The sequence below is a fragment of the uncultured Campylobacter sp. genome (assembly GCF_938015785.1).
GTDB lineage: Bacteria > Campylobacterota > Campylobacteria > Campylobacterales > Campylobacteraceae > Campylobacter_B.
In genome coordinates this window covers 1-57671 of record NZ_CALLWC010000036.1, presented here as the reverse complement: position 1 = coordinate 57671, position 57671 = coordinate 1, and the positions used below count along the sequence as shown (strand labels likewise).

At 46.3% G+C, this 57671-nt stretch carries 57 protein-coding genes and 1 tRNA gene (1 of these 58 running past the window's edge); 24 read left to right on the top strand and 34 right to left on the bottom strand.

What is annotated here, in order from left to right; translation table 11 throughout:
• Positions 1-362 carry the start of a DNA polymerase I gene (gene polA / locus Q0393_RS05285; protein ID WP_298978454.1) on the bottom strand. The gene continues 2455 nt to the left of window position 1, outside the view, so only the first 362 of its 2817 coding nucleotides appear in the window; the start codon lies at positions 360-362; the stop codon falls past the left edge of the window.
• A 144-nt stretch (positions 363-506) separates the two neighbouring features.
• Between polA and Q0393_RS05280 the strand changes: the two genes are divergently transcribed.
• From Q0393_RS05280 to Q0393_RS05270, 3 genes are read left to right on the top strand one after another with little or no spacing between them, the layout of a single operon-like run.
• The gene (locus Q0393_RS05280) at positions 507-851 is read left to right on the top strand and encodes a hypothetical protein (RefSeq protein ID WP_298978452.1); all 345 of its coding nucleotides are present in this window, start codon (positions 507-509) and stop codon (positions 849-851) included.
• A gap of 17 nt (positions 852-868) precedes the next feature.
• Positions 869-2044 (top strand): peptidase M50, encoded by a 1176-nt coding sequence (locus Q0393_RS05275; protein ID WP_298978450.1) that lies wholly within the window; start codon positions 869-871, stop codon positions 2042-2044.
• Entirely contained in the window at positions 2041-2346 is a 306-nt protein-coding gene (locus tag Q0393_RS05270; RefSeq protein WP_297942637.1) for a metal-sulfur cluster assembly factor, read from the top strand. The genes Q0393_RS05275 and Q0393_RS05270 overlap by 4 nt, the downstream gene beginning before the upstream one ends.
• Positions 2347-2675: 329 nt before the next feature.
• Here the strand turns inward: Q0393_RS05270 and Q0393_RS05265 are convergent, their stop codons facing one another.
• The 8 genes from Q0393_RS05265 to Q0393_RS05230 all read right to left on the bottom strand — a co-directional run bounded on the left by Q0393_RS05265 (position 2676) and on the right by Q0393_RS05230 (position 10287).
• Positions 2676-2855 carry a hypothetical protein gene (locus Q0393_RS05265; RefSeq protein WP_298978446.1) on the bottom strand — a complete coding sequence of 60 codons (180 nt, stop codon included), beginning with the start codon at positions 2853-2855 and terminating at the stop codon, positions 2676-2678.
• A 298-nt stretch (positions 2856-3153) separates the two neighbouring features.
• Positions 3154-4596 carry a Ppx/GppA phosphatase family protein gene (locus Q0393_RS05260; RefSeq protein ID WP_298978444.1) on the bottom strand — a complete coding sequence of 481 codons (1443 nt, stop codon included), beginning with the start codon at positions 4594-4596 and terminating at the stop codon, positions 3154-3156.
• Positions 4597-4842 (bottom strand): YfhL family 4Fe-4S dicluster ferredoxin, encoded by a 246-nt coding sequence (locus Q0393_RS05255; protein ID WP_005871264.1) that lies wholly within the window; start codon positions 4840-4842, stop codon positions 4597-4599.
• A 49-nt stretch (positions 4843-4891) separates the two neighbouring features.
• Positions 4892-6100, bottom strand: a complete 1209-nt coding sequence (locus Q0393_RS05250; protein ID WP_367179173.1) for a sensor histidine kinase — start codon at positions 6098-6100, stop codon at positions 4892-4894.
• A gap of 77 nt (positions 6101-6177) precedes the next feature.
• Positions 6178-6849 carry a homeostatic response regulator transcription factor HsrA gene (gene hsrA, locus Q0393_RS05245; protein ID WP_005871260.1) on the bottom strand — a complete coding sequence of 224 codons (672 nt, stop codon included), beginning with the start codon at positions 6847-6849 and terminating at the stop codon, positions 6178-6180.
• A 76-nt stretch (positions 6850-6925) separates the two neighbouring features.
• Positions 6926-7243, bottom strand: a complete 318-nt coding sequence (locus tag Q0393_RS05240) for a dihydroneopterin aldolase (protein ID WP_291939954.1) — start codon at positions 7241-7243, stop codon at positions 6926-6928.
• On the bottom strand, positions 7240-7983 hold the full coding sequence (plsY, locus tag Q0393_RS05235) for a glycerol-3-phosphate 1-O-acyltransferase PlsY (protein WP_298978440.1): 744 nt from the start codon (positions 7981-7983) through the stop codon (positions 7240-7242). The genes Q0393_RS05240 and plsY overlap by 4 nt, the downstream gene beginning before the upstream one ends.
• Before the next feature lie 12 nt (positions 7984-7995).
• The gene (locus Q0393_RS05230) at positions 7996-10287 is read right to left on the bottom strand and encodes a DUF87 domain-containing protein (RefSeq protein WP_298978438.1); all 2292 of its coding nucleotides are present in this window, start codon (positions 10285-10287) and stop codon (positions 7996-7998) included.
• Between the two features lie 94 nt (positions 10288-10381).
• Here Q0393_RS05230 and Q0393_RS05225 point away from each other — a divergent pair, with 94 nt between their 5' ends.
• Positions 10382-11305, top strand: a complete 924-nt coding sequence (locus Q0393_RS05225) for a methylenetetrahydrofolate reductase (RefSeq protein WP_298978436.1) — start codon at positions 10382-10384, stop codon at positions 11303-11305.
• Positions 11306-12265: 960 nt separating this feature from the next.
• Here the strand turns inward: Q0393_RS05225 and Q0393_RS05220 are convergent.
• From Q0393_RS05220 to Q0393_RS05195, 6 genes are all read right to left on the bottom strand, one after another.
• On the bottom strand, positions 12266-13264 hold the full coding sequence (locus Q0393_RS05220) for a beta-ketoacyl-ACP synthase III (protein ID WP_298978434.1): 999 nt from the start codon (positions 13262-13264) through the stop codon (positions 12266-12268).
• The gene (gene plsX / locus Q0393_RS05215; protein WP_298978432.1) at positions 13261-14259 is read right to left on the bottom strand and encodes a phosphate acyltransferase PlsX; all 999 of its coding nucleotides are present in this window, start codon (positions 14257-14259) and stop codon (positions 13261-13263) included. The genes Q0393_RS05220 and plsX overlap by 4 nt, the downstream gene beginning before the upstream one ends.
• A 4-nt stretch (positions 14260-14263) precedes the next feature.
• On the bottom strand, positions 14264-14410 hold the full coding sequence (gene rpmF / locus Q0393_RS05210) for a 50S ribosomal protein L32 (RefSeq protein WP_298978430.1): 147 nt from the start codon (positions 14408-14410) through the stop codon (positions 14264-14266).
• 18 nt (positions 14411-14428) lie between these two features.
• Positions 14429-14782 carry a hypothetical protein gene (locus Q0393_RS05205; protein WP_298978429.1) on the bottom strand — a complete coding sequence of 118 codons (354 nt, stop codon included), beginning with the start codon at positions 14780-14782 and terminating at the stop codon, positions 14429-14431.
• Positions 14783-14791: 9 nt separating this feature from the next.
• Positions 14792-15205 carry a nucleoside-diphosphate kinase gene (gene ndk, locus Q0393_RS05200; protein WP_177388469.1) on the bottom strand — a complete coding sequence of 138 codons (414 nt, stop codon included), beginning with the start codon at positions 15203-15205 and terminating at the stop codon, positions 14792-14794.
• A 107-nt stretch (positions 15206-15312) separates the two neighbouring features.
• Positions 15313-15597 carry a DUF362 domain-containing protein gene (locus tag Q0393_RS05195; RefSeq protein WP_005871245.1) on the bottom strand — a complete coding sequence of 95 codons (285 nt, stop codon included), beginning with the start codon at positions 15595-15597 and terminating at the stop codon, positions 15313-15315.
• Positions 15598-15777: 180 nt separating this feature from the next.
• Here Q0393_RS05195 and Q0393_RS05190 point away from each other — a divergent pair, with 180 nt between their 5' ends.
• The 3 genes from Q0393_RS05190 (at position 15778) to Q0393_RS05180 (ending at position 20455) form a co-directional block, all read left to right on the top strand.
• Positions 15778-16374: a peroxiredoxin gene (locus Q0393_RS05190; protein ID WP_298978428.1), complete on the top strand. Its 597-nt coding sequence runs from the start codon at positions 15778-15780 to the stop codon at positions 16372-16374.
• A 334-nt stretch (positions 16375-16708) separates the two neighbouring features.
• Entirely contained in the window at positions 16709-19477 is a 2769-nt protein-coding gene (locus tag Q0393_RS05185; protein WP_298978425.1) for a pitrilysin family protein, read from the top strand.
• A gap of 9 nt (positions 19478-19486) precedes the next feature.
• A complete protein-coding gene (locus Q0393_RS05180; protein WP_298978423.1) occupies positions 19487-20455 on the top strand; it encodes a putative transporter in 969 nt (322 codons plus the stop codon).
• 346 nt (positions 20456-20801) lie between these two features.
• Here the strand turns inward: Q0393_RS05180 and Q0393_RS05175 are convergent, their stop codons facing one another.
• The 11 genes from Q0393_RS05175 to gatC form a co-directional block, all read right to left on the bottom strand.
• Positions 20802-21908, bottom strand: coding sequence for a cytochrome d ubiquinol oxidase subunit II (locus Q0393_RS05175; RefSeq protein ID WP_298978421.1), 1107 nt, complete (start codon positions 21906-21908; stop codon positions 20802-20804).
• 1 nt (position 21909) lies between these two features.
• Positions 21910-23433 (bottom strand): cytochrome ubiquinol oxidase subunit I, encoded by a 1524-nt coding sequence (locus Q0393_RS05170; RefSeq protein WP_298978419.1) that lies wholly within the window; start codon positions 23431-23433, stop codon positions 21910-21912.
• Positions 23434-23435: 2 nt separating this feature from the next.
• Positions 23436-23642: a DUF4492 domain-containing protein gene (locus Q0393_RS05165; protein ID WP_005871229.1), complete on the bottom strand. Its 207-nt coding sequence runs from the start codon at positions 23640-23642 to the stop codon at positions 23436-23438.
• A gap of 472 nt (positions 23643-24114) precedes the next feature.
• Positions 24115-24900, bottom strand: a complete 786-nt coding sequence (locus Q0393_RS05160) for a shikimate dehydrogenase (RefSeq protein ID WP_298978417.1) — start codon at positions 24898-24900, stop codon at positions 24115-24117.
• Entirely contained in the window at positions 24900-25931 is a 1032-nt protein-coding gene (locus Q0393_RS05155) for a hypothetical protein (protein ID WP_298097644.1), read from the bottom strand. Before Q0393_RS05155 ends, Q0393_RS05160 begins: the two co-directional genes overlap by 1 nt.
• Before the next feature lie 94 nt (positions 25932-26025).
• Positions 26026-27273, bottom strand: coding sequence for a serine hydroxymethyltransferase (locus tag Q0393_RS05150; protein WP_298978415.1), 1248 nt, complete (start codon positions 27271-27273; stop codon positions 26026-26028).
• 2 nt (positions 27274-27275) lie between these two features.
• On the bottom strand, positions 27276-28769 hold the full coding sequence (lysS, locus tag Q0393_RS05145; RefSeq protein ID WP_298978413.1) for a lysine--tRNA ligase: 1494 nt from the start codon (positions 28767-28769) through the stop codon (positions 27276-27278).
• Position 28770: 1 nt separating this feature from the next.
• Entirely contained in the window at positions 28771-29238 is a 468-nt protein-coding gene (locus Q0393_RS05140; RefSeq protein WP_005871221.1) for a Fur family transcriptional regulator, read from the bottom strand.
• Positions 29235-29912 carry a CvpA family protein gene (locus Q0393_RS05135; protein WP_100067315.1) on the bottom strand — a complete coding sequence of 226 codons (678 nt, stop codon included), beginning with the start codon at positions 29910-29912 and terminating at the stop codon, positions 29235-29237. Before Q0393_RS05135 ends, Q0393_RS05140 begins: the two co-directional genes overlap by 4 nt.
• Entirely contained in the window at positions 29912-30994 is a 1083-nt protein-coding gene (locus Q0393_RS05130) for a type IV pilus twitching motility protein PilT (protein ID WP_005871218.1), read from the bottom strand. The genes Q0393_RS05135 and Q0393_RS05130 overlap by 1 nt, the downstream gene beginning before the upstream one ends.
• Positions 30995-31004: 10 nt before the next feature.
• Positions 31005-31292 carry an Asp-tRNA(Asn)/Glu-tRNA(Gln) amidotransferase subunit GatC gene (gatC, locus tag Q0393_RS05125; protein WP_005871217.1) on the bottom strand — a complete coding sequence of 96 codons (288 nt, stop codon included), beginning with the start codon at positions 31290-31292 and terminating at the stop codon, positions 31005-31007.
• 116 nt (positions 31293-31408) lie between these two features.
• Between gatC and Q0393_RS05120 the strand changes: the two genes are divergently transcribed.
• The 7 genes from Q0393_RS05120 (at position 31409) to Q0393_RS05090 (ending at position 35579) form a co-directional block, all read left to right on the top strand.
• Positions 31409-31960: a hypothetical protein gene (locus tag Q0393_RS05120; protein WP_298978410.1), complete on the top strand. Its 552-nt coding sequence runs from the start codon at positions 31409-31411 to the stop codon at positions 31958-31960.
• Entirely contained in the window at positions 31960-32973 is a 1014-nt protein-coding gene (locus Q0393_RS05115) for an L-seryl-tRNA selenium transferase (RefSeq protein ID WP_298978408.1), read from the top strand. The genes Q0393_RS05120 and Q0393_RS05115 overlap by 1 nt, the downstream gene beginning before the upstream one ends.
• 31 nt (positions 32974-33004) lie before the next feature.
• Positions 33005-33295 carry a hypothetical protein gene (locus tag Q0393_RS05110; protein ID WP_298978406.1) on the top strand — a complete coding sequence of 97 codons (291 nt, stop codon included), beginning with the start codon at positions 33005-33007 and terminating at the stop codon, positions 33293-33295.
• Entirely contained in the window at positions 33282-33902 is a 621-nt protein-coding gene (locus Q0393_RS05105) for a type III pantothenate kinase (RefSeq protein WP_298978404.1), read from the top strand. The genes Q0393_RS05110 and Q0393_RS05105 overlap by 14 nt, the downstream gene beginning before the upstream one ends.
• Entirely contained in the window at positions 33899-34507 is a 609-nt protein-coding gene (hisG, locus tag Q0393_RS05100) for an ATP phosphoribosyltransferase (protein WP_298978402.1), read from the top strand. Before Q0393_RS05105 ends, hisG begins: the two co-directional genes overlap by 4 nt.
• Entirely contained in the window at positions 34504-34929 is a 426-nt protein-coding gene (locus Q0393_RS05095; protein WP_298978400.1) for a hypothetical protein, read from the top strand. Before hisG ends, Q0393_RS05095 begins: the two co-directional genes overlap by 4 nt.
• A 104-nt stretch (positions 34930-35033) precedes the next feature.
• Complete coding sequence (locus Q0393_RS05090) at positions 35034-35579, top strand: hypothetical protein (protein ID WP_298978399.1); 546 nt, start codon at positions 35034-35036, stop codon at positions 35577-35579.
• Between the two features lie 844 nt (positions 35580-36423).
• Here the strand turns inward: Q0393_RS05090 and dnaE are convergent.
• From dnaE to putP, 7 genes are all read right to left on the bottom strand, one after another.
• Positions 36424-40569, bottom strand: a complete 4146-nt coding sequence (dnaE, locus tag Q0393_RS05085; RefSeq protein ID WP_298978396.1) for a DNA polymerase III subunit alpha — start codon at positions 40567-40569, stop codon at positions 36424-36426.
• A gap of 324 nt (positions 40570-40893) precedes the next feature.
• Positions 40894-41574 carry an amino acid racemase gene (locus Q0393_RS05080; RefSeq protein WP_298978394.1) on the bottom strand — a complete coding sequence of 227 codons (681 nt, stop codon included), beginning with the start codon at positions 41572-41574 and terminating at the stop codon, positions 40894-40896.
• 28 nt (positions 41575-41602) lie between these two features.
• The gene (locus Q0393_RS05075; protein ID WP_297901296.1) at positions 41603-42913 is read right to left on the bottom strand and encodes a dicarboxylate/amino acid:cation symporter; all 1311 of its coding nucleotides are present in this window, start codon (positions 42911-42913) and stop codon (positions 41603-41605) included.
• A 250-nt stretch (positions 42914-43163) separates the two neighbouring features.
• A tRNA-Ile gene (locus Q0393_RS05070) sits at positions 43164-43240 on the bottom strand.
• Between the two features lie 257 nt (positions 43241-43497).
• Complete coding sequence (locus Q0393_RS05065) at positions 43498-44157, bottom strand: YccF domain-containing protein (RefSeq protein WP_298978392.1); 660 nt, start codon at positions 44155-44157, stop codon at positions 43498-43500.
• A gap of 738 nt (positions 44158-44895) precedes the next feature.
• Entirely contained in the window at positions 44896-46239 is a 1344-nt protein-coding gene (locus Q0393_RS05060) for a DUF2130 domain-containing protein (protein ID WP_298978390.1), read from the bottom strand.
• Positions 46232-47740: a sodium/proline symporter PutP gene (gene putP / locus Q0393_RS05055; protein ID WP_298978388.1), complete on the bottom strand. Its 1509-nt coding sequence runs from the start codon at positions 47738-47740 to the stop codon at positions 46232-46234. The genes Q0393_RS05060 and putP overlap by 8 nt, the downstream gene beginning before the upstream one ends.
• A 169-nt stretch (positions 47741-47909) precedes the next feature.
• Between putP and Q0393_RS05050 the strand changes: the two genes are divergently transcribed.
• The 8 genes from Q0393_RS05050 (at position 47910) to Q0393_RS05015 (ending at position 54440) form a co-directional block, all read left to right on the top strand.
• Positions 47910-48572, top strand: a complete 663-nt coding sequence (locus Q0393_RS05050) for an amino acid ABC transporter permease (RefSeq protein ID WP_291940149.1) — start codon at positions 47910-47912, stop codon at positions 48570-48572.
• On the top strand, positions 48565-49293 hold the full coding sequence (locus Q0393_RS05045; RefSeq protein ID WP_298978386.1) for an amino acid ABC transporter ATP-binding protein: 729 nt from the start codon (positions 48565-48567) through the stop codon (positions 49291-49293). Before Q0393_RS05050 ends, Q0393_RS05045 begins: the two co-directional genes overlap by 8 nt.
• 11 nt (positions 49294-49304) lie before the next feature.
• A complete protein-coding gene (locus tag Q0393_RS05040; protein ID WP_297962096.1) occupies positions 49305-50045 on the top strand; it encodes a basic amino acid ABC transporter substrate-binding protein in 741 nt (246 codons plus the stop codon).
• A gap of 59 nt (positions 50046-50104) precedes the next feature.
• Positions 50105-50641 carry a hypothetical protein gene (locus tag Q0393_RS05035; protein ID WP_298978384.1) on the top strand — a complete coding sequence of 179 codons (537 nt, stop codon included), beginning with the start codon at positions 50105-50107 and terminating at the stop codon, positions 50639-50641.
• A complete protein-coding gene (gene thiE, locus Q0393_RS05030; RefSeq protein ID WP_298978382.1) occupies positions 50634-51248 on the top strand; it encodes a thiamine phosphate synthase in 615 nt (204 codons plus the stop codon). The genes Q0393_RS05035 and thiE overlap by 8 nt, the downstream gene beginning before the upstream one ends.
• Complete coding sequence (locus tag Q0393_RS05025; protein WP_298978380.1) at positions 51235-52011, top strand: undecaprenyl-diphosphate phosphatase; 777 nt, start codon at positions 51235-51237, stop codon at positions 52009-52011. Before thiE ends, Q0393_RS05025 begins: the two co-directional genes overlap by 14 nt.
• Positions 52012-52033: 22 nt before the next feature.
• Positions 52034-53857 (top strand): sulfatase-like hydrolase/transferase, encoded by a 1824-nt coding sequence (locus Q0393_RS05020; protein WP_298978379.1) that lies wholly within the window; start codon positions 52034-52036, stop codon positions 53855-53857.
• Between the two features lie 274 nt (positions 53858-54131).
• On the top strand, positions 54132-54440 hold the full coding sequence (locus Q0393_RS05015) for a hypothetical protein (RefSeq protein WP_298978378.1): 309 nt from the start codon (positions 54132-54134) through the stop codon (positions 54438-54440).
• A 37-nt stretch (positions 54441-54477) separates the two neighbouring features.
• Here Q0393_RS05015 and Q0393_RS05010 read toward each other — a convergent pair whose 3' ends face one another.
• Positions 54478-55818, bottom strand: coding sequence for an aminotransferase class V-fold PLP-dependent enzyme (locus Q0393_RS05010; RefSeq protein WP_298978377.1), 1341 nt, complete (start codon positions 55816-55818; stop codon positions 54478-54480).
• A 101-nt stretch (positions 55819-55919) separates the two neighbouring features.
• On the opposite strand from Q0393_RS05010, the gene Q0393_RS05005 reads away from it, so the two are divergent.
• Positions 55920-56729: a DUF234 domain-containing protein gene (locus tag Q0393_RS05005; RefSeq protein WP_298978375.1), complete on the top strand. Its 810-nt coding sequence runs from the start codon at positions 55920-55922 to the stop codon at positions 56727-56729.
• A 37-nt stretch (positions 56730-56766) separates the two neighbouring features.
• Positions 56767-57597 (top strand): hypothetical protein, encoded by an 831-nt coding sequence (locus tag Q0393_RS05000; RefSeq protein ID WP_298978373.1) that lies wholly within the window; start codon positions 56767-56769, stop codon positions 57595-57597.
• Positions 57598-57671 lie beyond the last annotated feature (74 nt).

Genomic DNA, 57671 nt, shown 5'->3' with positions numbered 1-57671 from the left:
CCGTGCTTTTTAACGACGCTTGCGATGAGATCGTCCGCTTCGTAGCCCTCGCGTCCGAGCGAGTAAAGCCCCATCTTTTCGATCATCTCGATGCAAACCGGCAGCTGCTGCAAAAGCGCGGGCGGCGGGGCTTGGCGGTTGGTTTTGTAGTTCGGATCGATATCCGAGCGGAAGGTCTTGCCTTTACTATCCAGAGCGAAAATTATATAATCGCTCTTAAATTCCTTCGAAAGATTTGCGATGAAGCTCGCAAATCCGCTCACCATGCCGCTGGGTTTGCCGTCTTTGGTCTTAAGCCCGCTCATAGCGTAGTAGAGCCTGAAAAAAAAGCCGAACGTATCGATGATCGTGATGGTCTGCATAATGGTCCTCGGATTTAGAATTTTAACGCGTAGTGTATTAAAATTCGGCTAAATTTACAAATTCCAAATAGGACTTGACCTACCTCATTTCAAAATTTTAAAATTTGCTATATAATCGCGCGAAATTTTAAAAAAGGATCAGGTATGGATTTTTTTACAGACTGGCAGGAGTTCGACGCAGCGGGCGCTACGGTGAAATTTTATAAAAAATCGCAAGGCGGCGTAGAATACATCGGCTTTGATTCGCGCAAATGCGTCCCGCCCGAGCCGATGGTAAATGCGCTGGTGGCGCTAAATTTCGTAAAAGACGAAACCAAAAAGGTGGTCATGGTCAATCATAAATTTCCGATGGGGCTAATCCCGAAGATCGAGTCTAAATTTGACATTGCCCGCGAGGATCTGGGCGGCGACGCGGTCAAGCTCACCATCAGTCTAAAGCCCGGCGCGGTCAATGAGGGCTTTGATACCGACGCGAAGTGCCACGGCTAAAGGGCTTTAAAATTTAGATGAATATCACGACCTTTTCGCCGCCGTTTCGCATCGTAGGCGGCTATTTCATCTGCGGCTTTATCTTTTTGCTGCTAAGCGCGGCGAGCTTTTTAAAGGCTGATTTCGGCGCGATCCAGGCGCCGCAGACGGCGAGCTTTTTTCACGTATTTTTGCTAGGATTTGTAATCAGCATAATCATCGGAGCGCTCTATCAGCTCACCTCCGTCATCATCCAAAAGGAATTTTTCACCGTCAAATTTGCGTTTTTAAATCTCCTCGCCTACGGCGCAGGCGTGGCTCTACTAAGCGCGGGATTGCTGCTTTCAAGCATCCCTTTGATGCACGCAGGCGGCGCCGTTTTGCTGCTTAGTCTATTTTATTTTACGATCTGCTACGCACTAAGCTTCATCGGCACGCCCAAATGGAGCTTCCCCGCCGTAGCGCTTGCGATCTCGGCTGCGTTTTTAGCCGTAGGGATCAGCCTTGGCTTTGCCCTCGTGCTAGCGCTTAGCGGCGTGGAGATTTTCGGAGTGTATTTTTCAGAAATTTTATCCTATCACATATACTTCGTGCTAGGCTTCGTGTTTTTCGTCATCGTAGGCGCTGCGTGCGTGCTGCTGCCGATGTTTAGCCTGGCGCACGATCTAAACTTCGCACTAGCAAAAGCTTCGCTGGCGCTGTATCTGCTCGCAGGGCCGTTTTTGCTAAAAGACTTTGGAATTTTCATCGCATTTGCCGCGCTTGCGAGCTTTGCGGCTCAGGCGATCTACATCCTAGCCAGGCGAGTGCGAAAAGCGATCGATTATTGGAATTTAAACGTCTACATATCGCTCGCAGCTTTGGGATTTAGCGCGGTATTTTGGCTCGCAGGTCGCGCGGATTTGGCGGCGTTTTGGCTGCTATACGGCTTTTTGTTCGCCTTCATCGTCGCGCACCTTTATAAAATCGCGCCCTTTCTCATCTGGTATCACTACGTCTCGCCCTTCGTCGGCAAGCGCAAAATCCCTATGCTCGAGGATATGATAATCAAAAAGATCGCCTACGCAGCCTGCGTACCGAACGTATTGGCGCTTGTGTGTGCGGGCTTTGGAGCGCTAACGCCTGCGGTTATCTTGCAAGCGGTAAGCATAATTTTGGTGCTAATCAACATCGTAAATATCTTTAACTACATAAAATTCGGAGAGGAAAAATGAAAGTAACGAAGGAGCAAATTTACGACGCGCTTCGCGCCGTGGTGGATCCCGAGGTCGGCTTTGACGTCGTGTCGCTAGGACTCATCTACGACGTAGCGGTAGATGAGGCGAACAACGTCAAAGTCACGATGACGCTATCGACTCAGTCGTGCCCGCTGCATGAGATGATGGTGGAATGGGTGCGCGCGGGTGCCGAGAGCGTGGAGGGCGTCGGCGAAGTAGAGATTGATCTCGTCTTTGAGCCGATGTGGAATATCGATATGGCGGAGGATCACGTCAAAGAGGCTCTGGGGCGATTTTAGGGCTCGCATAGGACCGCTTCCGCGGATGTCGGGACGCTTCCGCGGATCGGTCTAGACGCTGCACGGATAGCCGCCATGGTACTTTTACGGATCGGCTCTGAGGCGCTGTACGAAATCTAGAGCGCGCTTGCACAGATCGCCCAAAGACACTGCGCGTATCGCTATGACGCTGCGCAAATCACCGGAGCGCTACGCAGATAGCCAAGCATTCTTGCTCCGGCGCGATTTCTCGTCGCCGTTTTAAATTTGAGTGATTTAAAATTTAACTCAATTAAATTTTGCCACGCCGTTTGATTATCGCTTGGTTATAAATTTGCACGATATAAAATTTAGCCGCACAACCGCGATTTGACGAGCGCCATCAAATGATTTGTGGCTTGCAAGATACCGCGCGGCGCAAATGTTTTAAATTTCGCCGCTCCGCCCGTGCATCCAGCCTGCCCGCCAACCAACTCGCTCGCCTGCTCTCGCGCCTGTTTACTTACCCACCTTACAATCCGCTTACCCACCCGCAAAACAGCGCTCCGTACGGAGTGAATCGTAATTTAAATTCAGTCGCAAGAGTCGCGGATAGCACCGCGAGGTCTTGCAAACCGCGCAATAAAATTTTAAAAAAACGGAATTTAATCGCTATGTGTATGAGCGTAGCTCTCAAATCTCGCTACAGGAGTTAAAATTTCAAACTAAAAGATAAACCAAACCTGCACGCACGTTTGATTAAAATTTTCGCAAATAGGCGTAACGCGGCTAAATAAAATTTAAAGCAGCTCTGCAATACGCGACAAGCGGTTAAATTTAAAGCTAAATTTAGACGAAATTTACGGCGAAAATTGCGGGCTTTGAGAGCTTTTTAAGGCTTCCTTTAAGCATTATCAAATTATCGGCACCGGAGATTTTAAGAGTGGAATTTTCAAAACTAAATTCTAAATTTTTCAGCGCGTTTTCGCTTAAGAGGCGCGCAAGCTCCAAAATATAGCTCAGCCAGGCAAGCTTGGCGGCGTCCGGCAAAATCGCGCTCAAAGGCGCGAACGTAGCGCCCAGCTCGCGCTTGCCGTGCATCGAGATGATCGCGGCTATGAGCGCCTTTTCTTTGTGCGTCGTGCGGTAGTTCAGCCCGCCGAGCACTATATCCGCGCTGGTTTCATGCTTGGCGTAAAAGCCGATCGCCCGCCCGATCTCGCAAAGCGATGCCGCGGTCTGAAGAATTTTAATATATTTTTCGCTCAAGCCGTGTAGCGGCGATAGCGCGCAAAATAGCGCCTTTGCGAACTTCGGAGCCTCGCTAGGCTCGGAAGCGAAGCGATCTTTGAGGCTTCTTAGGCTCGGATTAAAGCTTCTAGGTAGGTTTGCGCCGCGCAGAATCGAGCTTAAAAACGCTCCCTCTCGCACTCCCACGCCGCTTGTGATGATCTTTTTCGCCCCCAGGCGCCTTACGATCTTATCAAAGATAATGGCGCCCTCTCTGATCGTGTCGTAGCGGTCCTTTTTGATCGGGAATTTCGCCAGATCAAGCGTCTTTGCGCTCATCAACTTGGCAAAAAACGGCGCGTATTTTTCATAATCATAGCTGAAATTATGCACGATCTTTAGCGGATGGTTTTGCAGGCTCATCACGGCGCCGGAAAGCGCTCGCGCGGAGCCGCCCATTACAATTAAATTTTGCGTGCGAAACTCGGAGCCTACCTGCGAGATCGCGCTATTTATGTATTTCTCCAGCCCCTTTGTGTCGCCGCGGTCGAAAAATAGCTCCTTTAGCCGCACCGTGCCTAAATTTAAAGAAATTTTATTTTCTATTCTGCCGTTTTTTATGTAAGCAAGCTCAGTCGAGCCGCCGCCGATGTCAAGCGTAACGCCCTCGGAAAAGTCGCTAAGCAAATTTTGCGCTGCATAGGCGCCCAGATACGCCTCCATCTGCCCGTCTATCTTGCGGATCGCAATGCCCGTTTGCTTGCGAACGAGATTTATAAACTCGGCTCCGTTCGGCGCATCGCGAAGCGCGGATGTACCGATGCAAAGCACGCGTTTAGCCTTGTAATTGCATACCAGGGTTTTAAATTTTTTAAACGCGAGTAGGCATTTTTGCATCGCTTCGGAAGTTAAAATTCCGCCGTTTTCGTAGGCGCCCTCGCCTAGGCGGATCTTGATCTTGTGCTCGGCCAAGATGAAAAATCCGAGCCTGCTCGTGCGCTCAAAAATCACGGCTCTGGCGGAATTTGAGCCCAGATCTATGACTGCGACGCGCTTGGGCATTTAAATTTCCATATGGACGTGTTTGTATTTCAGCTCGTCCGCCGTCTCGATATTATCGGGATCGGTGATGATACACTCGACCGGGCAGACCACGATGCAAGCGGGCTCGGAGTAATCATCTACGCACTCGCAACATCGATCGGCGTCTATGATGTATATCGGCTCATCCTCGAAAATCGCTTCATTAGGGCATTCCTCGCGGCACGCGTCGCAACTGATGCATTCTTTTGTAATCAACAATGACATATAATTTTACCTTACGAAAAAAATTATGGCGTTTATACCATAAAAAGCTTCATTTTGTTTTAAAATAGCGGAATTTCGGGCTATTTCTTAAATTTTTTAGCGGAAGCTTGAAAATTGCGACGATTAGCAAGCGCGCTTCATCGTTTTTAAGATCTACTTGCGCGCCCATCGCTTGAGCAGCATTTTTGGCTAAGAATAGCCCGAGCCCCGCCCCCGGCTTGTCGCCATAGCGCTTAAAAGGGGCAAAATAATCAATCTCTTCGTTAAGCGGCTCGCCTTTGTTTGCGACCCGCACTATGAAATTTCCGTCCGAAATTTCGCTCTCGATCAGTACTTTTTCGCCATCAGGAGAAAATTTTATGGCGTTTTGGATAAAATTTTGAATCACGTGCATAAAGAGACTTTTCTGCACCGAAATTTCAAGCTGTTCGGGCTTAAGATCCATCGTCAAGTCCTTGCCCGCCGTACGCGCTAAAATTTTAAAGCCCACGCATAGCTCCCGTAGATACGCGATCATATCGGTCTGCTCGGGCGCCTCAAACTGCGCCCCCTCCTGCCGTCCAATCTCCAGAATGGAGCTGATCATCTTATTCATACTATCGATCGAATCATTATTGTTTTTAAGCGCCTCGATATATTTCTCGCTCTCGCGCGGTTTAATCAGCGTCACTTCGTTTTTGGTTTTCATCACCGCTAGCGGAGTTTTAAGCTCGTGCGCGATACCGATAAAAAGCTCTTTTTGATACAAAATGAAAGTCTCGATGCGCTCAAGTAGGCGGTTGATGCTGTTTGAAAGCGGGCTAAATTCACTTGGAATTTCCGCTGCGTCGATCGGCTTTAGAAATTTTTCATCCACCGAAGCGAGCCTTTGGCTGATCAGCTTAATCGGCATTAGTAGCATGCGCGAAAGAAACATCGCGTAAAACACCACCAAAAATATCATCGTCAAATTTACCAAAATGATGTCGATGAGTATTTGATTTACGATGTTTGCATAAACGCTCACATCTGCTTTGATGCTTAAAATTTTATCCTTGTCGTAGGGATAGTGCAGCTGCAAATAGCTCCTGCCGCCCTCGGAGCTTTCGATAAATTTAGGTTTATTGATACTTTCGTTTTCGATGATTTTGCTTTCGTATTCACCGGAAGCGTCTTGTAAAAAAGATGAAATTTTCTCAGGCGGCACGGAGGCGTCTACGATTTTTTGCGCTCTTTGGATTAAATTTTGAACGGGAGTTTCGAAGATGGTAATTCTCATATAATTATAGAGCATTACCGAAAAAATGACAATTAGCATCAACGAAGCGGATGCTAATTGTATTACAAAGCGGACTCTTAGGCTTTTTGTGGAAAGCAAAATCTATATCCGCGTCTGCGAACGGTCTCGATCGTAGAGATATTTAGAGGCTTATCCATTTTCTGGCGGATTTGATTGATCGCGACTTCGATGACGTTTGGCGTAACGAGCTCAGGCTCCTCCCAGATAGCATCTAATAGCTGCTCTTTACTGACGATCTGATCGCTGTGGCGCGCCAAGTGAGTTAGCACCTCAAACGGCTTGCCCTTAAGCTCGATCTCTTGACCTAGATATGTGATCTTTTCCTCATCCGGATCGATGATGAGATCGTCGATTTTGATGATATTTGAGCCGCCGAAGCGAAGTCTAGCTTCGAGACGCGCTACTAAAACATCAAAATCGAAAGGTTTTTTGATAAAATCGTCCGCGCCCGCGCGAAGCGCTTTGATCTCGCTTTCTTTATCGTCTTTTGCAGATAGCACGACGACGGAGGTGCGCGCGGATTTTTGCTTAACCAATGCGATGAGATCGATGCCGTTGCCGTCAGCTAGCATCCAATCGGTTAGCACCAAATCATAATTTCTAATGCCGATATAATACTCTGCGTCCTTAAAACTCTCGGAAGTATCCGTCTGATAGCCGAACTCCATCAAGCCCTCCGCTATCGTCTTGTTTAAAGTCACCTCGTCCTCGACTATTAAAATTCTCATTTAATTTCCTTGCCTTAAAATTTTGCGGTGATTTTAACATATTTTAAGCAAAATTTCAAGATTTTTTAAAGAAATTTTAAAATTTTATCTCTATTTCCGCGCCGACGCTCGCGTCTTGTAAAATTTCGGGCTTTAAAATTTTCATATAAAAATAATCCATCGATCGAAATTTTGAGTGAAACTCCTGCGCGAAGTATTTTAGCGCGTCCTCTACGAGGCGAAATTTTTTCTCGCGGAACTCCGCTTTGATATATTCGCAAACCCGCGCATAGTCGATAAATTCCTCCGCTCCGAACTTCGCCCACACCCAGACGCGCTGCTCGCGCTTGCGCTCAAAATCCAGCGTCCCGATTATCGTGCCAAATTCCAGCTTTTCAATTAAAATTTTAATCATACTACGCGCTTTTCCTCGCCCTTAAGCAGCCTGGCGATATTCGGCGCGTGTTTGTAAAATACGATGAAAACTATCAGAAAGATCGGCGCATGAGTGTTGATCGCTGGCATCTGCGGATGGATCACGTAGCTAGCGATAACTAGCGCAAGCGCCGCTGCGAGCGATGCTACGGATGAAATTTTAACCGTCTTGCCGACTACAAACCAAACGGCAAGCGCGATAATGAGCTCGATAGGAATAAAGCAAGCAAGCACGCCGGCTCCCGTCGCAATGCCCTTGCCGCCGTTAAATTTCAGATACGGACTAAAGCAATGCCCAAGTACTGCAAAGACAGCCATGCTCCATAGCACGTTTTCATCAAAGCCTAAAGCACGCGCAATCAGTATCGGCAGGATGCCCTTTAGCGCGTCGCAGGCGACGGTGAGGATCGCGAGCTTTTTTGCTTTTTGCGGATCGCGAGTTTTTAAGACGCGAAGGACGTTGGTAGCGCCTATGGAGCCACTGCCCTCGCTTTTGATATCCACGCCGCCTAGGTATTTGCCGATCAAAAGCCCAAAGGGGATCGCAGCGATCAGATACGCAGCAAAGTAGCACCAAAAATTCGGCGCCGTAAATGTCCTATATAAAATTCCAAGAATTCCGCTTCCTAGAATTCCATGCTCATCTCCTAGAAAATATTTTGAGCTAGGATCGCAGAGAGCGGCGTATATGATATTTAAAATTTCACTAAGTTTATCCATAAAATTCTCCCTTTAGCTCTTCCAAAGTAGCGAAATTTTCTCGTCGTAGATGTCGGTTTTCTTCGGCGAAATTTCTTTCGTTTCGAGTTTAATATTTTTTAGATCCAGGCTCTGTTTTAGCGCGTCCACTTCAGCTTCAAATTTCTGCGTAAGCACCTCCAGCTCCTCTTGTAGCGCGCTTAGGCTATTTTCGGCATTTTTGGCTTCGCTTCGTTCGTTTAAAATTTTATGCGCGCTTTTAGCTCCGCTGATCGCTTTAGAGATATTGCTAGCGCTGCGCGAGCGGCCTAAAAACGCGCCTAAGATCGCTCCACCTATGTTTAGCGCCGCATCCACCCCGCGACTTAGCACGTCGCCCTTTTCCTTCTCGTATTTTTCGCTAGCGCGCGAAATTTTATCCTCAAGGCGCGCCTTTTCCTTTTCAAATTTAGCCGCGATTTCATCGGTTTTCGCCTCTAAAATTTCATTCGCCTTATCGCTTAGGCGCACAAAAAACTCCTCCCTGCTCTCGCCCGGTTTTGAGAGCAGATCAAGCGCGCTAAAAAGCTCGAGTTTTTCATTGCGATATAGCCACTCCTTAAAGCTTTTAAGCTGAGCGTTTAAATTTTTTGCTCCCGCGATGAAGCTAGGAAGCGCGCCGTAGAGCGAGCCCGCCTGCTCCTGTCCGCTTAAATTTGCAACTTCTCGCGTACTCGCCTCGCCCCAATCTATTTCACTTGCGTCCGAAAGCGATAGCAAAAAGGAGCGCTGCTGCGTAAAATCGACCCCCTTGTCGCAAAATCGCATCTTTGCGCTTGCGTACAGATACGGGCTTAGCTCAAGGCTCGCGCCGTAGCTGTAAAGCTGCGAAATTTCAGCAGAAACTACGGGTTTGGCGGCACCAGCGGATTTGACGCCTTGCGCGGCGCCCGACACGGACGAAATTTCAGCCTTTTTGTCTTTCATTAAATTTGAAATTTGCTCGTTGCTTAAAGGGCCCTTTAAATAGCTTAGCGCAAAGCGCGTCTCGATCACTCGCAGCACGTCCTCGTTGATGTTTTTTACCAAAAAATTTCGCTTTTTGAGGTTTGAAATTTTCTCCATCAGCACGCTTTTATCGATCGGATTTGAGCCGATGCCGCTTAGGCCGCTGATAACGCGCTCCTTATCCTGCGCGGTCTGCAAGCGCCCGATAAACCACGTACCGATATTGCTAAGCCCCTTATAATCGAGATCGACCGGGTTTTGCGTCGATAATACGCAGCCAAGTCCGAATGCACGAGCCTGCTTCAGCAGCGTAAGCATCGGGGTTTTGCTCGGTGGATTGCCGTTTGGCGGGAAGAAGCCGTAAATTTCATCCATATAAAGCACTGCGCGCAGCGAGCTAGTGCCGCTGGTAGTACGCATCCATTTGATCATCTCGCCCAAAAGCAGCGTGACGAAAAACATCCTCTCATCGTCGTTTAGATGCGCGATGGAAAATATATTCGCTCTCGCCCTGCCGTTTTCATCAAAGAGCATCTTGGCGATATTTAGCCGCTCGCCCTCGCACCAAAGCTTAAAACTCGGGCTTGCGATGAGCGCGTTAATCTTCATCGCAAGCGCCATTCGCTTATCGCTCGGAAAGAAGGTATTAACGTCGAAAACGCCGATTTTATCGAAAGGCGGGTTGCCGATCTGCGCGATGAGATCCACCACGCTCACCCCCTCGCCTTTGTTAAAATGATAGGTTAAAATTTGGCTGATTAGTAAAAATTCCGGCGAGCTAAGATTATCGCTGCCGATCCCTGCCAGACTTAGCACGCTAGTTGCGATACCGCCTACATAGTTGTTCAGATCCTCTTCGTTTAAGCCCTTCGGCGCTTCAAAATCGCTTAGCAGGCTGATTCCAAGACCTGCGCTTGATTTGGGCGTATAAATTCTAAAATCGGCGCTATTTTTCAGAAGCTGTACTCGCGCCAGGTCTTGATATGAGCCCTCGATACCTTCGCGCCAGGTATTTGCGGTTTGCTCGGCGTACTCGCGCACCCTAAGACCTTTGTTTTGTGCCTCAGCCTCATCGATATAAGGCTCAAAATCCTCAGCCCTCATCTGCGGAAAAGTAAGAGCTAAATTCGTTAGATCGCCCTTTGGATCGATGATGATGGATGGGATATTATCGATCGTAGCTTCCTCTAGCAGCGTGATACCAAGACCAGTCTTGCCGCTGCCGGTCATTCCTATGATAAGCGCGTGGGTCGTTAGATCCTTGTTTTTATACAAAAACGGCTCGCCGTTTTCAAGCCCCAGATAAAAAAGCTTTAAATTTTCTTGAAGCGTTTTCATTGCGTTCCTTAAATTTGCAATTTGCTCGGCATTATATCATTTAAATTTTTAAATTTAAATTTGCTAAAATGTGCGAAAAATCAAGGAATGGCAAGTGTTAAAAGAAAAAATTAGAAACGGAAAAAGCGGAATTCTACTCTACGGCATCGTCCCGCCTAAAATCACGTCCTCTCAAGACGAGCTCGAGCGCCTGGGTACGGCGTGGTCGCAACGCCTAGGCGAATGCGAATGCGACGGCATCGTCATCTACGATCTACAAGACGAAAGTGCGCGCACGAAAGATGAGCGGACCTTTCCTTTTGTGCATACGATCGATCCTGCGCGATATTACACGCAGTATCTACACACCGATAAAGAAGCGATCATCTATCGCGCGGTAGGCAAATACGACGAGGCGGAATTTTGCGAAATTCTAAGACATGCCGCAAGCGGGCTGGGTGTTTTCGTGGGGGCGAGCTCTAAAAACGAAGAATGCAAACTGCATCTAAGCCGCGCCTACGAGATCAAGCGACTTGTAGCGCAGCATCTTTGTCTAGGCGGCATCTGCATACCCGAGCGCCATGAAAAGAGCCACGACGAGCACCTAAAAATCGCGGAGAAGACTGCGGACGGGTGCGAATTTTTTATCACTCAGGCGGTTTATAATGTGCAAAATGCCAAAGATTTCATCGACGATTACGCCGCTTTGGAGTGCAAAAGGGTGCCTATAATCTTTACTTTCACGCCGTGCGGCAGCCTAAAGACGCTTGAGTTTATGAAATGGCTTGGCATCTCGGTGCCAGATTTTTTGCAGCAGCGACTGCAAAGCAGCGTCGATATTTTGCAAAGTTCAACAGCGCTGTGCGCAGAGATGTTTGATTTCATCTACCAATACGCCCTCGCAAAAGGCGTAAGCGTAGGCGCGAACATCGAGAGCGTAAGCACCCGCCGCGTCGAAATCGAAGCCTCGCTTAGCTTACTAAAAGAGATCAGAAAAATTATCCTTAAGCACGAGAATTTAGGATTTTACGTTATTTAAAATTTTAAACCTGGCGCACGAACAAAACGCTAGATAGTCCAAGTTAACGGGGGAATTTTAAATAATTTTAGATCACTTTCTAAAAAATAAATCGGAATTCTATCCAAATGGAATTTGAACTTAAAATTTATAAAAAATAGCCCTAATTATATGCTTTAATACCCGTCGTCCATAACTGCAAGATGATATTTCGTGCAAAATTTTTAAATGCTTGCAATGGCATTGAGCTAGACTTACCATCAAAACCTATAAACCGCTGTAGCTTTCGCACTAAAGCTAAGTGCATTGACCGCTTTAGTATGCAGCTGACGTGAACGCGCCCTCCGGCTCGCCGCTGGATAATTTTAATATCCTATCCTTTTTTAGAGCATATTGTATAGCGGAGAGATGGGATAACTGGAGGTTTTAACGAACCCAATATAGATACGACGCTTCTGTACTCATGACATAGCGTCCCTTATTGTTCCATTCGTAGTATTTGATTTAAATTTACCGGCGTTTATGCTAAATTTCAAATCTAAGGCAATTTGATGCTTGCTGTTGTGAGCGTTTTGGTATTTGAATTTTATTCTATAGCCTATGTGTAGGTCGCTCAAAAGATCCACCATACGCCGCCGTAAAAATACTTGCCGAGCTTTGCAGCTAATTAAAAGCCGTTAATGCAGAATCGGCTGAAATTAACACCCATTTAAGCTATCGCATATTTGATTTCTTTTATATTCTACAAGTCCGCCACCAAAAAGCAGCAGACCTAAGACTAACGTCGTTTTACTATCTCACGCAAAAGCCGATATGCTAACTGCGCAAGATTATAATATGCTTTCAATCGCAAATGCTTCATTTTAAAATTTTGAAACCTAACTCGGAATAAATATAAATTTGAAATTAGTTTTGTAAATAAGCTTGGAATTTAACTCTTAAATATGGCGAAATTCAAAGATCAATGAAATTTAAAAAGCGCTAGTTTATACTATTGCCGCCGAATTTCAAAAGCGCGCTGCCCCACGTAAAGCCGCCGCCGAACGCATCCAAAAGCATAAGCGAGCCGTTTTTGAGTCTGCCGCTCTCGTAAGCGTCGTTGATCGCCATCGGGATCGACGCCGAGCTCGTGTTGCCGTATTTACCGATCGTAAGCACGCACTGTTCGTCGCTAAATTCCAGTCTAGCCTTGACTGCCTCGATAATGCGTAAATTTGCCTGATGCGGGATGAAAAGATCGACCTGCTCGGGCGAAATTTTATTTTTCTCCAAAATCTCGACGACATCGTTACTAAGCGTCGGTACCGCGATCTTAAAGACCTCGCGCCCGGCCATCTGCATGAAACCTAGCTTTTCGTCAATGATTTTTTGGCTGAGTGGATTGACGCTACCCGGGGCTGCGGTGATGAGAAGATCGCCCTTGCTGCCGTCGCTAGCGGTATGAATGTCGATGATTTCGTTATCGTCGCGTGCCGCGATAACCGCAGCGCCCGCGCCGTCGCCGAAAAGTATGCATGTAGCGCGATCGTTCCAATCGACTATCGAGCTTAACTTTTCCGTGCCGATTATCAACACGTGTTTTTTAGCACCGCTTTCGATGAGGGATTTTGCAAGCTCCAAAAGATAGATGAAGCCCGTACAGGCGGCATTTATATCAAACGCCGTGATGCCGAAATTTAAGCCCAGTTTATCTGCGATGACGCACGCGGTCGAGGGCATACAGAAATAATCAGGCGAGATCGTGGCGCAGATTATCGCATCGATCTCGTTTTTTTGCAACCCGCTACGCTCGATCGCAAGTACCGCGGCCTTCATGCCCAAATCGCTAGTGGTCTCGCCCTTTGCTATGCGGCGCTCATGAATGCCTGTGCGCTTGACAATCCATTCATCGCTCGTTTCAACCATTTTTTCAAGATCGAAATTGGTTAAAATTTCGCTCGGCGCGTATGCTGCGATCGAGATCATTGAGGCTTTTTTCATTTTTGCTCGTTTGAAGAAATTTCGCTTTCTATCGCGGAGTTGATTTTAGAATCTGCAAATTTAAGCGCCTGAAAGATCGCGTTTTTAACGGCTTTCGGGGTACTTTTGCCGTGGCTTATGATGACGCATTCTTTGACGCCTAAAAGTGGCGCGCCGCCATATTCGTCATAATCCGTACTTTTTTTGATAATTTTAAAGACGCGCTTCATCAAGATGGAGCCTGCGATGGCGATCGGGGATTTTTTAGTTTCGTTTTTAATAAGTTTGCCGATAGCGCTTGCGACACCTTCGCTGGATTTTAGCATAATGTTGCCGATAAATCCATCGCAAACTACGACATCCACGGAGCCGTCAAAAATTTGATTGCCTTCGACATTACCGATAAAATTTTGCATCTTTTTAAGCATATGAAAGGTTTCTTTTGTTACCTCGTTGCCTTTACTATCCTCCTCGCCGTTGGATAATAAGCCGATGCGTGGTGCGTTTAAACCCATAATCTCCTTGGCATATGCTTCGCCCATAATCGCAAATTGAAACAAATTCTCAGGCTTACAATCGACATAAGCGCCCACATCTAGCACAAGCGTGCGACCACCTATGGAATTTGGCATCAGCGTAGCAATCGCCGGGCGTAAAATGCCTTTCAGCCTTCCTATGCGAAGCGTAGCAAGACTCATCGTAGCGCCGCTGTGTCCTGCGGATACCACGGCTTTGCATGTGCCGTCTTTTACTAGATCGACCGCTTTAAAGATGCTACTTTCTTTGCGTTTGAGAGCGTCCGTAGCACCTTCTTTCATCTCAAAGACTTCGCTTGCAGCTATGTAAGTGATATACTTCTCAAACCCATAACCTTGCGGGATAAAAGGCTTGATTTGCGCTTCGTCACCTACCAAAAACGCATTAAATTTACGCTCTCGCAGCGCATCTACGACTCCGTTTATTATCGGCTCGCAGCCGAAATCACCGCCCATCGCGTCTATAGCAACGGAAATCATCGGATTAATATTCGCCCGTAGTTTTGTTTATTCTATGCGGAATTTTCCAGCTTCCGTCTTTATATTTGACGGGGATCGGAAGGGTCACTTTGTAGTGAGTGCGTCTTTTCGCCGCACGAGTTTTACTAACTCTTCGCTTTGGAACTGCCATTTTTTCTCCTTTATAAATTTAGTTCTTGCATTCTTCGCAATAAAAATAGTCGCTTTTGAAAGCTTCCGTTTCGCTTCTTAAAATTTCATCCGGATCAACTTCGGTGCCGAAAAACTCCATAACGTCCAAGCTCTCGTGCCTTTCGTCGTTAAAAACGCCTTCGCTTAAAAGCAAATTCACGCTCTCATTTACGTCAAGATCAAATTCTTTGCCGCAGCGGTCGCAAATGTATGGAATTTTACCCCTAATTTCGCCTTTGCACTCGATAAACTTAGAGTCTTTTCGTTTTAAATTTCCGCTAAGTTTAAGTCCATCCCTCGAAATTTCAAACGGCACGGGCGCGGCGGAAATTTTAGCAAAAGCGATCTTCACGTGGCACTCTTAGCAAATTTCTCTTTTTGCAAAGAAAAATGCGATCTCGGTTTTTGCGTTTTCTAGGCTGTCGCTGCCGTGAACGGCATTAGCGTCAATGCTGTCCGCAAAGTCTGCTCTGATCGTGCCTTTATCGGCTTTTTTCGGATCGGTAGCGCCCATTAGCGCACGATTTTTAGCTACGGCATCATCGCCTTCTAGCACCATTACGACCACCGGGCCGCTAGTCATAAACTCAATCAGATCCTTATAAAAAGGGCGATCCTTGTGAATTTCATAAAATTTACCCGCATCTTCGGCGCTTAGGCATAATTTTTTAGCCGCTGCGATTCTTAGTCCGTGGCTTTCGAAACGATCGATAATTTTGCCGATAACGCCCTTTTTAACGGCATCAGGCTTAATAATAGAAAGCGTTTGCTGCATATAATCTCCTTAAAGTGAAAGGCGGATTGTATCGAAAAATAGGTTAAAATTTATTTAAGGATTGAATGAATTAAAATTCCGCGCATTTGATCGCGGAATTTTATCTGCTAAGCAAATACCGGGGTATCTCCGCTGCGTAGATCCGCACCTATACTATCCCTGCTAGGTTGACCCGCTACGATGTCGCTCCAGACGATACAGCCGTCGGTCGGACAGGCGCTAGCGCAAGCCGGCTCATCGTTGTAGCCCACGCACTCGACGCATTTATCGGCATATACATAGTAGCTATCCTCGCCACTTGGGTTATCGCTATCGTCAACGATCGCATTTACCGGGCACTCGTCGATGCATGAGCCGCAGCTTATGCAAATATCGGTGATTTTTACAGCCATTGTTTCTCCTTTATCAAAAAATATGGAGTAATGATAACATACTAAATTTAAAAAATGATAAAATTTAATATTATTGAACAAATAAATTTTATTATATAAAAATTTTCATCAAATTTCAGCAAATATAAAGTTTTAAAATGTATAATCGCCATCATAAATTTTATTAACAAGGAGAAACAAATGATAGTAACCAACAAAGCCGTTGATTTTACGGCAACTGCGGTTTTAGGCAACAACGAAATAGTTGAGGATTTCAACCTCTATAAAAATATTGGCGAAAAAGGCGCGGTCGTATTCTTTTATCCAAAAGATTTTACCTTCGTCTGCCCAAGTGAGATCATCGCATTCGATCACAGATATCAAGATTTCAAATCCAAGGGCATCGAAGTTATCGGCGTTAGCTGCGATAGCGAGTTTACGCACCTTGCATGGAAAAATACTCCGGTAAACGCAGGCGGTATCGGCAAAGTGCAGTTCACGCTAGTTTCGGATATTACAAAAGATATCGCGCGCAGCTTCGACGTGCTGTTTGGCAACGCCGTAGCGCTTCGCGGCAGCTTCCTACTCGATAAAGACGGCACCGTCCGCCACGCCGTCATCAACGACCTACCGCTTGGTCGCAATATCGACGAGATGCTAAGAATGGTCGATACGATGCTATTTACGAACGAGCACGGCGAGGTTTGCCCGGCAGGCTGGCACAAAGGTGACGCAGGAATGAAAGCAGATCCTAAGGGCGTCGCGGATTATCTAGGCAAAAATGCGAGCAAACTATAAGTTGTAAAATTCTTCGCGCTGGCGTACAAATTCTAACTGCGTAAGGTTTAAATTTAGCCTTGCGCAGGCTATTAAAGCTAGCAAAGCTTTCTAAATTCCGCTGCCAAAATTTTAAGTCGCGGCGACGGAATTCCAAAAATTCCAAAAATTCCAAAAATTCCAAAAATTCCAAAAATTCCAAAAATTCCATTCCTCTCAATTCTGCAAGTAAAATTTCAAAACCGCGAGTAAAATCCCAAATCCTTGGCAAAATTTTACCCATAACAAAGCTCGCAAAATCATACTTTAAACTAGCTTTTGTTACAATCGCAAGTTTTTAAATCCAAGGACAATTATGAAAAAGCTTATATTTTTTATCTCCGCCCTACTTTGCTCTTTGAGCCTTTACTCCGCAGATACCAACCCGGACGCGCCACTTAAGCTCGATCCTAGCGTCGTGCACGGCGAGCTGGCAAACGGCGTGAAATTTTATATCCTCAAAAATGACGTGCCGAAAAATAGCGCGCTTTTTTACCTAAACGTAGCCGCGGGCAGTGTCGATGAAAATGACGACGAACAGGGTCTTGCGCATTTCGTCGAGCATATGGCGTTCAATGGCAGCGAACATTTTGATAAAAACGAACTAGTCCATACCCTGCAGCGTCTGGGGGTAAAATTCGGCGCCGATCTCAATGCACAGACTGGCTTTGAAAACACCACATACAACATCCAAGCCCAAGTAAGCGACGAGACGCTAAAGGACGTATTTTTGGTACTGCGCGATTATGCAGGCGGCGTAAAATTTGACGAGAACGAAACGCAAAAGGAAAAGGGCGTCATATTAGAAGAAGCAAAAAAAGGCTTTGAGAGGCGCTTTTACGAAAAGCGCGCTACATATTTATACCCTAATTCCATATTTTCAAGACGCTTTCCGATCGGACAAAATGAAATCATCAAAGGCGCCACTGGCGAGCAACTAAAAAAATTCTACGCGCGCAACTACCTTCCTAGCGCCATTAGCATCATAGTCGTAGGCGACGTAAACATTGAGCAGATTAAAAACCTAATCAAGCAAAATTTTAGCTCTCTTTCTGCGCACGGCGAAAAAATCCCGCGCGATCTTAGCCTGCGCCCATTTGAAGGCGGGCTAGCAAGCACCGTAGAGCCCGAGCTCGGCGCTAATGTCGCTAGCGTGCTTTACGCAGGCAAATATGAACCACTAAGAAGCTACAGTGCGCTTAAAAATGAGTGGCTGCAAGCCTACGTATCGAGGCTGATGGAGCTTGGATACGACGCGATGAATGTGAATGCTAAAATTCCGCTTAAAGCCTATTTCGGCTCGGACGATCTGTTTAAAAACCGCAGACTATACAGCATAAGCGCGAATATTTTTAATTTCGACGCCAACGCCACGCTAAGTAGTCTTTTTAGCGCGATCAAAGGGGTACGCGAACACGGATTTAACAATGACGATTTTGATAGCGTTAAGGCGGAATTTAAACATCAAGTGCAAGCCGATCTGCTTAAGAACGATACACAAAGTGCGCAAATAGGGGCACTACTTGATTTCGTACAAAACGGCAATGTAAAGCTTAGTAAGCAAGACGAGCACGATCTAAGCCTCAAGGCGTTAGAAGAAATAACGCTAGCGGATGTTAATAAATTTTTCTCTCAGATAACGGATGGAGCGAGATTTACGGAGATTATCTCGGCAAAGGATTTGGGCGTTAGCCAAAAAGATGCGGAGCTGCTCTACGAAAAAGCGGTGCCGTTTAATTTCGCTGCTTCGAAGCTTGCTTCCAAGCAACTTGCGGGAGCAGATTTAAAAGAGGCGGAATTTAAAGCGCAAAAAGGCGCTAGCGGCACTGAAATTTTGGAGTTTAAAAACGGCGCGAAGGTAATTTTAAAGCCTCTTAAAAGCGAGAAAAATAAAATCGCCCTCGCAGCCGTTAAAAAAGGTGGCTACGCGCATTTTGGCAAAGCTCGTGGCGAAATTTTAACTGCGCTGCTAAACTCAGGCACCATAGGCGAGCTAAACGAATACGAGGCGGGACGCTTGACCTCAAAATTTGATTATAAGCTAAGATTTAGGATGGATGACGCAGACTGCGGTTTTAGAGGCGCAGGAGCGGATCTGGAGGCGATGACACGCGAGCTTTACGCAAGATTTAGCGAGCCGCTAATTCATGCAAGCTCGCTTACGAAATACAAAACCGACGCGCTTTCGGCGATTGCGCTACGAGACGAGACGGCGGAATTTAAATTCGGCGAGCAAATTTTAAAATCTCTATATTCGGGAGATACGGCTCGCAAGCAGCCGCTTAGCGTAGATTACGTAAAGAGCGCAAATCTTGCCGATTTACAGCGCGATGCGGATGAAATTTTTTCAGGTGCTGGAAATTTTATCTTTGTGCTTAGCGGCGATTTCGAGCCTGCACGCGCGAAACAAATTCTAGCCAAATATATTGGCAATCTAAAGTCCGGCGCAAGCAGCGCTACACCTAAAACTTTGATGCTAAATACTTCTAGCGGCGAGATTGTGCAAGACTACGGCGATAGTGATAAAAGCGAAGTTCGGATGATTTTTTCAAACTATGAGCTGCAAAATTTCGACTTTGCAGACACTTATAAATTTCAAGCGTTAAAAAGCGTGCTAAGCAATCGCATCGTCGAGCAGATCCGCGAGGCGCGCGGACAAATTTACTCGGCGATGGTGCATAGCGCCTATGTGCGTGAGCCACAAATCGCAGCGAGCTTGAACGTATCGTTTTCTACCGAGCCGAAAGATGCCCGTGCGGTTGCAGCAAGCGTGAGTGAAATTTTAAAACAGATCGAAAGCTCCGGCGCAAAAGATAGCGAGCTGGCAAATTTTAAAAAAGCTCAAATTCTATCGACCAAAAGAGCTGCGCAGACGAATGATTTTTGGCTTGGAAATATCACTGCGCACGAGCTTTACGGCTATCCACTCTATGACGAAAAAAGCTACGCGGCGCGCGTGAACGCAGTAAAAAGTGCGGACGTACAGGAAGCGGCGCAGATGCTTCGCGAGCATCTATTTACGGCGATTTTAAATCCAAAACCAAGCAGCGATGCAAAGCCGCAAGAGGCGCAACCGAAAGAATAAAGGAGCTTAATGTTTTCATCGTTTTTTAAGAGCAAAAAATACGCATTCTTTGCTTATTCGGGTCTAATTTTTATTATTTTGGTGCAAATTTTTGAAGTGGATCTGATGGTGCAATACAATAAATGGAACCGCTCCTTTTACGATCTGGCTCAAGACGCTAAAAACCACACCATAGACGATTTTTGGAACCAGATGTTTATATTTTTGTGGATCGCCATCCCTTTAGTTTTAGTGGGCGTTCTTGAGAGGTACGTCGTTAGACTCTGGGTGTTTCAATGGCGCGAGGCGATTACGTTTTCATATTTTAAATATTGGAAAAATGTCGAACACGACGTAGAGGGAAGCTCGCAGCGTATCCAAGAAGACGCTCTTCGCTTTGCGCGCATCTTAGAAGATATCGGTTCGCGAGTGCTATCTGCGATTTTAACGCTAATCGCGTTCATCCCCGTGCTTTGGGAGCTTAGCGCAAAGGTCAAGATACCTTTTTTAAACGAAACACCGGGCTCTCTCGTATGGATCGCACTGGGAGTCAGCATCGGCGGACTTATCATTTCGTGGTTAGTGGGCTGGTACCTGCCGCGCCTGGAATACGACAACCAAAAGGTAGAAGCGGCGTTTAGAAAAGAGTTAGTTTTAGCCGAGGACGACAAGATCAACTATGGAGGGCAGGAGCAAGTCGAGGGACTGTTTGCTAAGCTGAAGCATAACTATTACAAGTTATATTTGCATCTTTGTTATTTCGATCTATGGCTTCGCTCTTTTTCTCAAATTTTAATTTTAGTGCCTTACTTTTTGGTCGGTCCTGGTATTTTTACTCAGGCGATCACTTTAGGCGTACTGGTGCAGGTGAGCAACGCCTTTAATCAAGTCCGCGGAAGTTTTAGTATTTTTATGAATAACTGGACGACGATCACGGAGCTGCGCTCAATCCATATGCGACTTAAAGAGTTTGAAAAAAATATCGACTACAAGGGCTAGATAAAATTTCGCCCGCACCTTGCGGCCCTAGATTTCGCTTTCTAAATTTAAAGCGAAATTCCGGGACGCAAACTTTTAAAATTTCTACGCTTTTACTGCTCTCTTTTTTCTTGATAAGTAATGTTTAGCTTTATAAATTTATAGCTCGCGATTAGCAAGATTATCCAAATCGCGATGAAAACTAAAGATTTGACCATTTTTAATCCTTAAAATTTTTTATAAATGCGGCGCGCAAAAAGCGCCGCCGGTATGAAATTTAACCAAGCGCAAAAGCACGCAGTGCCGCGCACGCGAGCAGCTTCTCGCCGCCACACGGCGCGCGGAAGCCGCGCTAGGGCGGGCGCGCCTAATAATGCTCGTTTGAAAGCCCCTCTTTATCGAGCTTTTTAGCATCCATCGCGCACCAAACATAGCTGATGTATCCGAGTACGAAAGGCACTAGAAACGACACGTAAAACATCGTCTTAAGCGTATAGAGGCTCGAACTTGCATTTGCCAAAGTAAGTGAGCTTTGCAAATCAAAATTTGACGGATAAAACGCCGTGTTGTTTAGACCCAGAATCAAAAATACGCTCGTTACCGCGCATACGACGCCCATGCCGTAGAAAAATATCCCGCGCACGCTGCTTGTAAATGCGCCTTTGAATATCCCCACCAGCACCAGCACGACACCTAGCAGCAGCAAGATTAGCGCCGCAGGCAGACTTAGGTAGTTATGCAGATACTTAAAGCTCTCAAGGCTTACTACGCCGCCAGCGCCTACTGCGTAACCCTGTTTTAGCAATACCCACGCTAAAAACGCGATGAAAAATACCAAAAACGCGCTAGCGTTAAATTTAAGCGAAGCTTTGAGCTTAGCGATCATTTCAGGCTCGGCGATATTGTTCATCAAATATAAGCTCGCTCCAGTTCTGGCGCAGAAAAATAGCGCAAACCCTAAGATGTAATTAAACGGATTTGCTAACGCCTCAAGCCCGCGAGCGGAGTTTTTCCACTGCACGAAATTATTATCGCCCAGCGCAAACTCGCTGCCGCTAAAAAGCGTCGAGACGATGATGCCAAGCAGGATCGTGCCCAGCGAGCCGTTTATGAAAAGAAAGGCTTCATAAGTTTTAGCGCCCAAGAAATTATCGGGCTTTTTTCTGTATTCGTAGGCGACGGCTTGGATTATAAAGCAAAAAAGCAGAGCCATCCACGCCCAATATGCCCCGCCGAAGCTGGTCGCATAAAATAGCGGAAACGCTGCAAAGCACGCTCCGCCGAACATCACGAGCGTAGTAAACGTGAGCTCCCATTTCTTGCCGATGGAATTTATTATAAAATCCTTCTCGGTCTCACTCTTTGCCAGCGTAAAAAGCAGCGTCTGACCGCCCTGCACGAAGAGCATAAAAACCAAAATTCCGCCCAGAAGCGAAACCACGCACCACCAATAAATTTGAAAAATTTCGTGCATCTTAAAATCCTATCTTTATCTGTTTTAGCATGATCTTTATCTCGGCTATGAATAAAACCGTAAATAAAACCGCAAAGAGCGCAAACGAGATCATTATGTTCGTCCCCGCCAGGCTCGTAGCCGCGACGCCCACCGGCATGAGATCCTGTATAGCCCACGGCTGGCGCCCTACTTCGGCTACGATCCAGCCCGCCTCGCACGCGACGTATCCCAAAGGAATGCTAAAGACGCAAAGCCATAGAATTTTCTTGTATTCGGCGAGGTTCTTTCGCATCGCCAAAAATAGCGTCACGAAAAATAGCAAGATAAAATAGCTTCCCAAAGCCACCATCACGTGGAAGCTGTAAAAGGTAAGCGCCACGGGAGGGACGATCTGCTTCGCGTCGTCAAGGTAGCCGTAGCCTAAATTTTGCATATTTTGGTTGCCAAATAAAATTTCGCGCGCTTGCTGCATCGCTGCGGTATCATTGGCATCTTTGGCGATTTTGTAATCCTTCAGCGCTTGCAGGGCGATTTTGCCTTTTTCGATCTTTTTATCAGCACCTTCGATGCCGAATTTTTCGTTTCCAAATACCAAATCATCGATGCCCGGAGTGAAATTATCAAGTCCTCTCGTAGCCATCAGTCCCAGCGCGTAAGGCGCCTTGATCTCAAATAAAAACGGCTCCTTATCGTCTCCCGCGGTTTTACTCGGGTTTAAAACTCCCGCCGCGACGATGCCTGCATTTACTTCGCCCTTATACAGACCCTCCATCGCCGCAAGCTTCATCGGCTGCTTTTGCGCGACCTGATAGGCGCTCTCGTCGCCGCTAAATAGCACGAAAAGCGAGCTTAGCATACCGAAGCTTGCCGCTACGATGAAGCTTTTTTTAGCAAGCGCGAAGTCTTTGTGTTTTAGCATATAAAACGCCGAAATTCCAAGCACGAAAAGCGCCGCGGTAATGTAGCCGCCGCCGACGGTATGTAAAAATTTAGCCACTCCGAAGTGAGATAGCGCGATATCTAAAAAATTACTCATCTCGTTGCGCATCGTATCGGGATTAAAGCTCGTACCAACAGGGTTTTGCATCCAAGCATTCGCGATTAAGATCCAATACGCGCTTAAATTTGATCCGATCGCCACGAGCCAGGTTGAAAGAAGATGAAATTTTTTGCTTACGCAATCCCAGCCGAAGAACATTACCGCAAAGAAGGTAGCCTCTAAGAAAAACGCCAGCAAGCCCTCAATCGCAAGCGGCGCGCCGAAGATGTCGCCCACGAACCAGCTATAATTCGCCCAGTTGGTGCCGAACTCAAACTCCATTATGATGCCGGTCGCGACGCCGATGGCAAAATTTATACCGAAAAGGCGCAGCCAAAATTTAGTGATCTTGAGCCACTCCTGCTTACCGGTCGCGACATATAGGCTCTCCATAAACGCCACGATAAAGCTAAGCCCCAGCGTTAGGGGCACGAAAAGAAAGTGGTAAAGCGCCGTAAGCGCAAACTGCGCCCTCGACCAATCCACGCTAGCAAGCTCTTGCATTCCTACTCCTTAGTCAAATTTTTATAAATGAAATCGATTTTTTCTTGATCGGTTTTAAATTTAGAATCCAAGTTTTCGTCAAAAATGAAAAATTTCAGTAGCACAAAAATTATAAATAGCTTGATCAAAATCACCGCCCATAGCGTTTTGCCAAGCTTCATCGAAGCAAATCCGTGCGCGTAAAATTTTAAAATTTTGCCGAAAAACATCAAATTTTAACCTTTAGCAATTATTAGTTTATATTTTTTATTGTATAACAATTAATTAAAATTTAGCTTTAAATTTTGAAATTTTGGTAGCAATTTTATCTTTTTAATAAACACCTCGGTCTTGCGTCATCTCGCTCAAGTAAAGTTTTATTGTATAATTCACAAACAATCACATTTTACTTAAACTGCACAAAATTTTAGTTTAGATTCGTCATATAAAATTTTAGAATAGAATACGAGCAGAAAAATATGTGGGGCTTTACTAAGCATCTTTATGCCTAATTCGTAGCGATTTTAAATAGAATTTTTACAGGCAAATTAACACGGCTTAGCCGAAAGCAGACGTAAGAATTTTAAAATTAAACGCCCAAAGCTACACGATATAAAATTCAAGAACGTATAATTAACTCGACACAAAATTTAAAGCACTCTATTTGACTGGCACGAATAATTGAAAAGCCTAAGAGGCGATTTAGCGTAAATTCGCAGCATGGCTCATCAGCGATACAATCTCTGCTAAGTCGAATTTACCGCCGAAAAAAAGATTGAAAGCAAGCGCGCCCTGATTTATCAGCATCTCCTTGCCATCTTTTACGGGCAGATTTTTTGCGCGCGCGGCTTGCAAAAACGGAGTCTGCTTACCGTAGATAGCGTCAAAGGCAAATTTCGCGCGGGATAAAATTTCATCTATTACCCCCTCGGGCGCAGGCAGCGCGTCATCTTTGAGCCCCGCGCCGGTGGCATTGACGATCAGATCGTAGTCTTTGGACTTGAAATTTTCGTAGCTAAAAAATTCCTCGCAGCCGAAGTCAAAATCTTTTACACTACGGTTTAGGATGTCAAATTTCACGCCGTTTTTGCCTAGTGCGTAGCCGATTGCTCGCGTCGTGCCGCCCGCGCCTAAAATAAGCGCGTTGCGAATCTTGCCAAAGCCCAAGATCGCGCAGAAAAACCCCTGCGCGTCGGTGTTAAAGCCGTGCAGTGCACTGCCTTTTAGCACCAGCGTATTTACCGAGCCGATCCTTTGCGCCGCCTCGCTTAGGACATCGCAGGCTTTGAGCGCGTCGAGCTTAAAAGGCACGGTTACGTTCGCGCCCGTAAGCCCTAAAGTTTCAAATTTAGCTCGCAGCTCCTCGCCGCACTGCAGCAAAACTCGCCCGTAGTAGGCGTCCAGCTCCAAAAATTTTATCGCGTAATTATGAAGTAGCGGCGAGAGAGAGTGGGCGATCGGGTTGCCGAAAACCGCGAATCTGTCCACTATTTCACTCGGTAGATATACGCTCCGCTATTGATGCTGCGCATATCGCTAAGCGCCTTTTGTAGCGCCTCACCCTCGAAAGGTCCGACTAAAATTTTAGTCACGCTCTTGCTTCCGACGTGAGTTTGCAGCGCAATTGGGCTGTAGCCTTTTTTGGTGATTTTTTTGGTATCAGATCCGTTTGGATCGTAGGCATTGGATGCGAAAACCTGCACATAACTGCCGTTTGCCACGCTGGTGCTGGTGCTCTTTGCTGCAACGCCAGCCTTTACGTTCTCGCTTTTAGACTCCGGCTTGCTAGCTTCTTTTTTAGGCTCGGACTTAGCAGGCTCTTTCTTGGTCTCAGCTTTAGCATGTTCCTTTTTAGCTTCCGTTTTTGAAGGCTCTTTTTTAACTTCTGCTTTTGCTTGTTTTTCGGGTTCTTTTTTAGGCTCTACTTTTTGCTCGACTTTTCTAATTTCGGTTTTAGAAGGCTCTTTTTTGATCTCGTCTTTTGCAGACTCTTTTTTAGGCTCGGACTTTTTTACGTCCGTTTTTTCAGACTTTTTGGCTTCGTCTTTAGGCTCAATCTTTTTACTTTCTATTTTAACTTCGGATTTTTTTGGCTCTTCTTTGATTTCGGGCTTTTGGATTTCTACTTTCTGCGCTTCAGGCTGAGCGCTTGCGACGACCTTACTTTCGGAATTAGGTTCCTGGGTTTTTATCTCTACTTTGGTTGGAGCTGCAGATGCTGCATTGGGTTCTGATTTCACCTCTACAGGCTCAGGCTGCGAAGGCTCAGGTTTTTGAACTTGTACGGCAGGCTTTTGCTCCGCTTTGGCAAGCTCTTCTTCACTAGGCATAGTAAGACCTGCGTTAGTATCAATATCGTCTTTATTAATAGCCTTCATTATGATTAAAATGATTAAGAATAAAACTACGACGCCGGCTGCAACGGTAAGACCCTTTTTCAAATTCGCGTTCTTATCGACATTGCCGCTATTTATCACTATATCGTCTATGCTGCTCATATCGAAATTTTTGTCGTTCATACTCTCTCCTAAGATTATTATTTACTTTGTAAATTCTACCACGCAAAATTTACGAAATAAATAATTCGGGTAAGCTTACCCGAATTTATTAAATTTAATACATCGCGCGGTCGTAGATGATAAAGCGGTGCGCCAAATCCCGCACTTCCTCTTTGACCTGCGCCTGAAGCTTAGAATTTGAGATATCGCTTAGCACATCGGCGATTTTATTTCCGATAAACTCAAATTCTTTCTCCTTCATGCCGCGCGCCGTAAGTGCGGGGCTTCCGACGCGGATACCGCTGGTGACGAATGGACTGCGCGTCTCGCCCGGCACGGTATTTTTATTCGTCGTAATGCCTGCATTTTCAAGCGCGGCACTAGCGTCCTTGCCGCTAAAATCTCTATTTAAAAAGCTCATTAAAATCAGATGATTATCGGTGCCGCCGCTAACGAGATCAAAGCCGCGCCCAACCAGCGTCTCGCCCAAAACTCTAGCGTTTGCCTTGACCTGCTTGGCATAGAGCTTCCACTCAGGGCTTAGATTATGTTTAAACCCGACCGCCTTAGCGGCGATGACGTGCATTAGCGGGCCGCCTTGAATACCCGGAAAGATCGCCGAGTTGATCTTTTTGGCAAATTCCTCGTCGTTAGTCATTATGATGCCGCCGCGCGGACCGCGAAGCGTCTTATGCGTGGTCGAGCTTACGACGTGGCAGTGCGGAAACGGATCCGTGTGCTCGCCTGCGACGACGAGCCCCGCGACGTGCGCTACGTCGGCGAAAAGAAACGCGCCCACGCTATCAGCGATCTGTCTAAATTTAGCAAAATCTATCTCGCGCGTATAAGCGCTCGCACCGCAAACGATCATCTTCGGCTTTACAATCTGAGCGATCTCAAGCACCTTATCGTAGTTTATGCGGCCGTCGAGCTCCACGCCGTATTCGAAGCTCTCATACATCTTTCCGCTGCTTGAGACCTTTGCGCCGTGCGTCAAATGCCCGCCGTGGCTAAGCGCCATGCCTAAAATTTTATCGCCAGGTTTTAAAAATGCGGCATAAACGCCTTGGTTGGCTTGGCTGCCGCTGTTTGGTTGGACGTTTGCAAACTCACAGCCGAAGAGCTTTTTGCAGCGATTGATCGCGATCTGCTCGATCTCGTCCACGAACTCGCAGCCGCCGTAGTAGCGCTTGCCGGGGTAACCCTCGGCGTATTTGTTCGTTAGCACCGAGCCCATCGCCTCCATCACCTCGGGATAGGTAAAATTTTCGCTCGCGATCATCTCCAAATAATCGCACTGGCGAGCAAGCTCTTTGTTGGTTAAACTAAAAATTTCATTATCGAATTTTTCTAAATTTGACACATTCACTCCTTCTCTAAATTTATCGGCCTCATCGCAGGGAACAAAATCACGTCGCGGATCGATTTTTTATTCAGCAAAATCATCGCCAAGCGGTCGATACCGAGCCCCCAGCCGGTAGTCGGTGGCATCGCGTAGCTAAGCGCGCGGACGTAATCCTCGTCCATCTCGTGCGCTTCGTCGTCGCCCGCGTTTTTAGCGTCGATTTGCGCCTTAAATCTGGCGTATTGATCGAGCGGATCGTTCAGCTCATTAAAGGCGTTTGCAAGCTCCTTGCCCGCGATGTAGAGCTCAAATCTCTCGGCTATCTGAGGATTTTCGTCGCTTCTGCGCGAAAGCGGGCTGATCGAGATCGGAAAATCTACGATGAAGGTCGGATTTATGAGCTTAGCCTCTACATAATTATCAAAAAGTTCGCTCTGCAAGTGGCCTAGATCGAGCTTTTCATTGACTTCAAATTTATCGGCTTTGAGTTTGGCGATGATCTTTTCGCGATCATTTACGATCTGCGGCTCGATGCCGCCTATCTGCGTAAGCGCGTCGAGATACTTTATGCGCGCAAAAGGTTTTGAAAAATCGATCTCGCGCTCATCGTAGATTAAAATTTCGCCCAGTCCGAGCCTCTTAAACAGCGCTTTAAATAGCTCCTCGGTTAGGTTCATCGCGTCGTTATAATCATGCCACGCCCAGTAGAATTCTATGCTGGTAAATTCCGGATTGTGCGTCAGATCCATACCCTCGTTGCGGAAGTTTCGGTTGATCTCAAAGACCGCCTCCATGCCGCCTACGACGAGGCGCTTTAGATACAGCTCCGGCGCGATACGCAGGTAGCGATCGACGTCTAGAGCGTTGTGGTGCGTGATGAAAGGCTTGGCATTCGCGCCGCCTGCGATAGGGTGCATCATCGGCGTTTCGACTTCCAAAAATCCGTGCTTTTCAAAAAAGCTGCGGATCTCGCTCACGATGATCGAGCGCTTGATGAAATCCTCGCGGACCTCGGGGTTCATTATCATGTCGAGGTATCTTTGGCGGTAGCGCATCTCGATGTCGGTTAGGCCGTGAAATTTCTCCGGAAGCGGCGAGATCGCCTTAGACGCGAGCGTTATTTTGCTAGCATGGATCGAAAACTCGCCCGTCTGCGTGACGAAGGCATATCCGCGCACCAAAATTATATCGCCCACTTCGAGATTTTTCTTAAATTTAGCGTAATCCTCTTCGCCGATGCTGTCGCGCGAGTAATAAATTTGAATATTGCCGCTTTGATCTTCTATGTTTGCGAAGGTGGATTTGCCCGCGACGCGCTTTAGCTTTAATCGTCCGGCGAGGCTTATCTCCTTGCTCGCTTTTTTATCCTCGGTATCTTTTATGTAGCCGAATTTCTCTTTAAACTCGGCTATACTCATATCTTTTTTTAGAAAGTGCGGATAGGGATTAGCCCCTAAATTCCGAAGTTCCGACGCCTTGTCTATCCTTTGGATCTCTAACTGGCTATCAAACAATCTACTTCCTTTTTGCCGCGCATTCAGGGCAAATTCCATACAGCTGCATCATGTGCCCCGTAAGCGTAAATCCGTGCTCTTTGGCGACGGCAAGCTGTTTTCGCTCAATAGTGGCGTCTTGAAATTCTATGATCTTATTGCAGCTTTTGCAGATTAGATGGTCGTGGTGAGGCTTGTTGGCAAGCTCAAATTTCTTGCCCTGCGCGCCAAATGAGATCGACGTCGCCATACCTGAATCCTCAAGCAAATTTAAGGTACGATACACCGTCGCTATGCCTACGTTTAGCTCGGGAAATTTCGCCTTGATCTCGTTATGAAGCGCCTCGGGCGTGAAGTGCTTGTTGTTGTTATAAAGCGTACGGAGCAAAACCTCGCGCTGCTTGGTATATTTTAGACCGCTAGCGGCAAGCGCCTTTTTAAACTCAACAATTAGAGCGTCAAACTCTAAATTTTCGATTTTTGCATTCATAATTTTGTCCTTTCTGTAGAATTTACTTCTGAACTGGCGTTGAAATCGCTAGGTTCAGTGCTTTGATTTTGATCCGAGTTCATACGAGCAGTAGAATTTTGATCTTTTAAGAGCTTGTCATCCATCTTAGAACCGATAGAATCCAAGCTTTGTTTGATCTTCGGATCGTCTTTGAGATTTAAAATCCAATTTCCTATTTTTAAAAAAATCGGCGCAGTTTTGCTGCTTTCAAAATACTTTTTAGTCTGTTCGTTCATCGACATAGGACCGCTTGCAAGCGTAACGATAACGGCAAAAATCAAGAAAATTTTACTTACGCTAAAAACGAACCCGCCGATCTTATCGACAAATCCGAGTCCGCTCCATTTAAAGAATTTTGAAATGATTTCGCCTATAATCAGACACGAGATCCATACGCCAAAAAGCACAGCGATAAAGCCGATGAGAACCTGCGTCGTATCGCCTGAAAGCACGCCGTTTGCATTCTGTAAAGCTGGAATTTTTGCTGCAATCCACTCGCCTGCCATAGTTTTATAACGCATCGCGGCAAAAAGACCACCGATGAGACCCAAAATTCCAAAAATTTCTTTTACAATGCCATTAGTGATGCCGCGCAATCCGAAGAGCACTACGAGTACTAAACAGCCGACGTCGAACCAATTAATACCTTCCATCAAGCACCCACCACGCCTATTAGCTCTTGTAGGTTAGTCGAATACCTAAATGCCGTGTCTTTTGAAATTTGATTTGCACGGATCGCTTTAACCATCGCTTGAGTTTGAGTTATCATACCGGTAGATTGCTGATTTAGCTGCATTTGAGAGTAAATTTGATGCACCTTGTTTTCGCGGATTAGATTCGCTACGGCATTGTTATTTAGCAAAATTTCATGGATCGCGATACGTCCACCGCCAAGCTTCGGCAAAAGCGATTGCGAAATGACCGCGGTAAGTGAGACAGAGAGCATATTTCGTACTTGGAGCTGCTCGCCACCATCAAAGCTATCGATAATACGGTTGATCGTTTGCATCGCAGAGTTGGTGTGTAGCGTACCAAATACCAAGTGACCGGTCTCAGCCGCGGTAATGGCGATCGAGATAGTCTCTCTATCGCGCATCTCGCCCACGAGGATAATGTCCGGGTCCTCACGCAAGGCAAATTTTAAGGCATTAGCGTAGGAATGGGTATCGGTGCCAATATTTCTGTGGGAGAAAAGCGCTTTTTTATTAGTATGGACGAACTCAACCGGATCTTCAACAGTGATGATGTGTTTGCGCTCTTTTTCGTTGATCTCGTTTAGCATCGCGGCAAGAGTAGTTGATTTACCGCTACCCGTAGGTCCGGTAACCAAAATCATGCCTTTTTCGTGCTTAACTACCTCTTTAAAAATCGTAGGGGCTTTTAAATCGTCCAGACTAGGAATATCGATAGGAATAATACGAAATGCGGCAGCCAAATCGCCGTTCATAGTGTAGTAGTAGTTACCACGGAAGCGTCCGATATTAGGAAGCTCGATCGCAAAGTCGAGCTCTTTATTTTCCTCGAGCGCACTTTTTTGAGCATCGGTAATGAGCGCGTAGCAGATATACTCGATATCCGTACCCTTAAGCGGATCCATGGCAAGTGGGCGCAATGTTCCGTCGATACGTATTTGAGGCGCCGAGCGCGAAACTAAGTGAAGGTCGCTCGCTTTGTTAAAAACGACGGTTTTTAGTAGGGTTTCGATATCTACTAAATTTCTTTGAACTTCTTCCATAAAATTCCTTTCAATCGATGATTTTCGGTACTACGAAGTAGCCGCCTTCGGACTGCGGAGCATGCTTTAAGACGCTTTCTGCGACGTCGCTTTTGCGTGGGATATCTTTGCGAAACGGAGTACCGCCTTTTAGCGTAGTGATAGCCGCCTCGCCGCTTTGTAAATCCAGCTCATTTAGAATTTCTACAAAATCTACGATATTATTTAATTGCCCCTTAAATTCCTCCCGTTTTTCATCCGGAATTTTAAGAGCAGATAGCCTTTCCAGCTTACTTAGCAAGGCGTCGTCTATTATCATAACTTTCCTTTTTCTGATAAATGCGACATTATATCATAAAAATTCTTTATCTTAGGCGGTATTTAAAATTTTTTATGCTACAATTATGCCGATTTTCTCAAATAAAGGACTAAATTTTGGCTTTAAAAGACGACATCGAAGGCGTGAAAAAAGAGATTGGCACAGAAGAGCAGTTTCTAGAAAGCGTCATAAAAAGTGAAATTTTCGTAAAAAAATACAAAAAGCCGCTGATATTTTTGGCTGCGGTTTTGATCGTAGCTTTTATCGGATATTACGCAAATGAATTTCTAAGTGATCGCCGCATAGCAAGTGCTAATGCGATCTATGACGAGCTGCTTAACAAGCGTGACGACACTAAGCTAGCCGAGCTTAAGCAAAAAGATATAAATCTATACGCTCTTTATATTTTGCAAAACGGCTCTGCAGACGAGCGAGCGGCGCTAGAAAATACCCAAGGCATCGATGTTATGCTAAAAGAGATAATAAATCTACAAAACGGCAAACAAGGCGGAGTGCTACTCGCCGATTACAATTCTTTGCTTAAGGGCTACGACCTGCTAAAAGAAGGCAAAATCGAGCAAGCTCACGCAGAACTAGATAAAATTCCGCTCAACTCGCCAGTTCGTCAAATCGCACTTGCTTTGAAACACTATGGAGGCAATAAATAATGAAAAAAACGCTGATATTTACGCTTTTACTATCGTTTTTATTTTTAGGCTGCTCGACGAAGCGCCAGTATTTTGAACCCAGCGACGAAAACATCACAGGTGATATGAAATTTAACGGCTCACTGCCATCAGAAATCGTAGCGGTTAGTAAAGACGGCGCGACACTAAAAGACGGCGAAGTCATCTCTAAAAACGGCTTGGTGAAAAATTTTAAAGTCTTAAAAAGCGAGAAATTTTTAGGCGAATATGACGGAAATTTCGTCGTAACCGACATCAATGGCACGCTTAAAGTAGTTAGTGGCACAGGCGCTGTAAAATTTGAAAAAGCCCTCGGCAGACAAGCGCTCAGTGCAAATATACACGGCGATGATTTGGCTTTAGTGATGAGCGATGATTCGATTATGCTTATCAAGCTAAGCTCGGGCGCAGTGGTACTCGATCATAAAGTAGGCGATGCATTCGCAATCGATTCGCGCGTAGCGTCACCGCTATTTATCAACCAACTTATCGCTTATCCTGCGCTAGACGGACTAGTCAGCATCGCAGAAAACGTAGGCGGGCGCTCGGCACGCGATTTCGTCGTGAGCAACCAGCCGTTTTTTAACAACATTATCGCCTTAGAAAATAAGGGCGATAACCTTTATGCCGTAACTGCCACTAGGCTAATGCTGGTAAGTCCTGCGGGCAATAAAAACCATAACGTAGACATCAAAGACGTGATTTTTAGCGGTGATAGAATTTATCTTTTCTTAAAAGACGGCAGAGTCGAGCTACTCGATCGCGGGCTAAATTTAATCAAATCGCGCAAATTCACCTTTGCACAGTTTAGCGGCGCACTGCTTAGCGGCGGCTATCTGTATATCATCGAGCGCAACGGCTACGTCATCCGTGTAAATGAAAATTTAGAGGGACAAGCGATCTACGAGCTAAATGGCGAGTTCGAGGATAAGTCCTTTATCGCAGGTAGCTCGTTTTACTACGACGATAAAATTTTAAATTTTGATGCTAGATAAAATTTCAAAACTTTGCGTTCGCGAAGACCTTTTGCTTCAAAAATTTAAAACGCTAGATATCGCTAGCTTCACGCGCTCGCGCTCATACGGCGCGTATTTCGGCGTGGATCTGAAAAGCTACAACGTCCTTTTATTTATGCGCGACGCAAAATCTCGCTTTGTGATGCGCGACGCGGAATTTCTACTCTCGCTCGCAAACGACATTAGCGCAAGCCTAGGCAAGGTCATCAAAAAGCGCGTGCTGTTTTACAACTCGCAAATGTGCTCTAAAAGCGCGAAATTTTTAAAAGAAAACGGATTTAGCCTCTATGCTTTTGTGTGACGTAGGAAATTCTAGAGTTAAATTTTATAAAGGCGGCGTAACGCAAAGCATGCCCGTAGCGGAGTTTATGCGGTACGAGCCGAAAGAGCGAATTTTTTTCATTAGCGTAAACGATAGTGTGAAAAAAAAGCTGAAAAACCCTCTGTTTGTCGATCTGGCGCCGCACTTTGAACTAAAAACAGCCTACCGCGGGCTCGGGATCGACCGCATAGCGGCGTGCTCGGCCGTAAACACCGGCGTCGTCGTCGATGCGGGCAGCGCGATCACCGTGGATTTGATGTTTAAAAGCTCGCACCTAGGCGGATTTATAATGCCTGGTATCGGCACGCTTTTAAAGTCGTTCGCAAGCATCGCGCCGGTGCTGGACGTCACGCTTTCAACCAATATCGATCTGGATCCGCTGCCGCAAAAGACCGTAAACGCCGTAAACTACGGGATTTTAAAGCCGATCGTGCTTACGATCGAAAACATCGCGGGCAATAATAAAATTTACTTCACGGGCGGTGACGGAGCCTATCTGATGCGGTATTTTCGCAACTCGATCTATGAAAAGGATCTGATCTTTAAATCGATGGTAAGCTTGATCGAAAAAAAGGGGCTAGCATGATAACCATAGCGCTTCCCAAAGGCCGTATAGCCGACGATACGCTTAAAATTTTCAAAACCATCTTCGGGCTCGATTTTGCTTTCGAGGATCGCAAACTCATAATGCAAGAGGGCGATTTTAAATTCCTCTACGTCCGCAACCAAGATATCCCTACTTACGTTATGGGCGGTGCGGCGGATATCGGCGTAGTGGGGCTTGACGTGCTTGAGGAGCATCGCCCTGACGTACTTACGCTGCTCGATCTTAAAATCGGAAAATGCCGCGTCTGCGTGGGCGTGCATGCGGGCACCCAGCTAAACTACGGCGCTCCGAGCCTAAAAATCGCTACGAAAATGCCTAACATCACTCGCGAATACTTCGCCTCCAAGGCCGTCGCCGTAAATATCATCAAACTCTACGGCTCGATCGAGCTAGCCCCGCTCATAGGGCTTGCCGACGCTATCGTCGATGTCGTGGAGACCGGCGCTACGATGAAGCAAAACGGGCTGCAACCCGCAGAAACCATAATGCAAAGCTCGGCGCACCTCATCGCCAACAAAAACAGCTTCGTGCTAAAGCGCGATGAAATTTTAAACCTACGAGATAAGCTGGCTCGCATTCTTTGAGTTTAACTGATGAGTTGGTAAATTATTTGTCTGATTTGCTAAAAAGTAGTGAGATAACTAAGAATTTAGAAAAAATCATAGACGATGACCTCGACAGTCCAAACGATACCTTCCCGGATACGACTCCGGCTTCAACCAAAACTTCACCGATTGTGATTGATTTAAACGGTGATGGCATAAAAATAATATCAAGAAAAAACAGTAAAACATACTTCGACCTAGATAATAATAAATTCGCAGAAAATACCTCTTGGATAGATAAAAATGACGGAATTCTCATCAATAAAACCTCAATCACAAATAGCATAACAAACGGAAGCGAACTATTTGGAAATCATACTTTACTAAGAGATGGAAGCTTGGCTAATAACGACTTTGAAGCTCTAAAAGAATTCGCAAATTTAAATTTACTTGTTGTTTGAATTTAAAAGCAATAGCAAGTTTAAATTTGTAAATTCATAAAATTCAGTATCAGTGGTAATGACCGAGATTGAATTTACAATGAAATTTTATAAAAAGGATAAATTTGGAAAAATTAGAAGAAAATTCAGAAAATAATCAAAATTTAGATAAAAATACGAATTTGGAAAATCAAAACGAACCAAAACTACTTTATAGACTTGATAAAAGAAATCCGTTTTATATGGCTTTTGATTTAATTGTTTATTTGTTGATAGCTTGGATACCGATAATATTTGCTATACCAAATTTTGTTTTTGATATTGGCATATTTAGTCTGATTTTAAATACGTTTTGTGTCTATATTTCGTTTATAGTTTTACAAATTTTATATTCGATAATCTTTTTTGATTATTTTGAAATTTATGAAGATAAAATGGTTTATAAGGATATTTTTGGTTTTAAAATTATATTACATGCGAAACAAATTGATAGATTTTTTTCGTATGGATATTGTGGAGTTACAGAATTAATGGCCATTTTTAGAAAAAGAAGATTTAAAATTTCCCCAACAATATTAATTCTTAGTTTAACTTCTGAACAAGAAAACGAAATAAGAAAAAACTTAGCATATTTAAATATAAAAAATTTTAATAAAAAGGATAAAAAATGAGTAATTCAAGTAGAATTAGCAAGGCAACAAACGAGTTGGATAAAGCATAAGAAAGACTGGCGCGATCGCGTAATGCCTGCTTGCCCGCCGCACGGTATTTGCAATCGGCGCGGCGCACTTCCGCAAATCATCATTGCTTGCCTTGCCGCTGTCGTTTAAAAATCGCCGCTACGGATAGAATTTTTTGGCAGCAACCGCACCGCTTAATTTAAAAATCCTGCGAATTTGATTTATCAATAGGCGGATGCGCTTTGCCGAGCCGCGCAGCGTAAAATTTTAAAATTTATCGTTACGAAATTCTAAATTTAGCCCTAAATTTACAGCTCGCGAAATTTCAAAGCACAAACCTCCGCGGCGCAGAATTTTAAAATCCCATTTCCAAATTTGCGCGGTAAAATTTTGCGCTACGCACAAAGCTCTGCCAAAGTAAAACTTCGCAAAATTTTAGCTTTAAATTTGAAAGCGCGCATACCATCTGCTGTACCGTAAGCAAACCGCGACGCAGAGTCGAGGTACGGCGAGCGATTATTGCGGCAGCATAAACGGCGCGCTGCGAGCCTTATCGCCACAATAAAACAAAAAATCTGCATTTTTAAATTTACCACATATAAAATTTCGCCGCGATAAACGCAATAAATTTAGATATCGCAGACGATCCGTGCGGTTTTGGTTTCTGCGCGTAGCACAGTAAATTTTGTGCGCGGCAAATTTTGAGCCGAATAACTTATCTTTTATCTCGACCGCGCCAAAATATAAGCTCTCTACGCGCTAAGACGGCGCTTGCATGCAGCGCGGACAAGAAATTTTAACTTGCCTAGCGCGCGATGAAAGAGCCGCACCGCGCCTACGCCGCGATGATTTCGCGCACCTTTTCGGTGAAATTATCGCTCACGATGTATTCGGTCGGATAAACGAGCACTTCGCTGCCGTTGCGAATCCGTAGAATTAGGCGCTTGGTGTTTTTCAGCGCCGTGTCGCAAAATGCGAGATGGTAAATTTTATAAATTTTCTCGCGACTTAGCTCGCCTAAGCTTAGCTCAAACTCGAAATCCTGCGCGTTTTTGCGCTGTACCTCGCGCTCTTTGCGCGCCTTAAGGGCGGGATCCTCCGCAGTAAACCCGCCCCTTCGCTCAGCAAAATTTCCTCCGCCGAAGCCGCCAGCTCGTTCGCCGCCAAAGTTTCTGCTGGAGCCGGAATTGCCGCCGTTAAAGCCTCCGCGCTCCCTACTGCCAAAGCCTCGCACCTTGCTAGGTACGTAGCCGTCGATATTCTGCGCGGCATCTAGAGTTAAAATTTCATCCAGATAAATTTGAAATTTCCCGCCGTAAGGGGATGTGTTTTTGCTAAGCCGCGCCCAAAACGCCATCGGGCGCTCCAGCTCCGCGTCCGTTAGCGCAGTGACCGCATCACAAATATCGCCGAACGCACTCATCTCGAAGCTGCCCGCAAGATCAAGCACCGTAAGATTTGCCATCTGCTTGCCCGATTTGGTCGTGCGGGTATGGACATTTTCAATCTTGCCGACGCACAAAATTTTAACGCTCACATCCTCGTCGCCCACCAGTTCGTCAAATTCGTTCGATTTAGTATGTGCGATTGCTCCAAGCTGTGCGGCGTAAGCTTTGAGTGGATTCTCGCTCAAAAATACTCCCGCGCGCGGACGAAAGCTCGCATCTCGAGCGTTTTGCAGGCTCATCATCGAAAGAAACGACAGCTGATACGCCGCGCCGCCGACCGCGCTTTTTGAAATTTTAATCATAAAAGCATACGGTCGCTCCCGCTCCTGTGAGCTTAAGTTTTCGATCGCCTTTAGCGCGTTATCGAACACCGCAAGCTCAAAACTGCCGTGCAGATCAAGCACGTTTAAAATCCCCATTTTTTTGCCCGTTTTCGTCATGCGTGTGGACAGATCCTCGATCCGCCCCACACTAAGCACCTCGGCGCTATCGCCCTCGATCTCGCTAAACGCCGAAGATAGCGTATAGTCGATGCCTTCCATCTCCTCTTTGTAATCATCCAGCGGATGTCCCGAAAGATACACACCCACGGTCTGCTGCTCAAATTTTAAAATTTCGCCCTGCGGAAATTCCTTGTCGGTATCGACGAAGCTTACGCTCATGCCGCTCGTCATATCCTCATCCTCTCCAAAAAGCGAGCTCTCGGCGTCTTTTTTAATCTCGGTGATCTTTTTCATCACGTCTAGGATATTTTCCATATTTTGAATCATCGCTAATCGGCTCTTGCCCAGGCAATCCATCGCGCCTGCGTAGATCAGCGACTCGATGACCTTTTTATTGACGCGGAAATTATCCACTCGCGAAGCGAAATCGTCGATGCTTTGAAATTTAGCCTCGCTCTGAAGCTCTAAGATATTCTCGATCGCGGCGCCGCCCACCCCCTTGATCGCGCCGAGGCCGTAGATGATGGAGGTGCCCGATTTGGAATTTTCGTCGTCCACGACGCTAAAGCCTCTTAAGCTTTGATTGATCGACGGCGGCAAAAGCCCGATACCTAGGCGGCTAGCCTCGTCGATATACTTTGAAATTTTATCGGTATTGCCCTCCTCCGAAGTAAGCAGCGCCGCCATAAACTCCGCCGGATAGTAGGTCTTAAGATAGGCCGTTTGAAAGGTGATCATCGAATACGCCGCGGCATGGGATTTGTTAAAGCCGTAGGAGGCAAATTTCATAATCAGATCAAATAGCTCATCTGCCTTAGCTGCGTCAAAGCCCAGCTCTTTGGCGCCGCTTAGATACTGCTCGCGCATGTGAGCGAGCTTCTTTTCATCCTTTTTACCCATCGCGCGGCGCACCAGATCGGCATCGCCCAAGCTAAAGCCGCCCACCTTCTGCACGATCTGCATGACCTGCTCTTGATAGACGATGATGCCGTATGTTGGCTCTAAAATTTCTCTTATCTCGGGGAAAATATAGCTTGCTTTTAGCTCGCCGTGTTTGATCCTGATAAAATCGGGGATTAGATCCATCGGCCCCGGGCGATAGAGCGAGATCATCGCGATGATATCCTCGAAGCGGTCGGGGCGCAGGTTCATCGCCAGATCCTGCATGCCCGCGCCCTCGATCTGGAAAATCCCCAGCGTGTTGCCGCTTTGAATGGTTTTGTAAGTTTGCGGATCGTTAAAGTCTATCTCCTCCCAAACTATGTCGCGATTATAGCGGCGCTTGACGAGCTTGATGGCATTATCGATCACATCGAGGTTTTTAAGGCCAAGGAAGTCAAATTTTATCAGATCGACGTCCTCGAGATAGTTTTTGGTGTATTGCGTTACTAGGCGCGCATCCTCGCCCTTATCCTGCTTAAATAGCGGTGCTTTGTTCCACAGCGGCTCGTTTGAGATCACCACTCCCGCGGCATGCATTCCTGCGTTGCGATTTAGCCCTTCAAGGCCCAGCGCAAACTCCCAAACCTGCTGCGCGATCGGATCTGCGTCGATAAATTCTTTCAGCTTCGGCTCGGCGTCGTAAGCCTGCTTAAGCGTGATGCCGAGCTTATCGGGGATCAGCTTCGCCATCTTATCGGCCTGCGAAAGCGGCATATCGCAGACGCGAGCCACGTCGCGAATAACGCCGCGCGCGAGCAGCTTACCGAAGGTCGCAACCTGCGCGACGTTAAATTTGCCGTACTGATCGATGACGTAGTCGATCACCTCGCCTCTGCGCGCCTGGCAAAAATCCACGTCGATATCGGGCATCGAGATACGCGACGGATTTAAAAATCGCTCAAAAAGCAGATTATACGGGATCGGATCGAGGTCGGTAATGCGAAGCGCATACGCGCAGATGCTGCCCGCCGCAGAGCCGCGACCGGGGCCTACGGGGATGTCGTGATCCTTCGCCCAGTTGATGAAATCCTGCACGATGACCATATAACCCGAAAAATGCATGTTTTTGATGATGGCAAGCTCCTTTTCCAGGCGCTCGCGATAAATTTCGTGCTTGACGGGATCGATAAATTTAAGGCGCTCTTTAAGCCCTTCGCGGCAGAGATGATCAAATAAAAAATCGTCGTTTGCAAAGCTATATCGCTCATTAGGCTGGGGCAGCGAAAGCCCGAGCCTAGCGGCGTATTCGATCGTAAATTTAAAATTCGGCGGCGTCGGCGCGTAGTCCTTCTCGTCGAAGGCAAATTTGAGATTGCACTTTTGCACGATCTCGGCGGTATTTTCGATCACTTCGGGGATGTCCGCAAAAAGCCGCCTCATCTCCTCGTCGCTTTTTACGTAAAATTCCGAAACGACGTGTTTTAGGCGGTCGCCGTCGTTGATCGTCTTGCCCATCGAGATGCACTGATAGACGTCGTGAGCCTTGGCGCGGTCCTTGCGCGCATAGTGAGCGTCGTTCGTGGCGATGATCTTGACGCCGATTTCGCGCGAGAGGCGGATGAGGTCTTTATCGACATTTAACTGCTCGCCGATGCCGTGACGCATAATCTCGAGATAAAAATCCTCGCCGAAAATTTCCTTATACTCAAGCGCCGCCTTTTTCGCCGCTTCGTAGCCGCCCGCACCGCGCTTTAAATTTCGCTCGCTTCTATTTAGATGAAATTCCACCTCGCCCGCCAGGCATGCCGAGGAGCAGATGAGCCCCTCGCTGTGCTCTTTTAAAATTTTTTTATTGATCCTCGGGTAGTAGTAGAAGCCGTCCAAAAACGCGCGCGAGCTAAGATACATCAGATTTTTATAGCCCGTCTCGTTTTTGGCAAGCAGTATCAAGTGGTAGCGCTGGCGGTCGCTTTTATCGCCGATGTCGTCGTGGTTGTGCAGGTAGGTCTCGATGCCGATGATAGGTTTAATGCCGTGCTTTTTCATCGTCTGATAAAAGTCTATCGCGCCGAACATATTGCCGTGGTCGGTGATCGCGCACGCCTTGGTGCCGCGGCTCTGCAAAAGCTCGGCGAGCTCGCTTACTTTATTCGCGCCGTCTAGCAGCGAATACTCGGTGTGAAGGTGCAGGTGGGTGTAGTCGCTCATTTTGTTCCTTTTTTCTGTTGGAGTGATTATATTAAATTCGGGCTTTAGAAACGGTCAAATTTAATGGAATTTTAGCTTAAATTTCAGCGCGAAATTTTACGAGCAAATTTTGTTACGGAATTTTACTTCAGAGGTTTTACATTCTGGATCTTGCGGATTAAATTTTGACAAAATTTTAAGCTTAAAATCCTGTGATGAAATTTTGCTATCATATAAATTCCGCTCACACGGAATTTTGAGCTAAAGCAATTCCGCAAAATTCTACGACTTAGATCATCGTAAAATTTTGCAGTTTAAAATTCGCGCTTGCAAAGCCTTGCGGCTCTACGATCTTGAGAATTCCACGATCGCTTTAGCAAGCTCTCTAGTAGGATCGACGAAAATTTTATCGCTTTTGATTAACGGCAAAAATAGCGGCAGCTCAGTGCAGGCAACGACGTAAATATCAGCATCGATTTTGCCTAGCAAATTCTCAAAAATCCCCACGTATTCGGCAGTCTTGCCCGCCTTAACGCCTTTGTAGATACAATCCATCAAGACCGCTTGATTTTCTTCGCCAAGCTCTACGCTGATTAGCCTCGCTTCTTTGAGCGGATCGTCGTAAATTTTAGCTTTTTTTGTACCGATAGTGGCTAGCACGGCGATTTTATGAGCGTTTGGATAATTTTTACGGATCGCTTTTACGGTGATCTCGGCGATATGAATTAGCGGGATTTCCGCCGCAGCTTCTACATCGTCTGCGAAAAAATGCGCCGTGTTGCACGCCATCGCAAACGCCTTGCAGCCTGCATTTTTGAGCCTAACGGCACTCTCGCTTAGGCGCGGAAGCGGATTTTCACCTTTGCCTAAGATAAACGCCGTACGATCTTCAATCTGCGGATAGCTATCGATTACAAGCGGAATATTTTCTTGATCGCTGCCCGCAGCAGTCTCTTCTATGATCTTCATATACAGATCCGCACTCGCCAAAGGTCCCATTCCGCCGATAATTCCAACTCTTTTCATAGCTCGTCCTTTCTAAATTTTACTTGGGTTAATTCTCCCACTTACTCATATCCATTTCGTTTTCGCTCTTTGCGACGTAGATCGACGCGACAACATCGCCCGTTACGTTCATCGAGGTTCGCCCCATATCCAAAATCGCATCAATGCCCAAAATCATTCCGTAAGCGATCGCTACGTTACCACTTACCTTGACGCCGATAGATTCGAGCACTAAAAGCAGCATCAGCGCACCAGCTCCCGGAACTCCGGCAGTTCCGATTGCCGCAAGCATCGAAGTGATGATGATCGTGAGGTAGTGGCTGCTGTTTAGATCGATACCGCAAGCATTAGCGATAAAGAGCGTGCACACGCCCAAATACACGGTCGTGCCGTTCATATTCACCGTAGCACCCACGGGCAAAACAAAGCCGTAGATCGCCTTTGGAATTCCCATATCTTCGGCGGTTTGCATCGTAATCGGAAGCGTGCCGTTGGAGCTGCGGGTAACAAAAGCCGTAAGCATCGGCGGACGCACTTTTTTAAGGAATTTAATCGGGCTAACTCCGATAAGCATACAAATAACGCAATAAACCGCAAATACTTGAATCGCAAGTCCCACGTATAGGGTAATCGTGACATTTAATAGCGAGCTGAAAGCCTCGATACCGCTTTTATTAAACACTACAAACATTAGCGCAAAAACGCCGATTGGTGCGTATTGCATCACCCAATGCACGACCTTAAACATAATTTCGCTCATTCCATCGAAAAAATTATAAACTGTATCAGCGGAATTTTTAATACGAGCATCACTACTGTCGCGGCAAAACGCAAGCCCTACGCCAAGAAATAAGCAAAACGCGATGATCGGCAAAATTTCGCCCTTGGCTATGGAATCAAAAGGATTCGTAGGAATTATATTAAGCAAAATTTTACTCATACTAGGCGCGTTCGCTGCCTTTTCGACAGCCTTGGACGCATCGCTTAGATCAAGCCCGCTACCTGGAGAAAATACAAACGCACACGCTAGGCCGATGACGATCGCAAAAAGCGTAGTTATAGCGTAAAATATGATCGCCTTAACGCCTACTTTGCCCAGGTGCGCGGGCGAGATACTGCTAGTGCCCACGATGAGCGAACAGATGATGATTGGCACCATAATCATCTTTAAAAGCCGCACGAAAAGATCTCCCAAAGGTGTTAAAATCGCCACCCACGTTGTATCGCCCACCGGCATATTTTTAGGTAGTAACATACCAATCGCAGAGCCCAACACTAAAGCGATAATGATGCGCCAAAGCAAGCTTGAGTTAAAATAAAAGGCTAAAATTCCGCCTTTTTTCGTTTGATTTTCTGACATGGACATCTCCCTGCACTAAGAATTTTAACGGAATTCTACTGCAACTTGCCATAAAATAAAATTTAATCGGTCGCCAAATGAAAGTTAAATTTGAAAATTCAATCGCGAGCTTAACCAAATTTTAAAGCTGAAATTATGCGGCAGGCTTTGTTTTTTGAAGTTATGAAGCGGAATTTCAAAGGAAAAACGACGTATGAAATTTATAGAATTTTGCGGATTTTGATGTAGTGAAAAGCAAAAAATTTTGTGGTGGTGGGCTCACTAGGACTTGAACCTAGGACCATCCGGTTATGAGCCGGATGCTCTAACCAACTGAGCTATGAGCCCGCCAGCGGTAAAAAAGAAATGTGATTTTACAAAAATAATCTTAAAACGGCGTTAAAATTCTAACTGCAGAATTTTATGAAACTTAGGCCCGCCCAAATAGTGGCTAAATTTCACGCCAGAGCGCGCGACTTTATCTGATCGGAAATCAGATAAAGTCGCGCGCACAAGGCGACGTAAATTTAAGACGAAATTTTATATAAAATTTCAGGGCTCTTAAATCCGCCGCCATAATCTAATTCGCCCTTAAATCGTGTGAATTAATAGCTTTTTTTCACGCTAATAGGCTCCGATAGCATTTTAGGGACGCCGGGTAGCTCATACGTTCCCCGGCAGATGTTATTTTCGGCATCGGGACCTTTTGCGATAGAGATAGTTTTCTTTTCGCCGTCTACGCTGATTAGAAAGCATTTATCCCCTTTTAAGCTTTTAAGATATGCGGAATTCGCTCCGTTAGGCTCTAGCGGAACATTCGTCATAACCGAAAAATCGGATGCGAATTTGCCTTGAGAGATATAGTAAGCGTCTAGATCGTATTTAACGGTACTTAAATTTGTCGCTAATCTAGAAATCTCCGCATCATCTCTAGTAGTCAGCCCCGGTTCCGCAATCGCTACTGCAGGCAAGGCAATCGCTGCGATACAAACCGTAGCCACCATCGTCGATACGGATACTTTTGGGGGCGTTACGTCGTATTCACAGTTTTGTAGCGACTCTGCGGTGACGGTAAGCGAGCTTTTATTTTTGCGCGCCATGTCGTTGATGAAGGGCAAGAATAGAAATTTGCCGTATTCCATAAAACCTAATCCCACGGGAGCAGTCCGACTAAAACGGTTAAGGACTAAACCCGACAAATAAGTTAAGATAGCCAAGATCCGACCGCCTAGAAAAAACCAAATAATGCTGCCTAAAATACGCATATTTTACCTCTTTATAAATTTATGCAAATCAAGCAAGCCGCCCGTTACAGACGTTGCACAGCCCATCATTGCTTTTGCGGCGTATTTGATGCAACCTGCACGCTATGCCGCACAAAACGAGTCTTGTGCGCGCAAAATTTCCCATGCGCAAAACAAACTACGGAATGATAAGAGATGGGGTTTAACGATTGGCAACAAATGCTTTTCATCGATAAAATTTTAATATGCAAATAACTGTGGCAAGAGTGTTTAAAAAATTTAAATTTGTTTTAAAAAATATTAGAAATTCTAAAATTTCGATGCCGAAATTTAAAAAATTTCATAAATTTAATTAAATTTGCGGATCAAAATTTTAAAATTTTTACGGTACAACAAAGTGAATTCTTAAAATTTTGCTATAGCTTTTAGTGTAAAATCTTCCTAATTGGGATACAAGATAGAAATTCCAAATCAAATTTTTGCGACGTGAAGCGCTTCCTTAATTATGAATTTAAAATTTTACACGTGAAATTCCTGCGCTACACAGTGCGGCGTATTTCTGTCAAGATAAAATTCGCAAGCAAAATTCCAACCTCGCAAACCCAAAAGCATACGGCAATTACTTCTTGAAATTCTAGCACCGCTTGTCCGCGGACAAATATCGCGTTACTTTACAAAATTTCAGCCTCACGACGCAAGCTCCTCGCGCCACGAAATCACCTCGCACTCTCGCTCTAACAGCGATCCGTCCGCATGCCGCTATGGCGTCTCGTCGTCGTCTTGGTTTTGAAGCGTGTCCGCTTCGCCCTCCGTCGCAATCGCTTCGAGGCTTAAAATTTCATCGACGTCCTCCAGCTGCGCTACGCCGCTTCCTGAGATGCTTCTGATGCTTGCGTGCATCGCGATCGCGCCGTCTCGCGCACGCGCGATCTGTTTTTCGCGCTGTTTCCAGATGCGCTCCATCGCGTTGCGCTCCTTATTTAGGCTTTCTTGCATGCCGACGAATGCCGAAACGATCGTCTTTATCTGGTTGGCAAACTCGGGCGAGGTTAGATAGTCGTAGAGCATCGCCGTTTTGCTATCTTGATTTTGCCCCGATCTTTTAGCAAACGCAAGCGCCACGACGTGTTCGCGCAAAACGGCGCAAAGCCCCTTAAATTCCTCAAACGAACAGATCCAGATGCTAGCATCGCTCGGCGCTTGATGCAGCCTAGGGCTGTGAGGCGGCATCTGCTCGGTTACGATAACGCCGATCTGCGCGCCCTCGCCTATCATATCGTCTTTGAGTTTGTCGATCCATTTGGGTTCGAAGCTTTTCGTGCGCTTGCTCTCGTATAAAATTTTACCGCAGCCAGCAAACTCCCTCGTATGCACCATCTGCACGCAGTCTGCGCCGCGCGCGCCCTTTTTGACCTCATCTATATCGTCCAAAGGAAAGCTTAGCCGCAGATACTCCTGCAGCGCGAGTTCCTGCACCTCGCCCTGAAGCTGCTGCGAGCCCACCTCCGAGCGGCGCTTGAGCTCGTTTATTTGACCGATCAGGCTTTGGATCTGCTCATCTTTTTGGCGGAATTTCAGCTCGTTTTCCTGCGAAATTTGTTTCGTTAGTCGTTCGCGCTCCATATTCATGCGGTTGGTTAGCTCGATCTCGGATTTGGCTTTATTCTCGGCCTCAAGCTCGCTAAATTTACGCTTCTGCGCCTCCATTTCGGCCTTTACTAAATTTAGCTCCGAAATTCTTTGCGATTTTTCTAGCAGCTCCTTTTGTAAAATTTCAAATTTCGCCGCGTTTTCGCTCTCGATCTGAGATTTTGCGAGCGCTAAAATTTTCTCCCGCTCGCTGTTTAGCGCGGAATCGGTCGCCGCTTTTACGCGCTGCTCGAATGCGTTTTCCTTCGCTTGCAGCTGCGCCAGATGCTTCGCATACTCCTCGCGCTTAGCGGCGATCTCGGCTTCAAATTTAAGCGTGGCTTCGTTTTGCTGCTGCTGCCACTTTCGCTTCTGCTGCAAAATTTCATCTTCAAATTTAGCTTTGATATCGCGCTGCAGCGCCTCGTCTATATCGATCAAAGAGCCGCAGTGCGGGCACTTTACGTTAGCCATTTTTGCTTCCTAAACTCTGCTCTTTCATCTTTTCAAATTCCTGCGAAATTTGCGCGGCATTGGGCTCATCCGCCATCTTATCGAGCACGGAGTTGTAGCGATTTACGAGCAGTATCGCAAGCGCCGAAAAGCAAAAGCCTGGCAGCAGCTCATAAACGACCGCCGAAAGCCCCGATAAGATCCAGCAAATGACCGTGATACCGCCTACGAGCATGCCTACTAGAGCCGAGAGCGCGCTCATTTTTTTAGAATACAGGCTGAAAAGCAGCACCGCTCCAAAGCTCGCGCCAAATCCCGCCCAAGCGTTACCCACGACGTTTAGCACCGTATCGTTTGAGCCGAACGCCAAGATCGCGGCGACTGCGGCGATGATCACGACGGCGATACGGCTGCTTAGCGTCTGCGTGCGCTCGCTTACCTCTTTTTTATAAAACGCAAAGATAAAATCCTTCGTAACCGCGCTCGCGCTTACCAAAAGCTGACTTGAGATGGTGCTCATAATCGCCGCCAGCACCGCAGAGATTATGACTCCTAGGATGAATGGATGAAAGAAAATTTTACCGAGCTCCAGGAAAATTTTTTCGGGATCGTCTATGCTAAGGCCCTTTTGCGAAAAATACACAAAGCCGATCAGGCCGCTAAGCATCGCGCCCGCAAGACCTAGCACCATCCACGAAATTCCGATGCGGCGCGCGCTATCAAGCTCGCGCGAGCTCCTAATCGCCATAAAGCGCACGATGATATGCGGCTGACCGAAGTATCCGAGCCCCCAAGCAAGCAGACCCAAAATGCCCAAGAAGCTTTGATTGTAAAATAGATCGAGATGGCTTGCGTCGTAGAGCCGCACCTGCGCGAAAAAGGAGCTGTCCGCAGGGATCTGCAGCGCGCGATAAGAAAACAGAGGGATCAAAATAAGCACCGCAAACATCAGCGCGCCCTGAAACGCGTCGGTGATCGCAACGGCCTTAAATCCGCCGAAAAAGGTATAAAACACGACGATTAGGATCGTAGCGACCGCGCCGTAGGTGAAGCTTAGCCCGAAAAAGCTCTCGAAGGTCTTGCCGCCCGCGATTATGCCGCTGCTAACATAGAGCGTAAAAAATATGATGATCAAAAGCCCGGAGATGATGCGAAGCGTCTTGGTACGGTCTTTGAAGCGGTTTTCTAAAAAATCTGGGATCGTGACGCTGTCGCTTGCTACCTCGGTGTAAATTCTAAGCCTTTTAGCAAGAAATTTATAATTGCACCACGCGCCCACGCAAAGTCCTAGGGCTATCCATATATTGCAAATCCCCGTCGCAAACATCGCGCCCGGCACTCCCAAAAGCATCCAGCCGCTCATATCGCTAGCGCCCGCACTAAGCGCCGTTACGAATGGGCCTAGGCGGCGATTATCGAGCAGATACTCGCTTAAGCTCGCATTCTTGTCATAATAATACCTACCTATAAAAATAAGCGCGCCGAAATATATCGCGATTGCGCAATAGGTCCAAAAGCTCATCGTTGCCTCCTTTTAAAAAAGCTAATTTTACTCTATTTCAAATAAAATTTTACTTTCGGAATTTAGCCAGATTTTAACGAAATTTTAGTATTCTTGCCGTTTAAATTTTAAGAAAAAGGCGCCTTGGTTGAACGAGAAAATTTTAAAGGTCGTATTTGTTTTGACTGTAATCGCCGTGGGACTTTATTTCACCTATCCCGAACTGAGCGAAGCGCAAAAAATTTCATACGCCAAAAGCTACGGCATCACTCTTATTTTGACCTCCGGTGGCATTGTGATCGGTATCGCATTAGGATTTATGCTGGCATTTTTAAAATTTCTAAACAATAAATTTTTAAGCTTCATTATCGACGAATACGTAGATATCATCCGCGGAACTCCAATCGTTATCCAGCTGATGGTGTTTGTGTTTATTATCTTTGCTACGTGGAGCAATAATATCGCAGCTGCGATCTTTGCGCTGGGGCTTAATAGCTCAGCCTACGTCGCAGAGATCGTGCGCAGCGGCATAAACAGCGTCGATCGCGGCCAGATGGAAGCCGCGCGTGCGATGGGGCTAGGCTACGGCACGGCAATGAAAGAGATCGTCTTTCCGCAGGCGATAAAAAACATCCTGCCTGCGCTTGCGAATGAGTTTATTAGCCTATTTAAAGAGACCTCGGTCGTGGGCCTCGTAGCAATTACTGATCTTACGTTTTTTTCAAAAAGCATGCAGGCTGCGCTTTATACCGTCCAGCCGATACTTTTTGCCGCAGTACTTTACTATGCAAGCGTGAAATTTTTTTCGTTTTTAGTAAAAATGCTAGAAAGTAGGTTAAACCGCAATGATTGAAATATCAAATTTAACCAAATCCTACGGCAATTTATCGGTGCTAAAAGGAATTTCAAAGACCATAAATAAAGGCGATATCGTAGCAATCATCGGTCCAAGCGGCGGTGGTAAATCGACCTTTTTGCGTTGCTTAAATCTGCTCGAAATTCCGAGCGGTGGCACTATTAAAATAGACGGCGAGGATATTACCGATAAGCACACTGATATTAATAAAATTCGCCGCAAAGTTAGTATGGTGTTTCAGCATTTCAACCTCTTTGCAAATAAAAACGTGCTGGAAAATTTAACTCTAGCGCCCATAAAAGCGGGCATTTATACTAAAGAGCAAGCCTACGCAAAAGCAGAGGAGCTGCTGCAAAAGGTCGGTCTTAGTGATAAGACCTATACTTATCCGCACAAGCTTAGCGGCGGGCAAAAGCAACGCATCGCAATCGCTAGAAGTTTGGCGGTAAATCCGGACGTGATTTTATTTGACGAGCCCACTTCGGCATTAGATCCCGAGATGATCGGCGAGGTGTTAGGTATAATGAAAGAGGTCGCCAAAGAGGGCATTACGATGCTTGTGGTAACGCATGAGATGGGCTTTGCACGCAATGTCGCAAATAGGATTTTTTTTATGGAGGACGGCAAGATCGCTGTGGACGATACGCCTAAAAACGTATTTGAAAATCCGCAAAATCCGAGATTGAAAGAATTTTTAAATAAAATTTTAAACCACTAAAGGAGAGGGAAATGAAAAAATTTATGAGATTTTTAGTTGCGGGCGCTTTGCTTTGCAGTTCGCTAGTTGCTAAAGACATCGCCAAAGATACGCTCATCGTAGGCACGAACGCCGAGTATCCGCCGTTTGAGTTCGTGGATGAAAACTCGAAGGTTACCGGCTTTGATATGGATCTGGTAGCCGAGCTTGCAAAGCGAGCGGGCGTGAAATATGAAATTTTAAATATGAGCTTTGACGGGCTAATCCCTGCGATTAAAAGCGGCAAGATCGATATGATCGCCTCGGGTATGAGCGCGACGCCGGCTCGTAAAAAGGCGATCGATTTCACAAATCCTTACTACAAGGTCGAAAATTTATATGTCAAACGTAAGGACGATAGCTCGTTAAATTCCAAGGCGGATCTACAAGGTAAGCGCCTTGCCGCGCAGCTAGGCACTATTCAGGAACTTGCGATCAGAGATATAAAAGGCGCCGAGGTTAGCGCCACGGAGAACGTCTTTGTAGCCGTTATGTCGCTTAAAAACAAAAAGATCGACGCGCTTTGCGTGGATTCATCCGTGGGCTATGAGTATCTTAAGAAAAATGACGATCTCGTAGCGTTTTTTAAAGAATCCGACGGCAGCGAGGGCTTTTCGATCGCATTCGATAAGGGCAAGTATCCCGAGCTGCTCGCTAAATTTAACGCGGCGCTTGAGGAGATGAAAAAGGACGGAAGCTACGAAAAGCTTTTGGAGAAGTATAATTTAAAATAATCCGCAAAATTTAGGCGCAAATTCCTCTCATAGAATTTGCGCCGCCTAAGAGGAATCCTATGAAAAAGATATTTTTAGCACTTACGATTTTGCTCTGCACGCAGAGCTTTGCGGAGCAAAAAGATAGATACGGCATCGCCGCATTCGCAGGTCTTGGCAATGACGGCAGAAGCTTCGTTTTTACCTTCAGAAAGGCTCAAAAAGATCGTTTCTTTCCCTGCGACTTAAAAAATTTAAACATAATCGCCGCGGGTGCTTCTAGGTGCATAACGGACGCTAAGGAGCTTAAAAAATTCGACAAAGAATATAAAAAAGCTCTCGAGTCTGTGATAAAACCCGGCAAGCGCTACTACGTAAATTTAATCGATCGTGGCAATGACGCCTATGTCTGCGATGCAAGCGATCCTAAAAGCAATCTGCGATTGGACCTAGTGGCGGCGGGATTTGCCGTACCGATAACCGACGATAGCGAACTTCTTTTAAAAGCCGCTGAGGAAGCCAAAGAGGCTAAACGCGGAATGTATAGCGCAAAATTTTGGGATGTTACCAACTGCATTCTAAACGGCGTGCCGATGCCGAAAAAGATAGATGAGTGAAATTTACGCGCTTAGCAACGATGTCTTAACGCCGCCGCAAACTATCTTTTCGCAGATAGATGAAATTTTGCGCTGCGGCGTAAAACTCGTGCAGTATCGCAGCAAGCTCGCCGTGAGGGATGAAGCTTTAATCCGCTCTCTTATCGGTCTTTGCGAAGATTACGGCGCCAAACTCATCATCAACGACGATGCGGCGCTCGCCAAAAAGCTTGGCGCGCACGGCGTGCATATCGGAAAGGATGACGGCGAGACGGCGCAGGTGCGCGAGTTTTTAGGCGCGGATAAGATCATCGGCGTTAGCTGCTATGCTGATCTTACTCGCGCGCAAAAGGCCGAAGCACAGGGCGCTAGCTACGTAGCCTTCGGCTCGCTAAGGCGCGGCAAGACAAAGCCAAATGCGCCGCTTTGCCCCGATGCGCTCGTGCAAGAGGCGCGAAAATCTTTAAACCTCCCAATCGCCGTAATCGGCGGGATAAACTTAGAAAATTTAGATGAAATTTTAGCCCTAAAGCCTGATTATATCGCTATAGTAGAGGCGATCTACAAACCCGCTTCAATTACGCAGAATTTAGCAAATTTAAAGGAAAAAATGGATGAATATATTTGACGCCGTGATTTTAGGCATCGTCGAAGGGCTGACTGAGTTTCTGCCCGTAAGCTCGACCGGGCACATGATCCTAGCTGCGAAACTGATGGGTCTGCAGCAAACCGACACGCTTAAATGCTTCGAGGTCGTTATCCAGCTAGGCTCGATCCTGGCGGTCGTCGCGATGTTTTACAAGCGGCTTTTGGTCGATTTTAAGCTCTGGTGCAAACTTATCGTGGGCTTCATCCCCACCGCTGCGATCGGCTTTTTGCTCTATAAAAGCATCAAATCTCTATTTGCGCCGCAAACCGTAGCCTACGCGCTGATCGGCTGGGGCGTTATTTTTATCGCAGTCGAGCTCTTTCGCAAGGCGCGCCCGAGAGAAGGCGAGCTAGAACATCTGGATCAAATTTCATACGTTCAGGCCTTCATCATCGGGCTTTCGCAATGTTTTGCGATGGTGCCGGGCACTTCGCGCAGCGGCGCTACCATCATCGCAGGGCTTTTGTGCGGGCTAAGTAGGAACCTAGCCGCGCGCTTTAGCTTCCTACTCGCGATCCCTACGATGTTTGCGGCGACTTTTTACGACACCTATAAGAATTTAGACACCTTCGCGCAAAACTCCTCTAATATCACGACCTTTCTCATAGGCGGCGTAGTGGCGTTCGTAGTGGCGCTTGCGGCGATCAAACTATTTCTAAGTTTCGTTTCGAAGTTTGACTTCATCCCGTTTGGAATTTATAGAATTCTAATCGGCGTCATATTTTTCATCTTCGTTTTTTAAACGCAATCATCAAAGGAATTTCATGAGCCTCGTAAAAAATATCGGCGCATTTTTAAAAGATAGATTTAGCCTTCTATCGGTATTTGATGGCGCGGTGCTAAACGCATACGTGCTAGTTTTAGTATTAAATTTAGCCATCGGGTTGCTTCTTATCGCGCGTGGCGGCGAGCTGTTCTCTTCTCAGGCGCTGTTTTTTGCGGCGTCTACGATCTGCGGCGTGACGATACTTTTTTTCGCGCTTTACGTGCTCAGCTTTTACAGCGCCAGGCTATATAAAATTCTCGCCTTTGCGCTATTGGCGATAAACGCAATCTTTGCGATCGCTCAGATTTTTTTGATCTTTAGCTTGGAGCTTACCTACTCGCACGGCACGCTGGACGCGCTAGTGCAAACGACGCCTAAGGAGGCTTTCGAGTTCGCGCATGCGTTTTTAAATTTTAAGCTTATCGCGGCTTTTTTGGCGCTTTTAATTTTCGTCATCACCGCTCTTAGGCTTAGAGTGAGCCAGCGAGTGCGGATGAAGCTATGTCGCGCAATAAAGCTAGTCTTTCTGCTTAGCTTGCTTGTTTTTATCGCGCATGCGGCGTTTAAAAGCTACGTAGCCAAAAGCTCGAAAATGCGCGCCAGCATCATAATCGCGCTAAATAAAATTCCGATTTATAACTTTGCTTTCGTTACGAAGGATTATTTCGGCGCCGATTTTAAAAGCGTGCGCGAGCTGCAAGCGGGATACCAAAGCATTTACGCCTCACACTCGCATAAAACCACGCCAAACCGCATCTCAAACGTCGTTTTTATTATCGGAGAGAGCCTGCAGCGAAATTTTATGAGCCTATACGGCTACTATCTGCCCACCACGCCGAATCTGCAAGCGCTTGAGCAAAGCGGAAATCTAATCGCCTTTAGCGATGTCGTCTCACCGGGTGCCAAGACCAACGACGTGCTAAAATACGTGCTAAATTTCGGAAATTACGAGAGCGAAAAGCAGCGCCCGTGGAGCGCCAACCTCGATATCGTAAATCTCGCGCGGCTGGCAAACTACGAGACCTTTTGGATCAGTAACCAGGAGCGCTACGGACAGTGGGCGGTCGCAAGCGGCGCGAGCGCGCAAATGACGGATCACTCGGACTTTACGAATCAAATCCCGGTTTACAAATACGCCTACTCGCTAGACGAAGTTATGCTTCCTAGCATAAAAAATTTTAAATCGGGTGCGAAAAGATCGCCTCTTGCGCGTAAGGACGAAAGCTCCGCCGCAGAGGTAAACGGCACGCAGAAAAAGGATAAATTTTTCATCCTTCATCTGATGGGCTCGCACCCGAGCTACGAGTTTCGCTATCCAAAAAGCTTTGCTAAATTTAGCGCCGCAGATATCTCGCGCGAACCACTTGATGAGGGGCAGAAAAAAGAGCTTGCGCACTACCTAAACACCGTGGCTTACAACGATTTTATCGTAAGCGAAATTTATAAAATTTTTGCGAGCGACAACACGCTGATAGTCTATTTTAGCGACCACGCTCAGAGCCTTTATCAATACCGCGGCAAGCTAATCCACGGCGGCATCAACCGCTTCACGCTCGAAATCCCGCTGATTTTCATGGCGTCGGATAAGTTCAAAGAGCAAAACGCTGATCTTTGGGCGCGTATCGCCGCAGCCAAAGACAGGCCGTTTTTAAACGACGATCTCATCCACGCGATCGCAGAAATTTTAGAGATGACCGATCTACCGGAGTACGATCCCGCTCGCTCGGTGATCAATGCTGATTTTAACGCCTCGCGTCCGCGCATCATCGAGGGGGTCGATTACGATAAGGTTTACAAGCTGCAAAAGGAATTTGGCGAGTAAATTCGGTGAAATTTTGCGCCTTTTATCTGCGTAAAATTTCACCTCTTAAAATTTGCACTCTTATCGCAACTGCTCGCGCCCTGATTCAGCTTTCGGACAGCCGCGTCAATTTACGCCGCCACGGGCTATGCAGTAAAATTTCTCGCCGCGGAAGTCTACCGAGTAAAATTCAGCTTTGTAAAATTTCAAAATTTTACGGCACAAATTCCACGGCGCAGAATTTTACACGTCTACGAAATACAAAAATTGCGAAGCTCATTCGAATAGAGAAATTTTGAAATTTCGGAATTTTAAAACTTGGCGGCGTAAAATTTATCCGCGCGGCACGGAATTTTGCCGCTCAAATTTCACGGCGCAAAACTCCTCAGCACAAAATTTACCGCCAAAATTTAGCCCGCAATTTAAAATTTCAAAATTCCAAGCCACGAAATTTTATACCGAAGAATTTCACGTCCCAATCGGCACGAAGTATCTGCTGCCCGAGCTGCGCATAAAATTCTGCGCTTTAAAATTCCAAGTCATAAAATTTTACGCTACGAAATTACACCGACAAAATTTTATGTCGCAAAATCCCGCGCCGTAAAATTTAAAAGCGGCTCTTGTTATAAAATTTTGCGAGCTTAATTTATGCTGCCGCAGCGATATTTGCCCGCTACGAAGGTGATTTTATCGCGAATTTTAGCAATCTGTCTTAGCGCCTCCGCTAAGAAATCCACGTCGCTTTCGTCATGGATGAACGAGAAACTAGCCCGCACCCAAGCGGGTTTGCGCGACATTTCGGCATCGGGCTGCAAGCCTAGCAGATCAAAGCCGTATGGTGCTGCGCAGTCGCAGCCTGCGCGGGTCTGGATCTCAAATTTCTGCCCGAGCACCCCGGCTAGCGCGTCCGCGCCAAGCCCTTGCATATTAAAAGCAAAGATCGGCACGCGCGGCGCGGTGAGATTGCCGTAAATTTCAATCTCGGGGATTTTTGAAATTTCACTTATGAAGCGCCTGCAAATAGCCTCTTCGCGCGACTTGATCGCCTCTAGCCCCGCGCTTTTGCGAAGCTTTAGAGCGAGGTATGCCCGCACCAGCGCGATGATGCCCGGCGTGCCCGCTTCCTCCAAGCGCTCCTTGTCGATTATAAAGCGCTGCGTCAGGGCGTCCGCGTATTTGATCGTGCCGCCTCCCGCGAATGTCGGCTCCTCGCCGCGCAAAAGCTCCTTTCGCACTGCTAAAATTCCGCTAGCGCCCACACCGCCTAAGAGCTTGTGCGCGCCGAAAAACACGCCGTCGCAAAAGCCGAGATCTACGTTTTCGTGCGCGATGAGCGCGCTAGCGTCCACAAACAGCCGCCCGCCGTGCGCCTTAAGCATCAAATAAGCGCGTTTGTAATCTAGCTTAAGCCCCGTCACGTTCGATGCCGCGGTAAGCACGCCGTAAATTTCGCGCCCTTTGTTTGCGGATAAAATTTCGCCCAAGCGCGCAAAATCCATCAGCCCGCTTGGATCCAGCGGCACGCGTACGACCTCGCAAAGCCCCTGTCTTAGGCTAATTTCAACGGAATGATGCTCAAAAGGCGAGATGATGAAAAGCGGCAGCTGCTTTAAGCTCTCGCGCCGCAAACCGAGCCTATCTCGCGTCGCGGGCGGCAGATAGATGCCTAAAATTTCCCAGAGCTTCTTTATCGCCGCGGTCGCGCCAAATCCGCACGAGATCAGGTAGTAGCGCTCCTCGCAGCCCAGAAGCTCTTTGATTTTCGCCCTTGCATTTTCGTAGTAATCGCTCGTAATCTCGGCGCTCTCTCCGCCTGCGGAGTGGACGTTGGCGTATGTTGCAAGCACGCGCTCGATCTCCGCTTCTATAGGGCGATACGCAAGGCCCGAGGCGGCGCAATCGAAGTATTTGACCCCCTCTTTTAAGATGATATTTTCTTTGATCGTTTGAAAATCCAAAGCGCGACTCCAAAATTTTTGCAAATTATATCCAAACTCGCTAAAATTACGCCCGCAAGGAGGGCGAAATTTACGAGCTAAAAGACACTGCGCGAAATTTAGGCGATGCCGATATCGACGCGATTTTGCAGTTTCATTTCGTATTTGATGAGATAGGCTGTATAAGCGGCTACGCGGACGTTTTCGAAGCGATCGAAAATGAAATTTTGCTCTGCTTTGAACGTCTCGGCGAGCGCTTTAAATTCGGCGGCGAGTGTGAAGAGCAGATCAAAAAAGCGCTGATGAAATTTGCTAGAAGCGACCGCAAAAAAATAGGAATTTCAAAAATCTTGCCGCGATTTACGGCACAAAAAATCACTGCAGACCTCATAAACGCGAAGTTTTTAATCACCGAAAAATCAAGCGAGCAAAGGGCGCAAAAAGAGCGCAAAAATGACCGCCTCCCGCGCGCGCTGCGCCGCTACCATATCACCGACAAGGTCCATTTTAGCAGCAACTTTGCGAGGTTTTGGTTTAGATTTATCGAGCCGAATCTGCCCGCGCTGCGACGCGGCGAAATAGAGCGCGTGCTAAGTCTAATCAAAGCGGATTTTAACGCCTACGCGGGGCTCGGGTTTGAAATTTTAAGCAAGGAGCTGCTAGCGAAGTATCTAAATTTAGAGATTTCGCAAATTTCAAGCTTTTGGAACAAGGAGGTCGAGATCGACATCTACGCGAAATTTGAGAGCTTTTGCGTCGCGGGCGAGTGCAAATACAAGGAGCGAAAAATTTCAAAAAACGTGCTAAATGAGCTCATACTCAAATGCGAAAAAGCGCGCCTCGCGCCCGATCTGCTCGCGCTGTTTTCCAAAAGCGGCTTTAGCGGCGAGCTAGCAAGCCTAAAAAGCGATAAAATTTTACTCTTTTCGCTCGAGGATTTTAAAATTTTACTTTGAATACGGACGAAAAATAAATGATTATAAGGGAATTATCATGAAAAATAGGGTCTTGGCAGTATCGTTAGGCGTGCTTTTGAGCTTAAGCTTAGCAGGATGCGATAGGAGAGAAATAGAGGACATTCAAACGGAGGATTTTTATGCCGCCAATCCAGATAAAGCAAAAAGCGTCTCCGAGGCGTGCGCTCTAGCCGATCTATCCAAAGAATCGGCAGAGATTTACGACAACTGCGAACGAGCCGCCATGGCGTATTTTAAAATCTTCTATAAAAGTATGATGCAATCGGTATCGAGGCAAGAGGCAAAGGCGCAAGATGAAAAACAAAAAGCTATGTGCGAGCGCAAAGAGGTGCGAAATACGGAATTCGACGTGGAATGCTTTCTGTTTCTAGCCGCCACGGGTTTGCCGATAAACTCTACAGCGCCTAAAAATAGGCTGGCTTATCTACTGGAGGAATGTAGAGGCGATGCAGTTAGCCAAAAATGTAGGCTTTTAAGAAAGGAAATAAAGTTTCTCAAGGAAGACCTTAGAATGAGTAAAGAAGAGGTCTACGAGGCATTATCGAAAAAATTGCAAATCGTGATAAAAGACTATATTGATTTTTACGTATCGCAAGGTAGATTCGACGAAAATCCAGACAAGATGACAAGCATGACGGTCGAGCAGATAGCTCCGAACTCGATTAGCATAGGCACGACGAGCTATGTCAGCTGCTTTACTATAACCACAATCGATACGGGTAAAAACGCTATTTTGGAGATACGAAAAGGCGCAAGCCAAAATGATGAATTATGCATGGAAACATATAAATTGCCCGAAGTTGCAAAAATTCTAAATGAAAACGGCGGCGTTATTAGGCTTAGATAGCAAAATTTTATATTTTTAAAGGCTCAATTAAACTTAAGCGGATTTTCTCTTATCAGTTTCAACAGTTTCTGATA

Coding starts and splice junctions, on each gene's coding strand:
- plsY (WP_298978440.1), bottom strand. CDS start 7,983: ATGGATAAACTTAGTGAAATTTTAAATATCATATACGCCGCTCTCTGC.
- Q0393_RS05155 (WP_298097644.1), bottom strand. CDS start 25,931: ATGAACGACAAAAATTTCGATATGAGCAGCATAGACGATATAGTGATA.
- Q0393_RS05035 (WP_298978384.1), top strand. CDS start 50,105: ATGAAAAAGATATTTTTAGCACTTACGATTTTGCTCTGCACGCAGAGC.
- Q0393_RS05180 (WP_298978423.1), top strand. CDS start 19,487: ATGTTTTCATCGTTTTTTAAGAGCAAAAAATACGCATTCTTTGCTTAT.
- gatC (WP_005871217.1), bottom strand. CDS start 31,292: ATGATAATAGACGACGCCTTGCTAAGTAAGCTGGAAAGGCTATCTGCT.
- thiE (WP_298978382.1), top strand. CDS start 50,634: ATGAGTGAAATTTACGCGCTTAGCAACGATGTCTTAACGCCGCCGCAA.
- Q0393_RS05185 (WP_298978425.1), top strand. CDS start 16,709: ATGAAAAAGCTTATATTTTTTATCTCCGCCCTACTTTGCTCTTTGAGC.
- plsX (WP_298978432.1), bottom strand. CDS start 14,259: ATGATTTCCGTTGCTATAGACGCGATGGGCGGTGATTTCGGCTGCGAG.
- Q0393_RS05135 (WP_100067315.1), bottom strand. CDS start 29,912: ATGGAAGGTATTAATTGGTTCGACGTCGGCTGTTTAGTACTCGTAGTG.
- Q0393_RS05255 (WP_005871264.1), bottom strand. CDS start 4,842: ATGTCATTGTTGATTACAAAAGAATGCATCAGTTGCGACGCGTGCCGC.
- Q0393_RS05195 (WP_005871245.1), bottom strand. CDS start 15,597: ATGGCTGTAAAAATCACCGATATTTGCATAAGCTGCGGCTCATGCATC.
- Q0393_RS05170 (WP_298978419.1), bottom strand. CDS start 23,433: ATGCAAGAGCTTGCTAGCGTGGATTGGTCGAGGGCGCAGTTTGCGCTT.
- Q0393_RS05220 (WP_298978434.1), bottom strand. CDS start 13,264: ATGAAAAAAGCCTCAATGATCTCGATCGCAGCATACGCGCCGAGCGAA.
- Q0393_RS05165 (WP_005871229.1), bottom strand. CDS start 23,642: ATGTTTTTCGGCAAAATTTTAAAATTTTACGCGCACGGATTTGCTTCG.
- Q0393_RS05025 (WP_298978380.1), top strand. CDS start 51,235: ATGAATATATTTGACGCCGTGATTTTAGGCATCGTCGAAGGGCTGACT.
- Q0393_RS05075 (WP_297901296.1), bottom strand. CDS start 42,913: ATGTCAGAAAATCAAACGAAAAAAGGCGGAATTTTAGCCTTTTATTTT.
- Q0393_RS05065 (WP_298978392.1), bottom strand. CDS start 44,157: ATGCGTATTTTAGGCAGCATTATTTGGTTTTTTCTAGGCGGTCGGATC.
- Q0393_RS05080 (WP_298978394.1), bottom strand. CDS start 41,574: ATGAAAAGAGTTGGAATTATCGGCGGAATGGGACCTTTGGCGAGTGCG.
- Q0393_RS05260 (WP_298978444.1), bottom strand. CDS start 4,596: ATGCCCAAGCGCGTCGCAGTCATAGATCTGGGCTCAAATTCCGCCAGA.
- Q0393_RS05175 (WP_298978421.1), bottom strand. CDS start 21,908: ATGCACGAAATTTTTCAAATTTATTGGTGGTGCGTGGTTTCGCTTCTG.
- Q0393_RS05275 (WP_298978450.1), top strand. CDS start 869: ATGAATATCACGACCTTTTCGCCGCCGTTTCGCATCGTAGGCGGCTAT.
- Q0393_RS05240 (WP_291939954.1), bottom strand. CDS start 7,243: ATGATTAAAATTTTAATTGAAAAGCTGGAATTTGGCACGATAATCGGG.
- ndk (WP_177388469.1), bottom strand. CDS start 15,205: ATGCAGCAAACGCTTTCTATTATTAAGCCTGATGCCGTTAAAAAGGGC.
- Q0393_RS05230 (WP_298978438.1), bottom strand. CDS start 10,287: ATGAAAACGCTTCAAGAAAATTTAAAGCTTTTTTATCTGGGGCTTGAA.
- hsrA (WP_005871260.1), bottom strand. CDS start 6,849: ATGAGAATTTTAATAGTCGAGGACGAGGTGACTTTAAACAAGACGATA.
- rpmF (WP_298978430.1), bottom strand. CDS start 14,410: ATGGCAGTTCCAAAGCGAAGAGTTAGTAAAACTCGTGCGGCGAAAAGA.
- Q0393_RS05000 (WP_298978373.1), top strand. CDS start 56,767: ATGAAAAATAGGGTCTTGGCAGTATCGTTAGGCGTGCTTTTGAGCTTA.
- Q0393_RS05105 (WP_298978404.1), top strand. CDS start 33,282: ATGCTTTTGTGTGACGTAGGAAATTCTAGAGTTAAATTTTATAAAGGC.
- hisG (WP_298978402.1), top strand. CDS start 33,899: ATGATAACCATAGCGCTTCCCAAAGGCCGTATAGCCGACGATACGCTT.
- Q0393_RS05020 (WP_298978379.1), top strand. CDS start 52,034: ATGAGCCTCGTAAAAAATATCGGCGCATTTTTAAAAGATAGATTTAGC.
- Q0393_RS05140 (WP_005871221.1), bottom strand. CDS start 29,238: ATGAATGCAAAAATCGAAAATTTAGAGTTTGACGCTCTAATTGTTGAG.
- Q0393_RS05190 (WP_298978428.1), top strand. CDS start 15,778: ATGATAGTAACCAACAAAGCCGTTGATTTTACGGCAACTGCGGTTTTA.
- Q0393_RS05045 (WP_298978386.1), top strand. CDS start 48,565: ATGATTGAAATATCAAATTTAACCAAATCCTACGGCAATTTATCGGTG.
- Q0393_RS05280 (WP_298978452.1), top strand. CDS start 507: ATGGATTTTTTTACAGACTGGCAGGAGTTCGACGCAGCGGGCGCTACG.
- Q0393_RS05270 (WP_297942637.1), top strand. CDS start 2,041: ATGAAAGTAACGAAGGAGCAAATTTACGACGCGCTTCGCGCCGTGGTG.
- Q0393_RS05250 (WP_367179173.1), bottom strand. CDS start 6,100: ATGAGAATTACCATCTTCGAAACTCCCGTTCAAAATTTAATCCAAAGA.
- Q0393_RS05060 (WP_298978390.1), bottom strand. CDS start 46,239: ATGGCTAACGTAAAGTGCCCGCACTGCGGCTCTTTGATCGATATAGAC.
- dnaE (WP_298978396.1), bottom strand. CDS start 40,569: ATGAGCGACTACACCCACCTGCACCTTCACACCGAGTATTCGCTGCTA.
- Q0393_RS05040 (WP_297962096.1), top strand. CDS start 49,305: ATGAAAAAATTTATGAGATTTTTAGTTGCGGGCGCTTTGCTTTGCAGT.
- putP (WP_298978388.1), bottom strand. CDS start 47,740: ATGAGCTTTTGGACCTATTGCGCAATCGCGATATATTTCGGCGCGCTT.
- Q0393_RS05115 (WP_298978408.1), top strand. CDS start 31,960: ATGAAAAAAACGCTGATATTTACGCTTTTACTATCGTTTTTATTTTTA.
- Q0393_RS05130 (WP_005871218.1), bottom strand. CDS start 30,994: ATGGAAGAAGTTCAAAGAAATTTAGTAGATATCGAAACCCTACTAAAA.